This window comes from Bacillus sp. WC2503, assembly GCF_052682895.1.
Map to the genome: position 1 here is coordinate 373777 of NZ_JBQYMD010000001.1, position 56700 is coordinate 430476.

The 56700-nt window shown below is 35.4% G+C and carries 62 protein-coding genes and 4 pseudogenes (2 of these 66 cut by a window edge); 44 read left to right on the top strand and 22 right to left on the bottom strand.

The window, feature by feature from the left end; genetic code table 11:
* The 3 genes from helD to ACUN26_RS02015 form a co-directional block, all read right to left on the bottom strand.
* Positions 1 to 617 carry the start of an RNA polymerase recycling motor HelD gene (helD, locus tag ACUN26_RS02005; protein WP_001035450.1) on the bottom strand. It extends 1717 nt beyond the left edge of the window, so only the first 617 of its 2334 coding nucleotides appear in the window; the start codon lies at positions 615 to 617; the stop codon falls past the left edge of the window.
* A gap of 419 nt (positions 618 to 1036) precedes the next feature.
* Positions 1037 to 1900 carry a peptidylprolyl isomerase PrsA gene (gene prsA, locus ACUN26_RS02010; RefSeq protein WP_000710079.1) on the bottom strand — a complete coding sequence of 288 codons (864 nt, stop codon included), beginning with the start codon at positions 1898 to 1900 and terminating at the stop codon, positions 1037 to 1039.
* 424 nt (positions 1901 to 2324) lie between these two features.
* Positions 2325 to 2519: a hypothetical protein gene (locus tag ACUN26_RS02015; protein WP_000172690.1), complete on the bottom strand. Its 195-nt coding sequence runs from the start codon at positions 2517 to 2519 to the stop codon at positions 2325 to 2327.
* Positions 2520 to 2637: 118 nt separating this feature from the next.
* Between ACUN26_RS02015 and ACUN26_RS02020 the strand changes: the two genes are divergently transcribed.
* Positions 2638 to 2973: a DUF1878 family protein gene (locus ACUN26_RS02020; protein ID WP_000383648.1), complete on the top strand. Its 336-nt coding sequence runs from the start codon at positions 2638 to 2640 to the stop codon at positions 2971 to 2973.
* 5 nt (positions 2974 to 2978) lie between these two features.
* Here the strand turns inward: ACUN26_RS02020 and ACUN26_RS02025 are convergent, their stop codons facing one another.
* The 3 genes from ACUN26_RS02025 to ACUN26_RS02035 all read right to left on the bottom strand — a co-directional run bounded on the left by ACUN26_RS02025 (position 2979) and on the right by ACUN26_RS02035 (position 4847).
* Positions 2979 to 3536, bottom strand: coding sequence for an HTH-type transcriptional regulator Hpr (locus tag ACUN26_RS02025; protein WP_000834919.1), 558 nt, complete (start codon positions 3534 to 3536; stop codon positions 2979 to 2981).
* A gap of 297 nt (positions 3537 to 3833) precedes the next feature.
* Positions 3834 to 4196, bottom strand: coding sequence for a YtxH domain-containing protein (locus tag ACUN26_RS02030; protein WP_000030306.1), 363 nt, complete (start codon positions 4194 to 4196; stop codon positions 3834 to 3836).
* A gap of 216 nt (positions 4197 to 4412) precedes the next feature.
* Positions 4413 to 4847 (bottom strand): HIT family protein, encoded by a 435-nt coding sequence (locus ACUN26_RS02035; RefSeq protein WP_001016837.1) that lies wholly within the window; start codon positions 4845 to 4847, stop codon positions 4413 to 4415.
* A gap of 559 nt (positions 4848 to 5406) precedes the next feature.
* Here ACUN26_RS02035 and ecsA point away from each other — a divergent pair.
* Genes ecsA through ecsC form a run of 3 tightly spaced genes read left to right on the top strand, consistent with a single transcriptional unit; the run spans position 5407 to position 8075 of the window.
* Positions 5407 to 6150, top strand: coding sequence for an ABC transporter ATP-binding protein EcsA (gene ecsA, locus ACUN26_RS02040; RefSeq protein WP_001292604.1), 744 nt, complete (start codon positions 5407 to 5409; stop codon positions 6148 to 6150).
* Entirely contained in the window at positions 6143 to 7354 is a 1212-nt protein-coding gene (locus ACUN26_RS02045) for an ABC transporter permease (protein WP_001089110.1), read from the top strand. The genes ecsA and ACUN26_RS02045 overlap by 8 nt, the downstream gene beginning before the upstream one ends.
* Before the next feature lie 13 nt (positions 7355 to 7367).
* The gene (gene ecsC, locus ACUN26_RS02050; protein WP_000634139.1) at positions 7368 to 8075 is read left to right on the top strand and encodes an ecs operon protein EcsC; all 708 of its coding nucleotides are present in this window, start codon (positions 7368 to 7370) and stop codon (positions 8073 to 8075) included.
* A gap of 40 nt (positions 8076 to 8115) precedes the next feature.
* Here ecsC and ACUN26_RS02055 read toward each other — a convergent pair whose 3' ends face one another.
* Positions 8116 to 8259, bottom strand: coding sequence for a YjcZ family sporulation protein (locus tag ACUN26_RS02055; protein ID WP_079519487.1), 144 nt, complete (start codon positions 8257 to 8259; stop codon positions 8116 to 8118).
* A gap of 157 nt (positions 8260 to 8416) precedes the next feature.
* On the opposite strand from ACUN26_RS02055, the gene ACUN26_RS02060 reads away from it, so the two are divergent.
* From ACUN26_RS02060 to ACUN26_RS02095, 8 genes and pseudogenes are all read left to right on the top strand, one after another.
* Positions 8417 to 8998, top strand: a complete 582-nt coding sequence (locus ACUN26_RS02060) for a TetR/AcrR family transcriptional regulator (protein WP_000164841.1) — start codon at positions 8417 to 8419, stop codon at positions 8996 to 8998.
* A 2-nt stretch (positions 8999 to 9000) separates the two neighbouring features.
* Positions 9001 to 9168, top strand: a complete 168-nt coding sequence (locus ACUN26_RS02065; RefSeq protein ID WP_000783814.1) for a hypothetical protein — start codon at positions 9001 to 9003, stop codon at positions 9166 to 9168.
* A gap of 79 nt (positions 9169 to 9247) precedes the next feature.
* Positions 9248 to 9724 (top strand): PH domain-containing protein, encoded by a 477-nt coding sequence (locus ACUN26_RS02070; protein WP_000371350.1) that lies wholly within the window; start codon positions 9248 to 9250, stop codon positions 9722 to 9724.
* Entirely contained in the window at positions 9717 to 11147 is a 1431-nt protein-coding gene (locus ACUN26_RS02075; RefSeq protein WP_000278182.1) for a PH domain-containing protein, read from the top strand. Before ACUN26_RS02070 ends, ACUN26_RS02075 begins: the two co-directional genes overlap by 8 nt.
* A gap of 223 nt (positions 11148 to 11370) precedes the next feature.
* The gene (locus tag ACUN26_RS02080; RefSeq protein WP_000625391.1) at positions 11371 to 12024 is read left to right on the top strand and encodes a DUF975 family protein; all 654 of its coding nucleotides are present in this window, start codon (positions 11371 to 11373) and stop codon (positions 12022 to 12024) included.
* A 353-nt stretch (positions 12025 to 12377) separates the two neighbouring features.
* Positions 12378 to 12821, top strand: coding sequence for a hypothetical protein (locus tag ACUN26_RS02085; protein ID WP_002038107.1), 444 nt, complete (start codon positions 12378 to 12380; stop codon positions 12819 to 12821).
* A 202-nt stretch (positions 12822 to 13023) separates the two neighbouring features.
* A pseudogene (locus ACUN26_RS02090) lies at positions 13024 to 13203 on the top strand (LPXTG cell wall anchor domain-containing protein); the annotation flags it as partial.
* Between the two features lie 682 nt (positions 13204 to 13885).
* Positions 13886 to 14833 (top strand): hypothetical protein, encoded by a 948-nt coding sequence (locus ACUN26_RS02095; RefSeq protein WP_001228812.1) that lies wholly within the window; start codon positions 13886 to 13888, stop codon positions 14831 to 14833.
* A gap of 111 nt (positions 14834 to 14944) precedes the next feature.
* On the opposite strand, the gene ACUN26_RS02100 is transcribed toward ACUN26_RS02095, so the two are convergent.
* Together ACUN26_RS02100 and ACUN26_RS02105 are read right to left on the bottom strand one after the other, a co-directional pair.
* The gene (locus ACUN26_RS02100; protein ID WP_000687253.1) at positions 14945 to 15580 is read right to left on the bottom strand and encodes a pentapeptide repeat-containing protein; all 636 of its coding nucleotides are present in this window, start codon (positions 15578 to 15580) and stop codon (positions 14945 to 14947) included.
* Between the two features lie 176 nt (positions 15581 to 15756).
* Entirely contained in the window at positions 15757 to 16188 is a 432-nt protein-coding gene (locus ACUN26_RS02105) for a CatA-like O-acetyltransferase (protein ID WP_000872488.1), read from the bottom strand.
* Between the two features lie 37 nt (positions 16189 to 16225).
* Here ACUN26_RS02105 and ACUN26_RS02110 point away from each other — a divergent pair.
* From ACUN26_RS02110 to ACUN26_RS02125, 4 genes and pseudogenes are all read left to right on the top strand, one after another.
* A pseudogene (locus tag ACUN26_RS02110) lies at positions 16226 to 16339 on the top strand (MerR family transcriptional regulator); the annotation flags it as partial.
* A 360-nt stretch (positions 16340 to 16699) separates the two neighbouring features.
* Positions 16700 to 16996 carry a hypothetical protein gene (locus ACUN26_RS02115; protein WP_000606832.1) on the top strand — a complete coding sequence of 99 codons (297 nt, stop codon included), beginning with the start codon at positions 16700 to 16702 and terminating at the stop codon, positions 16994 to 16996.
* Positions 16997 to 17071: 75 nt separating this feature from the next.
* A complete protein-coding gene (locus ACUN26_RS02120; RefSeq protein ID WP_001182713.1) occupies positions 17072 to 17548 on the top strand; it encodes a PH domain-containing protein in 477 nt (158 codons plus the stop codon).
* On the top strand, positions 17541 to 18956 hold the full coding sequence (locus tag ACUN26_RS02125; protein WP_000278162.1) for a PH domain-containing protein: 1416 nt from the start codon (positions 17541 to 17543) through the stop codon (positions 18954 to 18956). Before ACUN26_RS02120 ends, ACUN26_RS02125 begins: the two co-directional genes overlap by 8 nt.
* Positions 18957 to 19085: 129 nt before the next feature.
* Here the strand turns inward: ACUN26_RS02125 and hmoB are convergent, their stop codons facing one another.
* Positions 19086 to 19589 (bottom strand): heme-degrading monooxygenase HmoB, encoded by a 504-nt coding sequence (hmoB, locus tag ACUN26_RS02130; RefSeq protein WP_445540868.1) that lies wholly within the window; start codon positions 19587 to 19589, stop codon positions 19086 to 19088.
* 127 nt (positions 19590 to 19716) lie between these two features.
* Here hmoB and ACUN26_RS02135 point away from each other — a divergent pair, with 127 nt between their 5' ends.
* The 7 genes from ACUN26_RS02135 to ACUN26_RS02165 all read left to right on the top strand — a co-directional run bounded on the left by ACUN26_RS02135 (position 19717) and on the right by ACUN26_RS02165 (position 29154).
* Positions 19717 to 21834 carry a transglycosylase domain-containing protein gene (locus ACUN26_RS02135; RefSeq protein WP_000756256.1) on the top strand — a complete coding sequence of 706 codons (2118 nt, stop codon included), beginning with the start codon at positions 19717 to 19719 and terminating at the stop codon, positions 21832 to 21834.
* 189 nt (positions 21835 to 22023) lie between these two features.
* Positions 22024 to 23070, top strand: coding sequence for a uroporphyrinogen decarboxylase (gene hemE, locus ACUN26_RS02140; protein ID WP_000252625.1), 1047 nt, complete (start codon positions 22024 to 22026; stop codon positions 23068 to 23070).
* A 14-nt stretch (positions 23071 to 23084) separates the two neighbouring features.
* On the top strand, positions 23085 to 24020 hold the full coding sequence (gene hemH, locus ACUN26_RS02145; protein WP_000726795.1) for a ferrochelatase: 936 nt from the start codon (positions 23085 to 23087) through the stop codon (positions 24018 to 24020).
* Between the two features lie 19 nt (positions 24021 to 24039).
* On the top strand, positions 24040 to 25467 hold the full coding sequence (gene hemY / locus ACUN26_RS02150; protein ID WP_001228058.1) for a protoporphyrinogen oxidase: 1428 nt from the start codon (positions 24040 to 24042) through the stop codon (positions 25465 to 25467).
* Between the two features lie 211 nt (positions 25468 to 25678).
* The gene (locus tag ACUN26_RS02155; protein WP_033657321.1) at positions 25679 to 28045 is read left to right on the top strand and encodes a DUF6359 domain-containing protein; all 2367 of its coding nucleotides are present in this window, start codon (positions 25679 to 25681) and stop codon (positions 28043 to 28045) included.
* Between the two features lie 142 nt (positions 28046 to 28187).
* Positions 28188 to 28490, top strand: coding sequence for a hypothetical protein (locus tag ACUN26_RS02160; protein WP_000226526.1), 303 nt, complete (start codon positions 28188 to 28190; stop codon positions 28488 to 28490).
* A 364-nt stretch (positions 28491 to 28854) separates the two neighbouring features.
* A complete protein-coding gene (locus tag ACUN26_RS02165; protein WP_001198066.1) occupies positions 28855 to 29154 on the top strand; it encodes a hypothetical protein in 300 nt (99 codons plus the stop codon).
* 47 nt (positions 29155 to 29201) lie between these two features.
* Here the strand turns inward: ACUN26_RS02165 and ACUN26_RS02170 are convergent, their stop codons facing one another.
* Entirely contained in the window at positions 29202 to 30047 is an 846-nt protein-coding gene (locus ACUN26_RS02170; protein WP_000984181.1) for a hypothetical protein, read from the bottom strand.
* 326 nt (positions 30048 to 30373) lie between these two features.
* On the opposite strand from ACUN26_RS02170, the gene ACUN26_RS02175 reads away from it, so the two are divergent.
* Positions 30374 to 30946, top strand: coding sequence for a TetR/AcrR family transcriptional regulator (locus ACUN26_RS02175; RefSeq protein ID WP_000963370.1), 573 nt, complete (start codon positions 30374 to 30376; stop codon positions 30944 to 30946).
* Positions 30947 to 31161: 215 nt separating this feature from the next.
* The gene (locus ACUN26_RS02180; RefSeq protein ID WP_000871861.1) at positions 31162 to 34098 is read left to right on the top strand and encodes a YhgE/Pip domain-containing protein; all 2937 of its coding nucleotides are present in this window, start codon (positions 31162 to 31164) and stop codon (positions 34096 to 34098) included.
* Positions 34099 to 34250: 152 nt separating this feature from the next.
* On the opposite strand, the gene ACUN26_RS02185 is transcribed toward ACUN26_RS02180, so the two are convergent.
* Entirely contained in the window at positions 34251 to 34397 is a 147-nt protein-coding gene (locus ACUN26_RS02185; RefSeq protein WP_000264964.1) for a hypothetical protein, read from the bottom strand.
* A 274-nt stretch (positions 34398 to 34671) separates the two neighbouring features.
* Between ACUN26_RS02185 and ACUN26_RS02190 the strand changes: the two genes are divergently transcribed.
* The 5 genes and pseudogenes from ACUN26_RS02190 to ACUN26_RS02210 all read left to right on the top strand — a co-directional run.
* The gene (locus ACUN26_RS02190; protein WP_000977614.1) at positions 34672 to 34887 is read left to right on the top strand and encodes a hypothetical protein; all 216 of its coding nucleotides are present in this window, start codon (positions 34672 to 34674) and stop codon (positions 34885 to 34887) included.
* A gap of 36 nt (positions 34888 to 34923) precedes the next feature.
* A complete protein-coding gene (locus tag ACUN26_RS02195; RefSeq protein ID WP_000140282.1) occupies positions 34924 to 35226 on the top strand; it encodes a DUF2087 domain-containing protein in 303 nt (100 codons plus the stop codon).
* Positions 35227 to 35277: 51 nt separating this feature from the next.
* On the top strand, positions 35278 to 35367 hold the full coding sequence (locus tag ACUN26_RS02200) for a YjcZ family sporulation protein (protein WP_000505668.1): 90 nt from the start codon (positions 35278 to 35280) through the stop codon (positions 35365 to 35367).
* A 395-nt stretch (positions 35368 to 35762) separates the two neighbouring features.
* On the top strand, positions 35763 to 36938 hold the full coding sequence (locus ACUN26_RS02205) for an N-acetylmuramoyl-L-alanine amidase family protein (RefSeq protein WP_000755824.1): 1176 nt from the start codon (positions 35763 to 35765) through the stop codon (positions 36936 to 36938).
* 108 nt (positions 36939 to 37046) lie between these two features.
* Positions 37047 to 37133: pseudogene (locus ACUN26_RS02210) on the top strand (YIP1 family protein); the annotation flags it as partial.
* A 19-nt stretch (positions 37134 to 37152) separates the two neighbouring features.
* Here the strand turns inward: ACUN26_RS02210 and ACUN26_RS02215 are convergent.
* Together ACUN26_RS02215 and ACUN26_RS02220 are read right to left on the bottom strand one after the other, a co-directional pair.
* Positions 37153 to 37653: a DinB family protein gene (locus ACUN26_RS02215; protein ID WP_000787586.1), complete on the bottom strand. Its 501-nt coding sequence runs from the start codon at positions 37651 to 37653 to the stop codon at positions 37153 to 37155.
* A gap of 92 nt (positions 37654 to 37745) precedes the next feature.
* On the bottom strand, positions 37746 to 38687 hold the full coding sequence (locus ACUN26_RS02220; RefSeq protein ID WP_001082252.1) for a helix-turn-helix transcriptional regulator: 942 nt from the start codon (positions 38685 to 38687) through the stop codon (positions 37746 to 37748).
* Positions 38688 to 38883: 196 nt separating this feature from the next.
* Here ACUN26_RS02220 and ACUN26_RS02225 point away from each other — a divergent pair, with 196 nt between their 5' ends.
* On the top strand, positions 38884 to 39897 hold the full coding sequence (locus ACUN26_RS02225; RefSeq protein ID WP_000103728.1) for a LacI family DNA-binding transcriptional regulator: 1014 nt from the start codon (positions 38884 to 38886) through the stop codon (positions 39895 to 39897).
* Between the two features lie 40 nt (positions 39898 to 39937).
* Here ACUN26_RS02225 and yhfH read toward each other — a convergent pair whose 3' ends face one another.
* Positions 39938 to 40066: a protein YhfH gene (gene yhfH / locus ACUN26_RS02230; RefSeq protein WP_000567010.1), complete on the bottom strand. Its 129-nt coding sequence runs from the start codon at positions 40064 to 40066 to the stop codon at positions 39938 to 39940.
* Positions 40067 to 40268: 202 nt separating this feature from the next.
* Between yhfH and ACUN26_RS02235 the strand changes: the two genes are divergently transcribed.
* From ACUN26_RS02235 to ACUN26_RS02255, 5 genes are all read left to right on the top strand, one after another.
* Positions 40269 to 41003, top strand: coding sequence for an MBL fold metallo-hydrolase (locus tag ACUN26_RS02235; protein WP_000784683.1), 735 nt, complete (start codon positions 40269 to 40271; stop codon positions 41001 to 41003).
* Positions 41004 to 41012: 9 nt separating this feature from the next.
* Positions 41013 to 42002, top strand: coding sequence for a lipoate--protein ligase (locus tag ACUN26_RS02240; protein WP_000897263.1), 990 nt, complete (start codon positions 41013 to 41015; stop codon positions 42000 to 42002).
* 176 nt (positions 42003 to 42178) lie between these two features.
* Positions 42179 to 42604 carry a hypothetical protein gene (locus ACUN26_RS02245; protein ID WP_000822232.1) on the top strand — a complete coding sequence of 142 codons (426 nt, stop codon included), beginning with the start codon at positions 42179 to 42181 and terminating at the stop codon, positions 42602 to 42604.
* Between the two features lie 164 nt (positions 42605 to 42768).
* The gene (locus ACUN26_RS02250; protein ID WP_001055206.1) at positions 42769 to 44301 is read left to right on the top strand and encodes a fatty acid--CoA ligase family protein; all 1533 of its coding nucleotides are present in this window, start codon (positions 42769 to 42771) and stop codon (positions 44299 to 44301) included.
* 111 nt (positions 44302 to 44412) lie between these two features.
* A complete protein-coding gene (locus tag ACUN26_RS02255) occupies positions 44413 to 44664 on the top strand; it encodes a hypothetical protein (protein ID WP_000435466.1) in 252 nt (83 codons plus the stop codon).
* 228 nt (positions 44665 to 44892) lie between these two features.
* Here ACUN26_RS02255 and ACUN26_RS02260 read toward each other — a convergent pair whose 3' ends face one another.
* Both ACUN26_RS02260 and ACUN26_RS02265 read right to left on the bottom strand, forming a co-directional pair.
* Positions 44893 to 45258 carry a hypothetical protein gene (locus tag ACUN26_RS02260; protein ID WP_000432655.1) on the bottom strand — a complete coding sequence of 122 codons (366 nt, stop codon included), beginning with the start codon at positions 45256 to 45258 and terminating at the stop codon, positions 44893 to 44895.
* A 280-nt stretch (positions 45259 to 45538) separates the two neighbouring features.
* Positions 45539 to 45721 carry a hypothetical protein gene (locus ACUN26_RS02265; RefSeq protein ID WP_033657320.1) on the bottom strand — a complete coding sequence of 61 codons (183 nt, stop codon included), beginning with the start codon at positions 45719 to 45721 and terminating at the stop codon, positions 45539 to 45541.
* Positions 45722 to 45755: 34 nt separating this feature from the next.
* Here ACUN26_RS02265 and ACUN26_RS02270 point away from each other — a divergent pair, with 34 nt between their 5' ends.
* Entirely contained in the window at positions 45756 to 46862 is a 1107-nt protein-coding gene (locus ACUN26_RS02270; protein WP_000793638.1) for a metallophosphoesterase, read from the top strand.
* Positions 46863 to 46934: 72 nt separating this feature from the next.
* Here ACUN26_RS02270 and ACUN26_RS02275 read toward each other — a convergent pair whose 3' ends face one another.
* Complete coding sequence (locus tag ACUN26_RS02275; protein ID WP_000536087.1) at positions 46935 to 47825, bottom strand: CPBP family intramembrane glutamic endopeptidase; 891 nt, start codon at positions 47823 to 47825, stop codon at positions 46935 to 46937.
* 260 nt (positions 47826 to 48085) lie between these two features.
* Between ACUN26_RS02275 and ACUN26_RS02280 the strand changes: the two genes are divergently transcribed.
* Positions 48086 to 49063, top strand: a complete 978-nt coding sequence (locus ACUN26_RS02280; RefSeq protein ID WP_000587052.1) for an HD domain-containing protein — start codon at positions 48086 to 48088, stop codon at positions 49061 to 49063.
* Positions 49064 to 49106: 43 nt separating this feature from the next.
* Here ACUN26_RS02280 and ACUN26_RS02285 read toward each other — a convergent pair whose 3' ends face one another.
* Entirely contained in the window at positions 49107 to 50231 is a 1125-nt protein-coding gene (locus tag ACUN26_RS02285) for an anti-sigma factor (protein ID WP_000501647.1), read from the bottom strand.
* Between the two features lie 5 nt (positions 50232 to 50236).
* On the bottom strand, positions 50237 to 50740 hold the full coding sequence (locus tag ACUN26_RS02290; RefSeq protein WP_002038125.1) for an RNA polymerase sigma factor: 504 nt from the start codon (positions 50738 to 50740) through the stop codon (positions 50237 to 50239).
* A gap of 118 nt (positions 50741 to 50858) precedes the next feature.
* Here ACUN26_RS02290 and ACUN26_RS02295 point away from each other — a divergent pair, with 118 nt between their 5' ends.
* The 3 genes from ACUN26_RS02295 (at position 50859) to ACUN26_RS02305 (ending at position 52483) form a co-directional block, all read left to right on the top strand.
* Positions 50859 to 51761, top strand: a complete 903-nt coding sequence (locus ACUN26_RS02295) for an AraC family transcriptional regulator (protein ID WP_000446845.1) — start codon at positions 50859 to 50861, stop codon at positions 51759 to 51761.
* A gap of 62 nt (positions 51762 to 51823) precedes the next feature.
* Positions 51824 to 52189, top strand: coding sequence for a VOC family protein (locus ACUN26_RS02300; RefSeq protein WP_000473635.1), 366 nt, complete (start codon positions 51824 to 51826; stop codon positions 52187 to 52189).
* 99 nt (positions 52190 to 52288) lie between these two features.
* Positions 52289 to 52483 (top strand): YxiJ-like family protein, encoded by a 195-nt coding sequence (locus ACUN26_RS02305; RefSeq protein ID WP_230305545.1) that lies wholly within the window; start codon positions 52289 to 52291, stop codon positions 52481 to 52483.
* A gap of 94 nt (positions 52484 to 52577) precedes the next feature.
* On the opposite strand, the gene ACUN26_RS02310 is transcribed toward ACUN26_RS02305, so the two are convergent.
* Both ACUN26_RS02310 and ACUN26_RS02315 read right to left on the bottom strand, forming a co-directional pair.
* Positions 52578 to 54320: an ATP-binding response regulator gene (locus ACUN26_RS02310; RefSeq protein ID WP_001052538.1), complete on the bottom strand. Its 1743-nt coding sequence runs from the start codon at positions 54318 to 54320 to the stop codon at positions 52578 to 52580.
* A gap of 9 nt (positions 54321 to 54329) precedes the next feature.
* Positions 54330 to 55034: a response regulator transcription factor gene (locus ACUN26_RS02315; protein WP_000283866.1), complete on the bottom strand. Its 705-nt coding sequence runs from the start codon at positions 55032 to 55034 to the stop codon at positions 54330 to 54332.
* A gap of 140 nt (positions 55035 to 55174) precedes the next feature.
* On the opposite strand from ACUN26_RS02315, the gene ACUN26_RS02320 reads away from it, so the two are divergent.
* The 3 genes and pseudogenes from ACUN26_RS02320 to ACUN26_RS02330 form a co-directional block, all read left to right on the top strand.
* On the top strand, positions 55175 to 56023 hold the full coding sequence (locus ACUN26_RS02320) for a CPBP family intramembrane glutamic endopeptidase (protein WP_001067942.1): 849 nt from the start codon (positions 55175 to 55177) through the stop codon (positions 56021 to 56023).
* Positions 56024 to 56084: 61 nt separating this feature from the next.
* Positions 56085 to 56383 (top strand): annotated as a pseudogene (locus ACUN26_RS02325) (malate synthase).
* A gap of 31 nt (positions 56384 to 56414) precedes the next feature.
* Positions 56415 to 56700: the 5' portion of a hypothetical protein gene (locus tag ACUN26_RS02330; protein WP_002093819.1), read on the top strand. The gene runs 14 nt beyond the window's last position; 286 of the gene's 300 nt are visible here — the first part of the coding sequence; the start codon lies at positions 56415 to 56417; its stop codon lies off the right edge, out of view.

Below are 56700 nucleotides of genomic sequence, written 5' to 3' on the forward strand. Positions count from 1 at the left end.
ATACTTTGCATATGTTTATTCGTACCTTTTCCAAGCGCCTGTTGCAGAATTTCATCGCCAATTGTAAGGCTCGTATCGAACATAGAATCAATCTCGCCATTTTGAATAATGTACTGTAATTTTTTCTCCACATTACCGCGAACTACGCCTCCTGGTGTTTTGTATTCAGCTGGTCCTGGTGGATAGTCGTAATAAACGCTCGAAATAGGTGCGCGCCAGTCGTATATGAGGAAGTTTTCTCCGCTAGCATCGGTAAGCGTAGCGACGCCGATATAAATTTCCTCTGCGGCAGGTTCACCTTCTTCTGTAAAATCAATGCGTCCGAAGTAAGGGGCTTTATGCATACGTCTCAGTGCAGCGAGTCGATTGAAAGTGTGCTTATGTGTAATTTGTGTTACAGCAAGGGACTGAGCTTGTTGCCTTAAGTTGATAACTGTTTCAAGATAATCATCAAAAGTATCAGTATTCACTTTCACGTCATCCCAGAAATGTTTACGAATATGGATTACTTCTGCCCGGCGTCTGCCAGTTTCGTTTTCCAGTTTATCAATTTGCTGCGTAATCGTTTCGATTACGGTATCCAATCTTTTTTGCTCTAGATCAAGTTTTTTGTTCATACGGTAGCACTCCTTTAAAAGTGAAAAATAGAGGTTGACTGAAGATGTGTTTTGGTGTACAATTAAGATACGGATAAATACGTTCTTTGCGTTTTATAAAATGTGTTTCTGTACTAATTTAACATAGTTTTTTCATTTAATCAATGATAATAAGATAAACCTTGGTTCCATGCTACGTGGATCAAGGTTTTTTTGTTTTTGTAGAGGGAGTCACGCTTGTTGTCGTTTTTTGTCGGTAAGTCGATATATTTCGAAAATCGCTGATATAATTGAAGTTGCGGTCGATATATTTGAAAAATCGCTGATATAATTCATTCAGAGGACCAACTATATAATTTCATTTACCGAATCTGGATATAACTCCCGAGAGAAGAGGGTATACAAAAAAGCTCAGGCCTAAGCCCGAGCTTTTTATTTCATTATTTCTTTTCTTCTTTTTTCTCGTCAGCTTTTTTCTCTTCGAAAAGATCTTTCAAATCTTTATCGTCAACTTTTACGTCAGCTTTTTTGATTTCTTTCATCATAAGATCGTTCATGAATGCGCCATCTTGCATTTTCTTCGCAATTAGTTCTTTTTTGATGTCAGCTTTAGATTGTTCGAATGATTTTTCTGGCTCTTTAATGTCTGTAACTTTAATGATGTGGTAACCGAATTGTGTTTTTACAGGTTCGCTTACTTCATCTTTTTTCAGTTTATAAGCAGCATCTTCGAATTCTTTAACCATTTTACCATGTTCGAAGAATCCTAAGTCTCCGCCTTTTTCTTTTGAACCAGTATCTTCAGAGTATTGTTTCGCTAACTCTTCGAAAGATTTACCTTGTCCAAGTTCTTCTTTAACTTTCTTCGCAGTAGCTTCATCTTTTACAAGAATGTGGCTTGCTTTAATTTCAGGTTTGTAGTTTTCTTTTAGTTCTTTATCAGTGATTGTTTTTTCAATTGCTTTTTCTTGAGCTAATTGAGCACGTAACATATTTTTAAATGTTTCTTCTTTCATACCTTGTTGTTTTAACAGTGTATCGAATTGATCACCAACTTGTTTTTTCGTTTCATCGAGCTTTTTATCTACTTCTTTGTCGTCTACTTTGTAGTTTTTGATAAGTACTTTTTCCATAACCATACCTTGTAAGACTTGGCTACCAGCTTTTTGCTTCATTTCATTGTAGAAATCTTCTTTCGTAATATCACCAGCTTTAGAAGTAACAACTTTGTCTGATGATGATGTTCCACATGCTGATAATGCGATTACACTTGTTGCGGCTAAGGCAAGCATAGCTTTCTTCATTCAATAAACACTCCTACTATTATGTATTTTTAATTTATCCTACACCAATGAACTTAAGTTCATAAGAGCCCGATTAAGTCTCACTGATACTTTTGCTTTTTATATTGTTAAAGCGCGCTTAACAGGGCTTACCGAGGCTGAGGATAAAGTTTTGATGGATGTTATTTGTTCTATAGTATAAGCAATATGTACAAAGTTTAATATATCATATTTCGACTCGTTTTCATATTGATAAAGAAAAATTAACCATATCGTGTCAGATTTTGAAAGTGTGCCATATTGGGCGGATGCCGCATATACAGAATAGAGGAGGGGATGGGGATGAATTCTCAACTTATTTTATTACTTGTACTGTTTATTTTATTGGTTATAGTAGGTATAATTTGCTTATAGAGGAAAAAAGTGAGGAAGGGGCTTTCCTTCCTCACTTTCCATGAAATATAATTTCTATATAACTAGAAATTAATAAAATTGTTATACATACATTAATAACCCGAAAGACACCGGGCTGGCGGCTCGCAGCTATTTGTTTTCGTTCACACAGTGTATGTGTCATGAAATTCGTGTAAAATATAACAAGAAGTGCGAATGCGACAAAAACAACTGTTATAAGTGTCATGAGGCGAGACCTCCTTTTGGCTAAAATACATATACTTTATATATTGTATCATACGATATTTTGTTCGTGTTATAAAATTCAGAAATAGAAGACTTTGTGTTAGAAAGTGAGGGAGAAAATGGACGTTGTTAGAAGATTAGAACAAGCTGAATACTACGTAGACCTACTATTTAAAATGATTGATGAAGAAAAGTGTCCATTTTATTCTTTAATCATAAAGAAAAAAGCCCGTAAAAAAGATATTGAACGTATACTGAAACTTTGTGAAACATTGAACGAACAATATGTAGCGGAGAAAGCAGAAGGCCTTTTATTGTTCGATGCGCTGTTAGATCAATTTGAAAAAGCGCTTCCACATCAGCTCGAAGTAAACGAAACTGCGGAAGCGCTAGCAAAACAAGGTTTATTTAACCCACTTATGAATGAATTCTTACGCATGAGTGCGAAAAAATAAATAGATTATTTCTTAACTAACTTCTGATCGGATTCCGTAAAATTCTCCTCAATATCTTCTAATGATTTCTCAAAAATATCGATGAAGTCTTGTCCGTAAATATTGCGCAAGATAGCAATCAGCTCGATATTTTCTGGGAACTTCCCATAAAAATTACGAAGTGCAAGAGCCCCATTAAACACTGAATTACTTTCAGGGTCATACTCCTCCATTAAGCGAAGTAGTAATTCTTCCCCTTTATCTGTAATTTCAATGTACGTATTTCGTTTATCATCTTCTTTTTTCGAGAATACAAGATAGCCGCGTTCCTCAAGCTTTTTCGAGAAGTTAAACGCCGTTGATACGTGCATAACTCCAAACTTAGCAATCTCAGAAATAGAAGCCCCTTTTAAATGATAAGCGATTGTTAAAATATGATGCTCATTAATATTTAAATCGTAAGGTTTAATCCACATTTGCCAATCTTTCTCTACACATTTCCATAACGCTTTCGATAATTGAGCAATGCGTTGGCTGAAAATCATCGCTTCTTTTACCGAGTAATCTTTTTCTCCACTTTTCATTTACTCACCCACTTTAACATTCTTTTTCATTACTATCTATTATGCCAGTAAAATAAAAATTAATAAAGTCTTTTTGTGAGAATTGTGAAAATTTTTTAAAAAAATGACATTCTATACAAATCATGCATAACTATGGAAGCGGTTTATGAGTCGTGAGTACATGTGTTGTCCTTACATGTTAACGGCTAACATATATTGTAAATGCATAAAAACACGGCATATCTATGTGATATGCCGTGTTAAGGTCAATTTATATAAAAAATATTTGTTATATGCAAAAACTAAGCAGGAATTTGTTTACGCTTTTTCTGGAACAGCTTCTTGTAGTTTCTCAATTGACTTTTGAATGTCCAAAATTTCTTTTTCAATATGGCGCTTGTTTTGAGAAATATCTTGTTTCCAGTTAGAAAGCGTGTCTTGCATGTCGTCTTTTAATTCTTGAAACACTTCTTTACCTTCTGAAGCAGTTTCAACGATTTGACGCTTTAATAACTTTGTATCAGCTGTAATATCAGCTAAAGTCTTTTTAATATCATTTCCTTTTTCTTTTAACTTGCCGCGCATGGCTTTGCCAGAAGAAGGAGTAGAGAAAAGAACTGCTAATCCAGCAACTGCTCCGCCGCAAAGGACACCTGTAATAAAGGATTTAGCTTTTGACATAAAAAGAGACCTCCTTATTTTTCGTTCGTATTCATGATGTGAAATAGTATGCATATCTTTAAAACAAGAGAAAGAAAAGAGAACTTTTCCTTCTTGTAAGTGCGCTATGCACAGAAAAGTATACCCCGGTATATGGAGTGAAGAAACAAGCCTTGCAATATGTAATTACTTCGGGGAATTGGCTTGTTTTATGTATTACGTCTTCTTATAGTGTCACTATTTCACACTATTTGCAATTGTGTTTGCGATGTTTTGTAAATTTTCCATTGTATATTCATTTTGGTGTGATTTCCAAACGGCACCGAAACCATCGTTTTCACCGTAGCGTGGAATTAAATGAAGGTGGAAGTGGAACACAGTTTGTCCAGCTTTTTCACCGTTATTGTTAAGTAGGTTAAAGCCAACTGGATTAAACTCTGCTTTAATCGCATTTGCGATTTTTGGAACGACAGAAAAAATGTGTGATGCGATTTCTGGCGTTAACGCAAAAATGTCTTGTTTGTGAACTTTCGGAATAACAAGAGTATGTCCTTTTGTTACTTGACTAATATCTAAAAATGCAAGCACATGTTCATCTTCGTATACTTTTGAGCAAGGGATTTGCCCGTCAATGATTTTACAAAAAATACAATTGTCTGCTGTATGATTCATTGATCTCATCCTTTCAAATATCCTTAGCCGTATTTTACCATAATTACATAAGAGAACAAACACGAAAAACAGGAAGCTGAGTCAGCTTCCTGTTTTCTGAAGAGGGATTGAAAAAGCATTATCGTAATTTACGTTTCGCAGACACCCCATTTATTTAAGAAATGCATGGTAAATCGGCTAAAGTTTCTGCCGTAGACACCCCATTTTCAAGTGAAATGAATTGCAATCTTTTTAAAATGAAATTGTTTATTTTTTAAAACAGTATATGCTCTTTCGGAGACACCCCGTTTCGAAAATGAAACAAATAATCTGGTTATGTGTAAATTTCATTGTCCAACATGGACACCCCATTTCATGATGACTTCACTATGTTGTTATACTCATCAATTGGTGGTTGCTTTTTCAATGTGTTCCTTCTTCACTAATTATGATGTCCGCTTTCGTAAAAATATATGCTAACAAATTTAAATTTTTTTTGAACACATCGATACTATGTAGTACAGCGCAATTTTTGGTAAGATGAATATAGAATGAATACTAATGAAGAAAGTGGTGTCGTATGAGCGAGTTATTGCGTGTAGAAAATGTTACAGGAGGATATACGAAACGACCTGTATTAAAAGACGTTTCGTTCTCTGTTAATAAAGGCGAACTTGTCGGCTTAATCGGTTTAAATGGGGCTGGTAAAAGTACGACGATTAAACATATTATCGGTTTAATGGAACCGAAAAAAGGAACTGTCACAATTAATGGGAAAACAATTCGTGATGATATGACAGCGTACCGTTCTAGCTTTTCATTCATTCCAGAAACACCGGTATTATATGATGAGCTAACGCTAGAAGAGCATTTGAAATTAACAGCGATGGCGTACGGTGTCGATGAAAAACAGTACGAAGAACGTGTAGGACAACTATTACAAGAATTTCGTATGAAAAATCGTTTAAAATGGTTTCCATCTCATTTCTCAAAAGGGATGAAACAAAAGGTAATGATTATGAGTGCATTTTTAGTGGAGCCATCTCTTTACATAGTAGACGAACCTTTCGTTGGACTGGATCCGTTAGCAATTCAATCTCTACTTCAAATGATGGATCAAATGAAAAAGAGCGGCGCAGGTATTTTAATGAGTACACATATTTTAGCGACGGCAGAACGTTATTGTGATTCGTTCATTATTTTACATCAAGGCGAAGTAAGAGCGATGGGAACATTATCTGAACTGCAATCACAGTTTAATATGCCAGGTGCAACGTTAGATGATATTTATATTGCCTTAACAAAGGAAGAAGATTATGAATAGTACAGCATTATGGAAAGAACGATTTCGTCACTTTCTAAAAGAAGTTCGTACATATAGTAAATACGTATTTAACGATCATTTGAAATTTATTTTCGTGTTTATCATTGGTGCGGGAGCGTATTATTACCAACAATGGTTACAAACGTTAACACCTTCGTTTCCAACTGCGCTCGTGATGGCAGTGTTAATTGGACTAGTTTTAACAGCTGGATCAATGCAAACGTTATTAAAAGAAGCAGACCTTGTTTACTTACTGCCAGTTGAAGAGAAGCTAAAGCCTTACTTCACAAAGGCCTTTCTCTTTACGTTTATGATTCAGTTATACATAATCGCAATCGTAGCAGCTGCGCTTGCCCCGTTATACTTCCAGCAAATGAAGCAAACAGGAGCGGCTTACATATGGATTGTAATCGCGTTTGTTATTGTGAAAGCTTGGAATTTATTTATAGCGTGGGAAAAGTCCTTTTTAACAGATCAAAATGTACAAAAGGCGGATTGGTTCATACGTTTTATCTTAAACGGTTTATTTGTATATTTCCTTGTAGAACGTACTTCAGTTCTTTTTATTGGCGGAATTATTCTATTCATGGTGTTATACCTTGCTATCATGCATCAAATGGTGAAAGGGAAGCCACTGAACTGGGAGTATTTAATTTCTGAAGAAGGTAAAAAGATGATGTTACTGTACCGCATTGCGAATATGTTCGTTGATGTACCAGCATTAAAAGAGAGAGTATCCCGCAAGAAATGGCTTGATTTCATTCTTTCGATAATCGGCGAAAAGCGTACATATTTATACTTATATACGAGAACATTTTTAAGATCAGGTAACTATTTTGGATTATATGTGCGTTTGCTCGCTCTTGGAGGAGTTATTCTTTACTTCATTCCATTTTTATATGGACGATTCATCGTGAGTTTTATCTTCCTATACTTAATCGGCTATCAGCTATTAACTTTATGGAAACATCACCGCATGAAAATTTGGCTTGATTTGTATCCAGTAAAGGTAGATGAAAAGAAGAAAGATTTTCTTACTTTATTAAACGCGATTCTAATCATCGGGAGCGTAATCTTTACAGTTATATTTGCACTAGCAACGAAAGATTTCATGATGACAGGAATTTTACTTATCGTAAGCATATTATTTAGTATCGGTTTCGTTTACCAATACGGGGCGAAGCGCATTGAGCGTTTAAATTGAAAGGAATGAACCTATGATTACATATGAAGAGAAGGTTATAAAAGAATTGGAGCAGTGGAAAGCTACATTCATGAAAGATTCTTCTATGATGACACGGTTCTCCAAAAAAGTGCAGACGAAAGTACAACAGCTCATTCCGGCGAAAGTACAAAAGGTGTTAACAGAGACGATTCGTATGATGGTGCAAACGATCAGCGCCGGATCAAACTTTATAAAGCCGAAATTAAAAGAGACGACATGGTCACTGCAAAGACGTGACGATGAAGTACGCAAAAAAATGGATGAGTACAAAAAAATAGCAGCGGCGGAAGGGGCTGGGACTGGAGCTGGTGGTATTCTCCTTGGCCTTGCTGACTTTCCGCTTTTACTCGGCATTAAAATTAAATTTTTATTCGATGCAGCAACGTTGTACGGATTTGATACGAGTAACAAAGAAGAGCGCCTTTTTATCCTTCACGTTTTCCAACTCGCCTTTTCAAGTGATGATCATCGAAAAGAAATATGGAAAGCCATCGAAACGTGGGATACAGAAGAAGAAAATCATATGGACTGGGAAAAGTTCCAAACAGAGTACCGAGACTATATCGATTTAGCAAAAATGCTTCAGCTCGTACCGATAATCGGTGCCCCGGTCGGCGCATATGCGAACTATCAATTACTGCAAAGACTTGGAGAAGTGACGATGAATTGTTATCGTATGCGATTGTTGAATAGGGATTAAAAAGAAGGCGTCCTACATGTGTAATGTAGGACGCCTTTTCTTAGAAGCCAAGTCCACTATAGCTAGCTCCAACTATAATTAATACGATAAAGAGTACAATGATGAATGGAAATCCGCTCTTACCAGCTTGTCCAGCTTCACCGCCGCCAGTTCCGCCGCTACCGCCTTTACCACCAAGTCCCATATGAACATCCTCCTTATTGTTATATATTGCTTTTACTTTATGTTTTTCTACATTTACCAATAACCCCCCTTCTAAAGTGCTAACTAACTTGAAAATCATTTCGTTTCATTTTATAATTTACTTACCGACCGGTAAGTAAAAACAAGTGAGGTACAGTATGACAAAGAATTTACAAACATCGCAGAACATTGTAGAGGCGTCATTTAAACTTATGGCAGAGCACGGTATTGAGAAAATGAGCCTTTCCATGATTGCGAAAGAGGTAGGTATTTCAAAACCGGCCATTTACTATCATTTTTCTTCTAAAGAAGCGTTAGTAGATTTTTTATTTGAAGAAATTTTTTCTGGGTATCATTTCTCTTCTTACTTCGATAAAGATCAATATACGAAAGAAAATTTTGCAAAAAAGTTAATTGCAGATGGTTTACATATGTTGTCTGAGTATGAAGGACAAGAAGGTATATTACGCGTCATAAATGAATTTATCGTAACTGCGGCGCGAAATGAAAAGTATCAGAAACGTTTATTTGAAATACAAGAAGAGTTTTTAAATGGCTTTCATGATTTATTAAAGCAAGGTGTAGAACTTGACGTTGTGTCACAACATGCAACAGAAGAGAATGCTCATACGTTAGCGCTCGTTATCGATAATATGAGCAACTACATGTTAATGGGATTCCAGTTAAAGTATAAAGAAATTTGGATTCGAAATGTGAAAAACGTCATAAAGGAGGAGTAAAAGTGAAAATGCAAAAAAACTGGTGGCTCGGTTTTCTTGGATTCATTGGAGTGTATAAAATTCCAGGTATGATAGAGGCTTTTCAGGCGGATGGAAGTTGGCTGAAGTTAATCGGTTTCATTTGGTTACTTTGGTTCGGATATTTTATTCCAGAGAAGAAAGATAATTAAATTTCAATTTTCTGTAAAGTTATGTAAAATATAGATTGAGAGTATTCATATATTAGATTACTAGATTTGGAGTGGTTACATGGATCCATTGAAAAATGAAATTCACCCTGACATGGTCAAGGTGTGGAAAACGCGTTCCTTAATTGAGTTAGGAATTAGTATTATCGTCATTTTGGCATATCTTTTCTTTATGATTAAGTTTAATTGGTGGGCTTGGATTTTTTATGTGCTCATCGGATTAACAATTGTATATACGCCGCTTGATTACTTTACATTCCCGAAATTGCGTCAACGTTACTATAGCTACCAACTAAATGAAGAAGAACTTGAAATTCAGCACGGTCTTTTCGTCGTAAAACGTGTATTAGTACCGATGATTCGTGTGCAGCACGTTACAATTGAACAAGGGCCAATTATGAGGAAATACGGATTAGCAGAATTACACATTTCAACAGCGGCGACTTCTCATAGTATCCCAGGTTTAACGATGTATGAGGCAGAAATGTTGAAAACGAAAATCGCAGAATTAGCGAAAGTGAGTGATGAGGATGTATAAGAGGCAGCATCCAATCACGATGTTATTAGAATTAAAAATAACAGATTTTATACCATTTATTATTTTTCTTTTTAGTTTAAAAGGAAAGTTTCCATTTTGGTATTTAGTTCCTATCGGTTTTGCGGTAATCACGATTGTTTCAGCTATCGTAGGCTGGTACTACAAAGTATATTGGGTCGAAAATAACGTATTACATATTAAAGAAGGGCTCTTTGTGAAGAAGGAGAGCTACTTAAATAAAGAACGTGTTCAAACGATTAATACAAGTTCAGGCATGCTGTACCAAGTGTTAGGACTAAAGAAAATTAAAATTGAAACAGCTGGCGGAGGAAATGAGCCGGAAGTTAGTTTAGCTGGTATTACGGTAGAAGAGGCAACAAAGCTTATTACAATGTTAAATGAGCCAACCTCGGTAGTAAAAGTAGAAGAAACATCAGAAGAAGTAGTACAAAAAGAAATTATTACAGAGGAAAAACAAACGACAGAGTACAAGTTAACGTGGAAAGAGATTTTAATAGCGTCTGTTACATCTGGTCAATTTGGATTATTATTCTCTTTAATATTTTTCGTTTATAACCAAGTGGACGAGTATATTCCGAAATGGATCAAAAATAGCGTAGAGTCTTATGTTATGGATCATGATATATATGGCTGGATTTACATGGTAGCTATTTTACTTGTCGTTTCTTGGATTATATCTACAATTGGATATGCGTTAAAACATGGGGATTTCACAGTCAATCGAAAAAATGATGAAGTCCGTATTTCGCAAGGATTACTGGAGAAAAAAGAACTCGTATTAAAGTTACACCGCATTCAAGGTATTACGATAAAAGAAGGTATATTACGCCAACCATTCGGTTATTGTGCTGTGCAAGTAGAAGTCATTCAAAGTGAAGGAAAAGAAGAAAAAGTTACGCTACATCCTATCATTCGAAAAGATCGCGTGCAACAGTTACTCACGCATTTACAATTACCATATGAACTGAATACAAATATTATTTCATTACCAAAAGCAGCATTGCGGCGCTATCTCATTGATAGTTTCATCTTCTTCGCCATGCTAGCAATTCCGCTGACAGGAATCAGCATATACTTTGAAAAGTATTACATCATGTGGGCATTATTACCGCTCGCGATCCTCATCTTTACACTTGGATACGCAACATTTAAAACAAATGGTTACGGTGTAAACGGAGAACAAATTACATTTGTGTATCGTAGTATTGGAAAATATACAGGACTTGTAAGAAGAAGACACGTCCAATCAATGGAGAAGACACAATCATATTTCCAGCGCCGCGTAGACTTATGTACGTATAAGTTTTCTAGTGCATCATCGAATTATAAATTAGAGCATACGAGAGTAGAAGATGCAGAGAGAATGCAGGATTGGTATAAGAAGAGAATAAGTGAGGATTAGTTTAAAAAGGCTTGCCTAGTATGATAGGCAGGCTTTTTTATAGAGAAATGAGTAGTTTACAATTGAACTAAGTTTTCTTTAGTCCAATCCATATATGAGTACTACAGCGCACATAAATGAATATGTATCAGGGAAAAGGAAGTATACTTCTATTTCAGGGAAATTCGTGAAATATTTGATATAAATGGTATACTAATGTAGAAATAATATTAGGAGGCTATGTATGATAAGTCAGTTGAAAAGAGAAGCACTTGATGCATTAAAAGGAAAATGGGGATTAGCGGTAGGAGCAACCTTATTAATTGGAATTCTTATTGGAGCTGTGGAATTTCTAACCACAGGTATTTTCTCAATGTTTTGGGGTTGGGAAGAAGCAAGTGATTCGCTTACAGTAACTATTATTGCAATGCTTATTATCGGTCCGTTAACAACGGGTGCTTATTACCTAGTTTTAAATGTAATTCGTGGAACTAATGCTAGTATTGGTCATGTATTTAGATGGTTTAGCGATGGAAGTAAGTTTATGAAGGCATTTTTAACATATTTACTAATGTATGTATACGTAATTCTATGGACATTACTTCTTATTATTCCGGGTATTATTAAATCATTTTCTTATTCTATGACGTATTTTATTTTGAATGATCATCCAGAATACACAGCGAATCAAGCAATTACCGAAAGTCGCCATATGATGAACGGACATAAAATGGATTACTTTTTACTATGCTTAAGTTTCCTTGGCTGGTTCATCTTAAGTATTCTTACTATAGGAATCGGTTTCTTATGGTTAGCACCTTACTTCTATTCGACATCGGCAGCGTTTTATGAAGAGATTTCAAAAGAATATTACAAAAAAGAAGGTACTACTTTCTAATAAAGTTCAACTAATAATCAGTGGGGGGTTCTTTATCCCCACTGATTATTAGTTGAACTAATCGGGTGTTTACGGGCAGTTGATTCCTCACCTAACTTCTTTGCTTTCGCTAAATTTTGAGGTGGGGGTCTTACTGCCCGCAAATAGCGGGATAAAACATCTAAACCGAATATAGGGAGCAGATGGTTTAGGTGTTTTGATATGTGTTCTGTTTTCGGAATTCACTTCAGGATAAGGTATAGGTTTTTATATAGAAATTCTTCCCTCTATGTTTTATCATAGAGGGTTATTTTTTTATGTGAAAATGATAGAAAATAGTGAATAATATATATGAAAGGAAAAAAGTGAGGTGAATGAGAGTGAGCAAATTTTTAATTCCGTATTCATTTTCTATATTAAGTTTCTTTATTTCAGCAACGGCACTTGATTTATATGATAGGATGGGAAAAAATAATGAGATGATTTCGCCGAACATACTTGGAAAGATAATTCAATCTATTTCGCAAATGGGAGTCCTTACATTGTATTTCGGAGTACCTATTATTTTAGGTGGATGTCTTCTTGGTGAGATATTGTTTAGAGGTATCATTTTACGATTTAAATTGAGCTATATTATATCTGTATTATTATATTTACTCTTAGCTTTTAGTATTGTTTTCATAACGGTAGGGATTCCAAATACATATGAAGATTCCAATATTTTTTTCATGGGGATAACTATGATTTGTGCTGTTACATTCTTTGTGGGTCGGGATATATGGGAGAAAAAACAAGTTAGTAATGGAGTGGGAACATGAAATACACTTGTCTTTGTTGTGGGTATAAGGTGAAACTTTAATCAGTGGGGATTTTGTTCATTCCCCACTGATTATTAGCCCTCACCAATCGGGCATTTATGGACAGTTGACCTCCCGCCTAACCCCTTTGTTCTAGCTGAATTTTGAGGTGGGAGTTTTACTGGCCGGCAAATAGCGGGGTAGAACAATAGAAGAAGAACCCCCAGGTCCAGAAAAACCGGAAACAACAGATCCAGAGAAGCCTGGAACACCAAATCCAGAAAAACCTGAAAAAGAATTACCGAAGACAGGACAGAAAATGCCTGTGGAACCATATATGGGAGCATTTCTTGTAATGATGAGTTTTGGATTACTCGTATTAGGTAGAAAACAGCAGAGATAATAAAAGTGAAAAGGTATCCTTCAAGTATTTGAGGATACCTTTTTTATTTTATTTGGCATAAAAAAAGCATCTAGCAAAAGTACTAGATGCAAATAAAAATACAAGGGAAGATAAATGTCCTCACGTTTTCATAGTGTTTTGTTGAAAAAAGGGCTATCTATTTAATTAATTTTAACGCGTAAGGAAAGAAGTTTCTTTCCTTACATGTTTGAAGGGGGATAGTCCAACGGTAGGTAGGGAAAATAATGTAAAAAAAAACTATTGTATGTTTAAAAACGTTATGTTACATTTGTGTTACAGATAAGTTACAAAACGTAACTTTTGTTACGTTTTGTTTTCTTATGTTTTCGATAGATTACGAGTTGTAGTTCGTATTTCCAATCAACTGAGAATATTTAAAGTTGAAGAAATAACAAACTATAAACTAAAAATGGTTTTTCTATGTGTATGAGAGTGTGTAGTAAAGATTTTGAGTGGGAGCTTTATCCGCATTATTAAAATTCTTTTCGGTCTTAAAAGAAGAAGACTACCAACTATTTAGGAGTTTTAAGTAATGATAGTAAATGAAATGTACTTCCTTTCCCGCACACAATGTAGTACATATTTTACTGTTAGTCTAAGTACTACACAGACTTTTATACATATGATGTTATTGTTTTAGGAGTATATAGGGGGAGAGAAAATGAGAAAGTTATTAACGGTAATTGGACTTACATTTTTAATGTTGGCTGGATGTAGTAATGGGAACTTTGAAAAAGCAATGGATGAGGGAAAGACTGCACTAACGAATAAAGAATATAAAACAGCCTTATCGTCATTTGAACGAGCGCTAGATGAGAAAAAAGATGATTCAGATGTAAAAGTACTTGTAGAACAAACGAAAGCAATGATTGAAGCAGTGAAGTTAAAAGAGGAAACAAAGGTAGAAGAGTCAATCAAGTCATTTGAAAAAGTAGAGAGCGTGAAGAATGGAAGTAATACGCTGTTAAAACAAGCGAAGGAAGAACGAACAGCATTACTAGCCATCTTAGAACAAAAAAAGAAATATAGCGAGCAACTGACGAAAAGTGAAGAGTTCATAAGTAAGAAAAATTATGCAGAAGCGAAAGAGATATTAGATAAGCTAGTTTCCGAAACGAAAGGTAACAAGAACTTTGAAGAATATAATAAAAAAGCTGTAGGATTAGTTACTAAAATTGGTGAAGAGGAAAAAACTGCAAAGAGTGAAACAGCAGCACCGAAGGCACAAAAAACAGATGCAGGAACGAGTCAAAAAGTGGAGCCTGAAAAGAATCAAAAGGTAGCAACAGAAAAGAACCAAAAAGTAGAGGCAGAAAAGAATCAAAAGGTAGCAACAGAAAAGAACCAAAAAACAGATCCAGAGAAGAATCAAGAGGTAGAGACAGGAAAGAATCAAGATGCATTTACTTTTGAGAAAGCTAAAGAATATATTAAAAATGAATATAAAGAAGAATATGATTACACGTTAGAGAATACGCAAGTAGAAAATGGAAAGAAATATTATCAAATAAGAGTGCGTACGACATATAAAATAGAAGGTGCAGCTGGATCAGGATTTACTGGTGTATTCAAAGTATTCGAAGATGGTACAATTGTTGAAGTGCACTAGATTGATGAAAAGAATATGATACAAAACAGTAATCTGTCAAAAATAGAGATAATAAAAAGGTATCCTTCAAGTACGAGGATACCTTTTTACATTTTAAATCGTTCTTTATGACTAATCTTTAATTATTAATCCGAGTAATGTTGCAAACTGAATAGCTTGATATGATGATACTTTACATCCTCTTAGATTGTTCACTGAAACGGTAAGTGTATCAAAATTAGAAGAACTAATATCTATTCCCTTCAGTGATGTTTGATCAAAATTTGCTTCGTCAAGGCTACATGAATTGAATTCAACTTTTTTTAGTTTACAGTCAAAAAAATCTGCATTATTTAATGAAGTTGCATTAAATATGATCTTTTCTAGTTTAGAATTTCCAAGTGAAGCTAAATTCAAAATTGAATTTTCAAATGTAACATTTCCTAAGCTAGATTCTGTAAAATTAACGCCAATTAATTTACTGTTTTTAAATTCGACTCTGTGAACAGAAGAGTTGCTTAAATTAACATTTGATAAATCGCAGTTCTCAAAACAAACATCTGTAATATCAATACTGCTAAAGTCTGTATTGGTAAACTTACAATTTTTTATCACTGCATTATATAAACGCACTCTATCTACAGATTCATTTTCAAAAGTGGAATCGATGATTTCACACATTTCTAATGTTGAATCTTCTTCATAAAAAATATCGTGAAAATTCTTTAAAGATAACTCTGGCGAAATTTTTGGTCTATCAATTTTCATATTATATCCTTCTTTCATTGAATTAGTTAGCTAGAAAAAATGGTATGTTCTATACATAGTTAGTACGCAGCGAGCAAGCGCCGTGTTGAAATTTCATCTCTTATTTTAAATGATTTTTTATGACTATACTTCGATTAACTTTAGCAATAAAAGCATACTCATGTATTCTCTAAAAATTAACGGTTCATTTCACGTTGTAGTATTTCAAAAAACAACGATACATGATAGCCATCTACTGTTGCATGATGAACTTTAATATTCACTGGCATTAGCAACTGTGAACCAACTTTTTCGTACTTTCCACTAGTAATCATTGGTGTTACATTATTTTTGATAGCTCCTTGATGAGATGAAAAATGTTCAAAATGCATCCAAGGAATGGATGAAAGATTCACCACGTTGGGCGGAACAACTCCCATTGGTGCGATATCTGTTGTGTTTGCATAGTTTTTTATAAGCCTTTTGTACTCACGATCAACTGATCTATAATCTGTTAATTCTTCCAACCATAAACTATAAAATAGCCCTGTTTCTTGATTAAAGTTCGTAAATGTCGGCACTAATTCTTGCCATTCTACTAATTGCTTATTTATGTGGGCATACTTCAAATTCGGAATCTTGTTAACCGATTTAGTTACATTAAAAATAGAGAAAAATAATGTAACAATTAAAAATTGCATTGAAGTGGAATTATTAGATGAGTTTTTTAGTACGGATTCTTACAGTTGCCAAATGCAATTGCTTATAGAGAATGAATGAAAACGAACTTTAGAGTATACTCAGAAATAATATAAACTAGAAAATGAAGCTGGATTATGTAAGTACAATTGTTGAAAAGGTATCCTCACATACTTTGAGGATGCTTTTTTAGTATAAAAAAAGGCATCTAGCAAAAGTACTAGATGCCTTTTTTAGTATAAAAAAAGGCATCTAGCAAAAGTACTAGATGCAAATAAAAAACACAAGGGAAGACAAAATTCTTCCCTTTTCCCGTATGTAATTATATCAAAAAATTTATAAAAAACTAGCTTTATTTTTTATATAATTGATGTGTGAAGCCGTGAAAGGAAAAGATTACACTATTTTCGTAGTTTTTTGTTAAAAAAAGGAGCTGTATATATGATTAATTTTAAACCAGAAAATTTAAATCAATTATTAAAAGTGACGCTCATAAGTGCGAATAAGTCTTATGATGCGATTAAAGATTATGAGTTTACAAAAGAAGCAGTAGTATTCCGTATAGACTTCAAATATATTGGCGTTTCTCTTATGATTGTAGATATGCTAGGAAGATCGGCGGCGAGATTTAACATTTTGCCATTTGCTAAACCAGATACGAATGAGATAGATTACATCCAGTTTCAAGTGTATTCGATTAATGAAGGGAATTTTAAAGAAATGCTTGATACGATGTAAAAAAACTATAATTTTACAAAAATGTATATACCAACTAATATATAAGTAATACATTCATATAATTGGAGTGATGAGATGCAGCCGTTAGAAAGGGAGATTCATTCTAATATGCTGAAAGTGTGGCGAATTCACGCTTTAATTGGGGCGGCAGTTATACTAGCAGTCGTAATTGCGTATTTCTTTTTTATGATTAACTTTAACTGGTGGGGTTGGCTGTTCGGATTGTTAGTAACAGGAGCTATTACATTTATCCCGCTTGATTATTTTGTATTTCCAAATTTACGTCAACGCTATTATAGTTACAGATTAAATGAAGAAGAGATTGAGATTCAAAAGGGAATGTTCGTTGTAAAACGTGTACTTATTCCGATGATCCGTGTGCAGCACGTAACGATTGAGCAAGGGCCGATTATGAGAAAGTATAATTTAGCAGAATTACACATTTCAACAGCAGCAACTTCTCATAGTATTCCAGGTTTAACGAAAGAAGAAGCAGAACAGCTGAAAAGACAAATTGGAGAACTTGCGAAAGTGAGTGATAAGGATGTATAAGAGGCAGCATCCGATCACGATATTATTGAGTATTCGAATTTCGGGTTTATTTCCTTTTATCCTTCTTGTAATATTTCGCTCTGATGAAAATGAGCCTTGGTATTTATTTTATTTTGTTTTGTTGTTTCTTTTATTCGTGATGGCTATTTTCTCCGCTGTGAAATGGTATTTCAAAGTGTACTGGATTGAGAATAATATTTTACATATAAAGCATGGTGTGTTTGTAAAGAAAGAAAGCTACTTAAATAAAGAACGTGTGCAAAATGTTAGTACATCTTCTAACATCATTTATCAAATACTTGGACTTACAAAATTAAATATAGAAGTTGCAGGCGGCGGTAGTGAGCCAGAAGTGATGTTAGCTGGTATTAAAGAAGATGAAGCGAAGGCACTAATTGCTTTATTGCATAAAGAAAGAAGCGTTGTGGCTGAAGAGGTGCCTGCGGAAGAAGGTAGTAAGACAGTTTATCAGTTAAAAGCGAAAGAAATTTTATTCGCATCTATTACATCTGGTAGATTTGGATTAGTGTTTTCTATGTTAGTAATCCTTTACACAGAGTTTAATCAATTTCTACCAGAATGGTTCATTAATAAAGTGGAAGCGTATGTGATGGATAACGGTGTATATGAATTAATCGTTATGGCAGCAATTTTAATGGCAATTTCTTGGGTTATTTCAACAGCAGGCTATGCGTTAAAATATGCAAACTTTAAAATTGAGCGAAACGGAAATGAAATTCGCATCGTACAAGGGTTATTTGATAAGAAAGAGTTTGTGTTAAAATTGCACCGTATTCAAGCAATTACTGTGAAAGAAGGCATTCTCCGTCAGCCTTTCGGTTATTGTTCTGTGGAAGTAGAAGTCATTCAAAGTATAGAATCCGCTGGGAATGAAGTGATGCTACATCCTTTTATGAAGAAAAAAGATGTGCAGCAGTTACTCGCATATTTACAGTTGCCGTATGAAATGGAAGAGGAAATCGTTTATTTACCGAAAGCGGCATTGCGCCGTTACATCATCATGGGCTGGATTACAACTGCTGTGCTCGCTGTGCCGATCGTTAGTGCGAGTATATATTTCAAACAATATATCGCGTTATTCACTCTTATCCCGCTATGTATCGGATTTACAATACTCGCATACGCTCGTTATACTAGCGGCGGTTATATGATGAGAGAAAATCAATTAACGATGGTGTACAGAGGTCTTGCGAAATATACAGGAATCATGCGTAGAAGGCATATTCAAGCGGTGGGGTACAATCAATCATATTTTCAAAAGAAAGACGAGTTATGTACAGCTGCCGTATCGGTAGCAGGGCATCGTTATAAAGTGAAGCACATGCGAAAAGAGGACACACTTCGTATATATAATTGGTACAAAGAAAAAGGAAACACCGGTGTGTAGTGGTGTTTCCTTTTTGTTATTAAATGGATATCTTTAGTCGAATCGTTGATATATTTCAAGATGTGATAGATATATTCGAAAAATCGTTGGTATAATTTCACGTACTCCTAGTGTTGTATTACTTTTTAATTAAACTAACACATCAAAAGTAGTCACAAAAGAAGGACGAGAGAAAATACTCTTTTGCTGTTCTGCATGTGGATGCGCCTGAGCCTGTGATTGTCTCTCTGCTTGTGCAGGACGTTTTTTATGAGCGTTTTCGAATGAACGTGATTCTGTCCAGTCTTTAAAGTTTTGCTCTGTTTCCCACATCGTTAAGATGACATATGTATCGTTACTTAATGGGCGTAGAACGCGGATCGCTTGAAATCCTGGTTCGTTTTCAATAAGGCCTGCACGGTTTTTAAAACGGTTTTCAAATACAGGGCGACCTTCGTCTGTGACAGAAATGTTGTTACAAACGATATAGCCAGGTTGTCCTTTAAATTCGCCAACAGCATCTAGTACGTCATATTGAAGAGATCCTTCTACAGATTCTTCTGTATTTTCTTTATAAAACATATCTTTTTCATTATTTTTTGCAGTGAAATGTGCTTGTTCTAGAGGTGTTTCGTATGAAATAATAGCCGTCATTTTAGTGCCCCCTTACTTATTTGTTTCTATTATATCAACTCTCTTAAAAAACTTCGAAGATTATATACATAAAGATACTTCTTTTTCAAATAATAAATGTACCATCATTTGGAAAGAAGGCCGATGTATGAAGAAAGTAAAGTGGACTTTATTAGGTGGGTTAGCGACGCTTGTATTAGCGATTGTAATCTATAAACTTATTGTGTTAGCTGGTGGCTATATGATGGATGAAAAGCAGCTCGTTTTCCACTCTTCATCACGTATCGTTGACCAGAAAGGGAAAGAAATTACGAAATTATACGTAGAAAATAGAGACCTCGTACCAATCGAGCAAATTCCAAAATACGTGCAGCAGTCGTTTATTGCGGTGGAAGATTCTCGTTTTTATGAGCATCAAGGAATTGATTATCCGTCAATATTCCGTGCTCTTTATAAAGACACGTTAGCTGGAGAGAAGGTCGAAGGCGGTAGTACGATTACGCAGCAACTTGCTAAAAACGTCTTTTTAACTCGTGAAAAAACATTTACGCGTAAGTTGAAGGAAGTCGCAATCTCCCTTCAATTAGAGCAAAAATATACGAAGCAACAAATTCTTGAAATGTATATGAATCATATTTATTTTGGACATGGAGCTTACGGTATTCAAGCTGCAGCAAAGTTGTATTTTAATAAAAATGTAGAAGATTTAACAGTAGAAGAAGGGGCAATGCTTGCAGGTCTTCCGAAGTCGCCAAACGGATATTCACCGTATTTTTCTCCAGAGAAGAGTAAAGAACGCCGTGATCTAGTATTGTCACTTATGCATAGACAAGGTTATTTGACTGCTGAAGAAAGCGTTCGCTATCAAGGAAAGACAATTGCTCTATATAAAAACTTAGATGAGAATGAACTCGCATATATGCCGTATATTGATATGGTCATAGATGAAGCGGCTCGTTTATACGGATTGTCTCATCAAGAAGTACTTCGCGGAGGATATACGTTTGTCGTATCGATGGATGAAAAGATTCAAAAGGTGGCGTATAACCAGTTTCAAGATGCGCGCAATTTCCCTGGTAAAGAAAATGGGGCGCAAGGTGCATTTTTATTAATGGATAATCGTACGGGCGGGATTAAAGCTGCGATTGGCGGAAGAAAGTATGTCCCGAGAGGATTTAATCGTATTTTTGCAAAAAGGCAACCGGGCTCTGTTCTGAAACCACTTATCGTTTATGCACCAGCATTAGAAACGAAAAAGTATAATCCGTATTCGTTATTAACAAATGACAAAGCTTCTTTTGAAGGTTATGAACCTCGAAATTACAATCGTCAATATACGAAAGAAATGACGATGTATGATGCGATTTTAGATTCAGCAAACGTACCGGCAGTTTCTTTATTAAATGAGTTAGGGGTCGAAGAAGGAAAGCAATATTTAGAGAAAGGAAATGTTCATATTGCAGATACTGGGTTAAGTACAGCGCTTGGTGGGCTGAAAAACGGTGTTTCACCATTTGATCTTGTAAAAATGTATCGTGCATTTTTAGCAAACGGCAATATTATTGAGCCACATGTTATTGATAAAGTGTTAAATAGACACGGCGCAGTCATTGGAGAATCGCCAAAAGTAGAGACGAAAGTCTTCTCGAAACAAACAGCATGGTATATGACGAAAATGTTAGAAGGAGTTGTAAAGGAAGGGACAGCCAAAGTAGGTGTCTATAACGGTGCGTTGGCTGGAAAAACGGGTACCACTTCAATTCCTAATGATGATAATGGAGCAAGGGATATGTGGTTTGTTGGATATACGCCGAATTTAGTGGGAGCAGTTTGGGTCGGCTATGATCACACGGATAAAGAGCACAAATTGCAAGGCGAAAGTGCAGCTGCAACGAAGTTATTTAAGAAAATTTTAACGAAGGCAAATGTAGAACAGAAAGAAAAGTTTATGCAGCCAGAAGGTGTAGAAACGATTGGTGCCCCAATTCGGTTGCGCAAGATTGAAGATGTAAAAATGAAACTATCATTTAGTCCTTTCGGTTTATTTAAAGCAAAATTAAGCTGGACACCACTTCCAGATGAAAGAATTATGTATCGAATTTATAGAGTGGAAAACGGAATTCATACGCATGTGAGTACTGTAACAGGTGTCGGAGAATATGAGGAAAAGTTTATTAACATATTCTCAAAACCGAGTTTTTACGTTGTGCCATTTAACACACAAACGAACCGTGAAGGAGAAAAGTCAAAAGTAGCTAAACCATAGATTTTCTCTGTGTTATAATAAGAATGTTGTGAAAATAGTAAGCGGTTTTACGAATGTTTGTGTCAATTTCATGAACAACGTACATAATGTTATGCAATTTGTTTTTACAAGCTGTATAGTAAAAAAAGATAAATATCGGAATAGAACGTATTTAAAGCAAAAGCATTGGTAGGGAAGGGAGCAAGGGTCTTGGTAAGAACTATAAATGAGACATTTTTAAAAGCATGTAGGGGGGAACGTACAGAGTATGTACCAGCATGGTATATGCGTCAAGCAGGTCGTTCGCAGCCGGAATATAGAAAGATAAAAGAAAAATATTCTTTATTTGAAATTACACACAATCCAGAGTTATGTGCTTACGTTACAAAGTTACCAGTTGATCAATATAACGTAGACGCAGCAATTCTTTATAAAGATATTATGTCACCACTACCTGCAATTGGTGTGGATGTAGAAATTAAATCTGGTATTGGACCAGTAATTGATAATCCAATCCGTTCTTTACAAGACGTAGAAAAACTAGGGGAAATCAATCCAGAAGATGACGTACCGTACATATTAGATACGATTCGTTTATTAACGACAGAAATGTTAGACGTACCGTTAATCGGTTTTTCAGGAGCTCCATTTACGCTAGCGAGCTATATGATTGAAGGCGGTCCATCTCGTAACTACCATAATACGAAAGCGTTTATGTATGCAGAGCCGAAAGCTTGGTTCGCTTTAATGGATAAGCTTGCTGATATGGTTATTACATATTTAAAAGCGCAAATTAACGCAGGAGCAAAAGCAGTTCAAATTTTCGATTCATGGGTTGGAACAGTAAATGTAGTAGATTATCGCGTATTTATTAAACCAGCAATGGAACGTATTTTTGCAGAAGTTCGTACGATGGGTGTACCGATGATTATGCACGGCGTAGGAGCTGCACATTTAGTGAACGAATGGCATGATCTGCCTCTTGATGTAGTCGGTTTAGACTGGCGTTTACCGATTGAAGAAGCGCGTGCACGCGGCGTTTATAAGGCGGTACAAGGTAATATGGATCCTTCGTTCTTACTTGCACCATGGTCTGTTATTGAAGAACATGTAAAAGGTATTTTAGATCAAGGGATGAAGCAGCCGGGTTATATCTTTAACTTAGGTCACGGTGTATTCCCAGAAGTAAATCCAGATACATTAAAACGTTTAACTACATTTATTCATGAGTACTCTAAAGAACAGTTAGCGAAGTAAAGGAGATTGGCTGTATGAAAAAGAAAATTGGTTTGCTTGTAATGGCATACGGAACGCCATATAAAGAAGAAGACATTGAACGTTACTATACACATATTCGCAGAGGAAGAAAGCCAAGTCCTGAAATGCTAGAAGATTTAACAGAGCGTTACCGTGCAATTGGTGGTATTTCTCCTTTAGCTACTATTACATTAGAGCAAGCTAAAAAGTTAGAAATGCGTTTAAATGAAATACAAGATGAAGTAGAGTACCACATGTATCTTGGTTTAAAACATATTGAACCGTTTATTGAAGATGCGGTACAAGCTATGCATAACGATGAAATAGAGGATGCAATCGCACTTGTTCTTGCGCCTCACTATTCTACATTTAGTGTGAAATCATATGTTGGACGAGCGCAGGAAGAAGCTGAGAAACTTGGAAACTTAACAATTCATGGCATTGATAGCTGGTATAAAGAACCGAAGTTTATCCAGTATTGGGTCGATGCAGTGAAAGGTATATATAACGGTATGTCAGAAGCAGAACGTGAAAAAGCAGTATTAATCGTATCTGCTCACAGCTTACCAGAGAAAATTATCGCACTCGGCGATCCATATCCAGATCAATTAAATGAAACAGCTGATTATATTGCAAGGGGCGCTGAAGTAGCAAACTATGCAGTAGGATGGCAAAGTGCAGGAAACACGCCAGATCCTTGGATCGGTCCGGATGTACAAGATTTAACGAGAGAATTAAATGAAAAGTACGGTTATACTTCATTTGTTTATGCACCAGTTGGATTTGTTGCGGAACATTTAGAAGTTTTATATGATAATGACTTTGAGTGTAAAGTGGTGACTGATGAAATTGGCGCGAAATATTATCGTCCAGAAATGCCAAACGCATCGGATGCATTCATTGATTGCTTAACGGATGTTGTATTAAAGAAAAAAGAATCTGTATTGTAAGAAGAAAGGGGGAGCCTGCTTGAGGAAAAAAGTTGTGATCATCGGCGGTGGTATCACAGGATTAACAGCTATGTATCACTTACAAAAAGACATTCGTGAGAAGGACTTGCCGATAGATACATTACTTGTAGAAGCGTCGGGTAAACTTGGCGGGAAAATTCAAACCGTTCGAAAAGATGGATTTACAATTGAACGCGGACCGGATTCTTTTTTAGCACGAAAAGAAAGTGCGTCTAGATTGGTGAGAGAATTAGGTCTTGGCGATGAACTTGTAAATAATAAGGCCGGTCAATCATTTATTCTCGTAAACAATCGGTTACATAAAATGCCGAGTGGATCAATGATGGGAATTCCAACGCAAATTACGCCGTTTCTATTTTCCGGGTTGTTCTCCCCAATTGGTAAATTAAGAGCTGGTTTTGATCTGTTAATGCCTAGATCAAAACCAGTATCTGACCAATCACTCGGGCAGTTTTTCAGACATCGCCTCGGAAACGAAGTGGTTGAAAACTTAATAGAACCATTACTATCGGGTATTTATGCAGGGGATATTGATGAAATGAGCTTAATGTCGACCTTCCCGCAAATGTATCAAATTGAGCAGAAACATCGTAGTATTTCACTCGGTATGCGTACGCTCGCTCCGAAAGAAGAGAAAGCTGAACCGAAAAAAGGAATCTTCCAAACGGTGAAAACAGGTTTAGAATCTATAGTAGAATCTCTCGAAGTGAAGATGCATGAAGGTACGATAATAAAGGGAACTCGCATTGAAAAAGTTGCAAAACTGGGGGATGGTTACACGATTACTCTTAGTAACGGAAAAGAAATAGAAGCGGACGCCATCGTAGTGGCAAGCTCACATAAAGTATTGCCTTCTATGTTTGCGCAGTATAAACAATTTCGTTTCTTCCGCAACATTCCGTCCACATCAGTTGCGAATGTAGCACTTGCTTTTCCGAAATCAGCCATTCAGCGCGATATTGATGGAACGGGATTTGTCGTATCACGAAATAGTGACTTCTCCATTACAGCATGTACGTGGACACATAAAAAATGGCCGCATACAACGCCAGAAGGTAAGGTACTTCTTCGCTGTTACGTTGGACGCCCTGGTGATGAAGCGATTGTAGAACAAACCGAAGAGGAACTCGTTCAGCTCGTACTAGAAGACTTACGAAAGACGATGGATATTATAGAGGACCCGGAGTTTGCAATCGTAAGCCGCTGGAAAGAAGCGATGCCTCAATATACAGTAGGTCATAACGAGCGAATGAAAAAGCTTACAACATTTATGGAGAAAGAATTGCCAGGTGTGTACTTAGCTGGAAGTTCTTACGCTGGTTCTGGTTTGCCGGACTGTATTGGGCAAGGTGAGTTGGCAGCGCAACGTGTGTTATCACATATTGAAAAAATAGTAGAATGTGAACGAGATGCTTTGAATGTATAAAAAACTACCACTTCCTAATGAAGTGGTAGTTTTTTATTGGAAAATAGAAGTTTGTACCTTACATATTCCATCTGTTTTTAGCATAAGTAATTTTTGTTTTAAACGTATAGCTGAGATTAATTTTTTGTAAAACTTGTCGAAATATAGTTCTATATAACGAATCATTTGTTATGATAGATATGCTGAGAAAATATGAAATAGGGAGAGGAAAATAGCTGTGAAGAAATTGTTAAGTGTCTTTTTATCATTATTACTATTACTATCATTTACTGGAACTTTAGCACAAGCAGAAGAAACTACTTCTATGTCGGTAGAAAAAGCAATTCAAGTATTCAAGCAGCAAGGGAAAACGAAGGGGATAGTGGAAGGATATATTGTCGGATATACGCAAAGTCCTTCTAAGTACACGAAGGATCCGGCTAAGTTTGACGACACAAATGTGGCAATTGCCGATTCACCAAACGAAACAAATCCAGATAAAATCATGCCTGTTCAGTTGCCAAAAGGCGATGTGAGATCGGCAGTGAATGTGAAAGATCATCCTGAAAATATTGGGAAGAAAGTTAGCTTAACAGGGACGCTTGAATTATATTTTAGTAGTCCGGGTTTAAAATCAGTAACAGCTCATAAGTTTCAAGGGGAAGAACAAAACCGTGTTAGCGATGTAGTGGCTTCACCTGGGGGCGGGGAAGTTGCGAAAGGAACAGCGGTAACATTAACAACGAATACAGAAGGAGCAACAATTTACTATACGTTAGATGGTTCTAATCCTACAAATAAAAGTGTTCGCTATAACGGACAAATTGTAGTGAATGAAAATAGTGTAGTGAAAGCAATCGCAGAGAAAGAAGGACTTACTTCTTCGGCGATTTCTACATTTTCATTTATTATTGTAAATAATGAACCAGTTCGTATTCATGATATTCAAGGGAAATCACATATTTCTCCTTACAAAGGGAAGAACGTATACAATGTGGAAGGCGTTGTAACAGCGCTTGATAAAAATGGTTTTTATATAGAAGACAATCAGCCGGATAATGATCCAGCTACTTCAGAAGGTATGTACGTATACAAAAAAGATGCAAATGTAGCAGTTGGAGACCTTATTCAAGTTGATGGAGAAGTAGAAGAATATGTTGGGCCTGGATATGCAGAAAGGTTTGAAACAGACTTAACAACGACGGAAATTAAGGCGAGTCGCGTTGCTGTAATCGCAAAAGATCAACCTTTACCAGCACCCATTGTACTCGGAGAAAACGGTGTGAAAATTCCTGATCAAATTATCGATAATGATGCATTCGGTTTATTTGATCCAAATGAAGATGCAATCGACTTTTATGAAAGTATAGAAGGTATGCGCGTTACGATGCCAACACCAAAAATTATTGCACCTCAGAAAAACGGAAATTTATATGTAACAGTAAAAAATAGCGGGGATAAAGTAGTAACGAAATATGGTACACCTCTTTTAGATGAAAATCAATTAAACCCAGAGCGTCTTTCTGTAAAAGTACCTCGTGATTATGTAGCAAAAGTAGGAGATACTTTCACAGGAGATATAACAGGGGTAGTAGGATATGATTACGGTTCGTTCCGTATTTCGCCAGTGACGGAATTACCATCTGTAGTGGACGGTGGGTTTAAGCGAGTAGGGGCAAATATTCAGCCACGTCTTGATAAATTAACAGTTGCTACATATAACATTGAAAACTTCTCAGCAAATAAAAAAGAAACGACGGACGAAAAAGTAAAAGAGTTAGCGTATTCTATTAAATACAATTTAAAAATGCCAGATATTATCGGTGTAGAGGAAATGCAAGATAATAATGGATCAATTAATGATGGGACAACAGATGCTTCATTAAGCGCAAAACGTATCATTGATGCAGTTCTAGAAATTCGCGGACCGAAGTATGAGTATGTAGAAATTGCGCCAAGCAACAATCAAGACGGGGGAGCGCCTGGAGCTAACATTCGCGTCGGTTTCTTCTATAACCCATCACGTGTGAAATTAGCAACAGTACCGAAGTTACTTGATAAAAATGTAGTTCGTATTGGAGACGAAAATGCATTATTTGATAGTACACGAAAACCGTTAGCAGCAGAATTTACATTCCAAGGACAAAACGTTGTTGTCGTTGCAAATCACTTAAACTCAAAACTAGGAGATGCAACGCCATTTGGAAAAGTGCAGCCGCTCGTATTAAAGAGTGAAGAAAAACGAATTCAATTAGCGCAAGAAGTAAATTATTTCGTACAAGGTATTCAGAAAAAGAATGCAAATGCACCTGTTGTTGTATTAGGTGATATGAACGATTTTGAGTTCTCGAAACCACTAAAAGCATTAGAGGGAACAATCTTAAAAGATATGCTAAACACTGTGCCGAAAGAGAATCGTTACACGTACATTCATGAAGGGAATGCACAAGTGTTAGATCATATTTTAGTAACGAACAACATCGCACCGCACACAGTTGTAGACCCAGTACACTTAAACTCAAACATTATGAAAGAGCATGGACGTGTAAGCGACCACGACCCAGTACTTGCTCAAATTGATTTGAAGAAAGCTTCTTAAAGTGAGAGAACGCTTAGGTAACTAAGCGTTCTTTTTTTGTTTTTGCATCGTCATTTAATTACAAAGAGGAGATTCCTTTTTTTGTAATCTGACGATATAATTAATAGAATATTCTGTTTTGTAGAAAGGGAGGTGTAGATATATGGTAGCCCAACTAAATGGGAAATTAATGAATCAACTAGCGATTTTTTTGAGTGTTTTTATATTGATTCAGTTTGTAGCTGATGTAACAGGTCTTACGCAATCACTAGGTATTCATTATTTAGGTACAATAAGACAGAGCATCACTTATACAGCATTTGGTTTAGCTGTGATTTTTACTATATTGGGTATGAAAAAGGAATTAAGTAAATATGCAATTATTTCTTTATGTTCGGCGATAGGAATACAAATAATTTATATAGTTGTTATTGTGGTTTTATGGATGTTGGCAGGGACACCGTAAAGTATTGTTCGTTTTTTTATAGAAAAACCTATTATTATGAAGTGCACCTCCAATTGTTAGACACGGTCTAACAATTGGAGGTGCACTTTTATTCCGATTATTAGTCTTCACCAATCGGGCTTTTACGAGCAGTTGATTTCCCACCTGACTCCTTGTATTCACTGAATTTTGAGGTGGGCATCTAGCTATTTAGAGCTTGATTTCTGTGGGGAATTTTAGGGTTTCTTAAGCAAACCGTAGCGGTGGTCATTTTATTTGGAAAATAGAGTGTAACTAATTGCAAAAGATTATATATAGAAACTCTTTTTTGTAAAATTCATGGTAAAATTAATTGAATATTCAGGTTTATAAAAGGGGGGCAACGATGCAGGTACAATTAAATGGAAAATTAATGAATCAAATCGCAATCTTTTTTAGTAGTATTGCCATGCTTCAGTTTATAGCTGAGGTAACAGGATTTACGCAAAATTTAGATATTACGTATAACTTAATAAATACAACAACGTCATATATAACATTTAGCTTGGCAGTGATTTTTACTTTAATAGGTGCAAGAAGAGAATTGAGTAAATATGCAATTATTTTATTATGTTTAGTAGTAGCTATTAAATCGATTTATTTTGTAGCTATTGTTATTTTATGGGGATTGGCTGGTACGCCGTAAATGAATAAAAAACCTAATTTCCAAGAAGACATGAGGAAATTAGGTTTTTATGCTTGAAACGCTTTTCTACACCGATCCCTTCTTTGCAATCTTCTTTTGTACCTTTTTCTATCACGCTGTACGCCTTTTATATACATGCATAGGCTGAAGAAGAAGAAGAAGGCACATTGTATCGTTAATATATACGATGACATGCCCTGTAACGGTTGCTTTGGATCATATAAATGAATAGGTGCTCCGCCTATTGTAGGGAATATTGTATTGAGCAGGACGTAAGGAATGGAGGTAACTGCAAATGGAAACAGAATCGCCATATAGTCCTTTTGTGACCATGCAGATGCAGCAAGTCCTAAAAGAGCCATTAACCCTGCAAATAAAAAATTAATTCCGATATATACAATAATATAAGTGATGGGGGAGCCGTAATATAAGTTTGCGAACATCCCGTTGTCATTTATAATACCTGAACCCGCTGCGGGTGCTCCGTTTGGAATGGTTAATTTGCAAAATAATAATGATAAGATAAATGGAAACGTATAAAGAAGTCCTCCGCAAAAAAATGTAACGATATATTTCGTTACTGAATAAGGAAGTAACGAAATTTCTTTACTTATAAATGTCTTAAAACCATCTGATTTATCTGAGTTGTAACTTGTACTAAAGGGAAGACTTGCAATAACTGGCATTAATAATAAATAAACATCCATTTCATTGTCGCGAAATCCAATCCATTTAAAAGCCGTTGTTACAAACGCATCCGTTCCGTCTCCAATATAACGAATTACATAATAATAATGATAGATAGAGATAAGAGCTAATCCACTAAACATAATAATTAAAGAAACACGATTACAAAAAGCTTGCTTTATACTTAAACGAAGCGCACGCATCATGACTGAAAAAGCCTCCACTATTTTGATAAACTTGTCTATTTTCTATATTACTATTAATTGTAAAGATTTTCTTGTTTTTTTATTTGATTATTTGAAAAAGAGGAATTTTATTGTTGTTAAGTAAGGTTTATCTATACATCTTAAGAACACCTTTTCTTTTTCTCTTTCCATCTGATACACTATGACAGTATTATATGAATGGACTGGAATTTTTTTATACTGGAAATAATAAAAAAGAGAACTTGTATAGAATGTAAGTGTGTGGTAATATCAAAGATGTACTGATTGACTATATTATCCAATTGGTCATTTTTGGAGGTGACGATGTGGCGATAGATCGAAAACGTTCTATTATTGAAGCTGCAACAAAGTCTTTTTCAGCGTTCGGTTATAAAGCAACAACGATGGATCAAGTAGCGAAATTAGCGAATGTAGGAAAAGGAACGATTTATACTTTTTTCAAAAATAAAGAAGAGCTATTTGGCGAAATTATTTCTAATTTAATTACAGAAATGAAGCAAGTTGCAGAAAACGCAATTCGTTCAGATGTTTCATTTTTTGAAAATGTACATAAAGCATTATATAGCATCTTAGAATTTAGAAAAGAACATCAGCTCATGATTAAGTTAATTCAAGAAGAGCGCGATATGGGAACGAAAGAAGTACAAGAAGTGATGCAACAAGTAGATGTGGAAATCGTTTCTGTCATTCAATCGTATTTAAAGATTGCGATTGAAAAAGGTGAAATTAGCAAATGTGACCCAGAAATTACAGCATTTATTATGCTTCGCCTATACGTATCGCTCATTTTTGATTGGGAAAAAAATCATGAACCGCTAGAAAAAGAAAAAATTGCAGAATTATTTGAACTTTATTTATTAAAAGGATTGTCAAACTAAGATAATCCTTTTATTATTATAAAAAATGACCAATTGAACAAAGTAGTCATATATTTATTTTAGGAGGGATAATATAAATATTCACTTCATAGTAAGGAACAGTTGCATAGTATAAATTCGGGGATAAGGCATATGTATGAATAAGTATAGCCTTTTTGTTTGGGTGAAAATGACTAAATGAACATTTTAGTCATTTTGATAAAGGGGGAGAAATGATGAAATGGAATCAGTTACTTCGTAAAGAGTTTACTGAAATTATAAAAAGTAAAAAAATATTAATTCCAATTATCGCGGTATTATTCGTACCAATTTTATATGCAGGTATGTTTTTATGGGCCTTTTGGGATCCGTATAAACAGTTAGATGATTTACCAGTTGCGGTAGTCAATTTAGATAAAGGTGCAGTATTTGATGGAAAACCAATTGAGGTCGGAAAAGGGCTCGTTGATAATTTAAAAGATAACACAAGTTTTAAATGGGAATTTGTAAGTGAAAAAGAAGCGAAAAAAGGAATGGAAGGCAGAAAATATTACATGTTAGTACGCATTCCTGATGACTTCTCAAGTAACGCTACAACGTTATTAAAAGATGATCCGAAACCATTAAACTTAGAATACATTCCAAACGAAAGCTTAAACTTCTTATCTTCACAAATTGGTGGAACAGCCATTGAAAAAATTAAAGGTGAAGTAGCAAGTACGTTAACGAAAACATATGCAGAGAAAATGTTTGATTCCATTCAAGACGTCTCAAAAGGATTAGCAGATGGGGCGGAAGGGGCAAATAAACTACATGACGGATCAAGTGAGCTGCATGATGGTTCAAGTAAAGTGACGGATGGCCTTCATACACTTCAAGGGAAGTCTGGGGAGATGAAGGATGGAGTTCAGAAATTAGCAGATGGATCAAATAAATTAGTAGATGGGTCAGGAAAAGTAACAGATGGTTTAAATACATTAAATAGCAAAACAGGTATAGGCAAATTACAAGATGGATCCGGAAAAGTAACGGCAGGTTTAAATACGTTAAATGGCAAAACGGGTGAAATGCAGACTGGTATAGGGAAATTAGTAGACGGTTCAGGAAAAGTAACAGCAGGTCTAAATACATTAAATAACAAAACAGGTGAGATGCAGACTGGTATAGGGAAATTAGTAGACGGTTCAGGAAAAGTAACAGCAGGTTTAAATACGTTAAATGGTAAAGCGGGTGAGATGCAGACTGGTATAGGGAAATTAGTAGACGGTTCAGGAAAAGTAACAGCAGGTTTGAATACATTAGTAAGTAAAACAGGTGAATTAAAAACAGGAACAATTGACTTATCAAATGGTATGGGAGAACTTGTTGAAGGGCAAAGCCAATTAGAGACAAGGGCTCAAGAGATTCAAAAGGGTTTGCAGGAGTTAAATAGTAACGTACAAAATTCTGTTGCAGGCTTAGAGGTAATACAGTCAAAAGCTCCTTCTACATTAAATGAAAAAATAAATGGAGCTGGAGAAGACGTAAGTCAGTTAAATGAATTGACGCAATCAACCGCAGGGGATGCAAAAACTGCAGCGCAAGATGTAGCGAGCTTGCAAAAGCAAATTGAGAGTTTACCGAAAGAATATCAAGAACAGTTACAACCATATATAACAAATGTGGCAAAAAGTACGGCGACAGTTCAGCAGAAGGCTGCCGGGGTAGCAGGTGGAACAAACAAGTTAAACGAAGAAGTGAAACAATTAAAAAGTGAAATAAATGAAACAACAAGTGGAATGCAAAACAAACTACCGAATCCAGAAGGGTTTAAAACTTTAACGGATGGTATTAAGAAACTAACGAACGCACAAAATGAATTTGTTAGTAATTTTCATGGATTTGGTGAAGGTTTAGGTAAGGCAAAATTAGGTGCTGATAAATTGAAGAACGGATCTGGTCAATTGATTGATGGAGCAAATCAATTAGTAGATGGATCTGGGAAGGTAACAGAAGGATTAGGCGCATTATCCGTAGGAGCAAACCAAATGGCAGGTGGAATAAATCAATTAGCGGACGGTTCAAGCCAAGTGACAGGCGGTTTAGGTGCATTATCTGTAGGGGCAAGCCAAATGACTGGTGGAATAAATCAATTAGCAGATGGCTCAAGTCAAGTAACAGGTGGTTTAGGCACATTATCTGTAGGAGCAGGCCAAATGACAGGCGGAATAACGCAATTAGCGGACGGTTCAAGCCAAGTAACAGGCGGTTTAGGCACATTATCTGTAGGAGTAACAAAATTAGCAGATGGCTCAAATCAAGTAACAACAGGATTAGGCACTCTAAATGGCGGTTTAAATACAATGTCAACTGGCTCAACACAGTTAATCGACGGCGTAAATAAACTAGCAGATGGCTCAGGAAAAGTAACAGATGGCCTCGTAAAAGTAAACGACGGTTCAGGTGAACTTGCTGAAAAGCTTGGCGAAGGGGCAGAGAAAACTGGTGAAGTGAAAGGGACGAATAAAACATTTGATATGTTTGCAAACCCTGTAAAAGTAAAGACAGAGAAATTAGCGGAAGTTCCAAACTACGGAACTGGATTTACACCGTATTTCTTATCACTCGGTTTATTTGTTGGGGCATTACTATTATCTATCGTATACCCATTACGCGATACAGTCGGCGTTCCAAAATCAGGATTTAGCTGGTTTATTAGTAAGTTCGGCGTTTTACTATCAGTCGGTATTATTCAAGCGATAGTAGCAGATGTCATATTACTGTTCGGATTAGGTGTAGAAGTGCAAAGTATTCCATACTTTATATTATTTAGCATCGTTACAAGTTTAGCATTTATCGCATTAATTCAATGTTTAGTAACAGCATTCGGTGATGCAGGGCGATTTATTGCCATCATCACATTAATTATTCAGCTTACAACAAGTGCTGGAACATTCCCACTAGAATTGATTCCGAAGTTTTTACAACCATTTAATACGTGGTTACCGATGACATACTCTGTATCAGGATTGAAAGCAGTCGTATCAAGCGGAGACTTTAACTTCATGTGGCAAAACATAGGAATACTCATGATCTTTATCGTCGTATTATCACTTGGAACAATCGCTTCCTTAACTTGGATGCACAAACGACAATTTAGAAATGTTGTTGAAAATCAATCGATTGAAGTTTAAAAAAAGCACCTTGTAGGTAAATATTTATAATAACGAAACATTGGAATGAAAAGCCTGTATCAATAATTACTCAGTGATTATCGATACAGGCTCTTTTTATTGGATCTGTTCATAAAGATTGTTGTTATTAGAGCATTTTTCTTTTCGTTCTTTCATTCCATTTTTATTCTTTTTAATGCTAATTCAGCTGCCATTTTCCCGTTATGTTGTCCGTGCTCTTTAACCCAATTTAGTTTTTCGCTAGCTGGCACGTATCTATGGAAACCTAGAATTTCAGCCGCTCTCTCTTGTATCCACATATCCGATTCGTCCAAGAGGGGAAGTGTTTCATGCAATTGTGTATAAGGAGTTAAAGCGATAATTGAAAATTAATATTGAGCTCTTTTTTCTTCCGTTAATTCAGGTTTTTTAAGAAGATTTTTCAATTCTTAAATGGCTTGTACATCTTGCTGTAGTTGCAGTTCATCCGTATTTTCTTTGGAACAAGGATAATCTTTAACTTCTAATTGCAGTCTAAACGAAAGAAAAGGACTTACAGCAATTTACAGAGAAAACTAGAATAGGGGAGTTGATATGATGAAACAAAAATCTCGCTTCTATTTTATAATATATCCACTAATCACCTTCTTGGTTTATACACTATATCCGATTTTATTTCACAAAAAAGAACATACGAGCATGAAGGATATACTGGGAATGATTGTAACGTATTACATTTTAATTAGTGAATATTACTTTATTGATTTTTTAAGTGAAAGAATAAAGAAAAACGGTAAAGAAAAACAGTAAAGTTTCACTATTTAAAAGCTGATGAAGGATAACAAAATGACCGAAAGCGAAATGAAATTTAGGGATACGAACATTCGTAACTTTTTCGATAAAGAGAATCGTTTAAAATCGATTCCAGGTCAAAAAAAGAAAAAGTTAGTGTTATTAGAACATTTGATTAGCAAGTTAAACGTTGAAAATCAATATACAGAGAAAGAAATAAATGTGTTCATAAAACAATATCATGATGATTTTTGTACGATTAGAAGAGAATTTATCGTGCATGGGTTTATGGATCGAGAGGATAATATGTACCATATAAATGGGAGAGAAGTTTGGACGAAGTGGGAGGAGTTATAAATGTAATGAGTAATTCCTAGTTTGCCTCTCTTATCTAAAGAAGGAAATATTATGGGCTTTGGTGGTAGTTGCGGTGAATTTGCTTTATTAGTTATATTGTTTATTTTATTAATCATCGTTGGAGCTGCTTGCTTTTGCTAAAAGCTATGGAAAAGACACTCTTATAAGAGTGTCTTTTCTTTATGAAGACGTAATCCCACAAAAACATTTATTTATGGGGGCTTGCCAAATACTCATCAACCTAAGAAAATAGATCACTCCATAATGAAAAATTCACGTTTTTACAGTTAGTACTGAAAATTCGGCTCATCCTTTTCGTTTTAGAAAAAGTAATATTTTAAGTTGATAGATGTGTAATATTACCTATATTGTAACGTATAAGTGAATTTAATGACTTTAACTATACTTTTGTTTCGTTTTATTTAAAAATATTACGATTATATTACAAAAACTATTGATTATATCTAAATAGCGTAATATAATACTGTTTGTGGAAATAAAAACAAAAATTATTCATTATTTGGGGGATATGGAAAATGAAGAAAGTTATTTTACCAGTTTTAATGTCTGCTATGGTTATAGTTCCGGCAGTATCACATGCTGAAAAACAAGATAATGTGAAACAGACTACTGCAAAAGCAGAGCAGACAATTCAGCAAAGTGGTTGGGTAAAAGTAGGGGATACATGGTATTTCTATGACCAAAAAGGTATGAAGAAAACAGGCTGGTTACAAGATGGTGGAAAATGGTATTATTTTGATGGTAATGGAAAAATGCAAACAGGTCATATTGTATATCAATATGAGGGTTACTTACTGGGAGCAGACGGTACAATGTATGCCAATGAAGGTTGGATTCAGTATGGTGGAAAGTGGTATTATGTACATCAAGGTGGAAAGCTACATTACGGATTGCTTGAATATAATGGGAAAACTTATTTTTTAAATCCAGATAATGGGCAGATGTTTACGAAAGCTTGGATTGGGGAATATCATACAGGCAATTATTTTCTCGAAGATGGATCAATGGCAATAGGTTGGACTTCAATTGATAATAAGTGGTACTATTTTAACGATAAGGGGCTTAGTTATAATGACTGGCTAAGCTATAACGGAAGCTGGTATTATTTTGTAGGTGGTAAGATGCAAACAGGTTGGGTACAAGATAATGGAAAATGGTACTACATGAATACAGACGGCACAATGAAAACAGGCTGGGTAAAAGAAAATGGAAAATGGTATTATCTGAACTCAAATGGCACGATGAAAAGTTCAGAAAATGGATGGAAAGACTGTTGGTTAGATGAAGGAGGAAAGCGCTACTTTTTCGATGACAGTGGTGCTATGCGTACAGGGAAACTAGCTGAAGGCGGCACTTCATGGTATTTTAATCCAGATGGATCTATGGTGACTGGATGGAAAATAGTGGATGGTGACTGGTATTACTTTGATGAGAAAAGTGGAGCGAATCATGAAGGTTGGTTAAACTACAATGGCAAGTGGTATTACTTTTATGATGGCCCAATGACAACTGGTTGGGTACAAGTGAATGGCACATGGTACTACTTGAATGAAGATGGAACGATGAAAACAAATTGGTTACAAAAAGATGGAAAATGGTACTATTTACAATCCAATGGTGCAATGGCAGTGGGCAAACATTTCATTAATGGAAAATGGTATTCATTCAAAAATGATGGCGTTATGATGTAACAAAGATTTTTAATTGAATAAATGACAATAGATATCTATTTTAAGATATTTCTATGATGAAAAAAACACCTGTGAAGGTGTTTTTTTCATCTTTACAGTTAGTTATTACTTATTCCTCTTATTCTTGCACTTTTCGTTTTCACTAGTTTATTAGCGAGCATGGCTGGATTTATGCAGGAAATATCTAAACTGTAAGGATATGTGGGAAGTAGAATTATAAAACTTTTGTTTCCAATCTTTCTTTCTGACGAAGATGATGTGCAAAATGCATAGAAATGAGCTGAAACCATTCTGCCGCATTTAAGTAACCAAGCCCAGGGTGTTCGACTTTACAAGCACTTCGAATAGAAGTAATTGTTGGTTCAATGTCTTTAACAACTGTAATTAATTTCAGAAAACGCTCTTGTACTTCTTCTTTGTTAATTGGATTTTCTGGCGTATATCCAGGATGATTTGGTACTTTGATTTGTATGTCTGGGAAAGCACCAAGTTTATATACTTTTTCACCCATATCCGTTTTTTTGTTAGTTACTGATGGTGTTTCGCCTTTACATTTTGTGATTGCATCTAATTGCATGTATGTGGAAGCAATTAGATGATTATACATTTGACCGAGAGACCATTCCTCACTAGAAGGCTTCATCCTAAATTGTTCTATAGAGTACTTTTCTAATTCCCCTATGTAGTACGTTGCTAACTCTTCAAAATTCTTCATATCACTAACTCCTTTTTATGAAAATGTATTTGTTACTACCTACTATAAAGAAGTAATGCTGACAACATTATGTCAGTAGTGAAATATAAAAATTAAAGTTTTAACATTTTTTTTGCTTCATCACGGATTTTCTCAGAAAGAATTTTTGGCTCAAGTACTTGCACTTGGCTTCCCCAGCTCAATACCCATTGAAACACTTCGTCTATGTTTCTTGATTTCAAAAAGACATGGAAACCATTATCTTTATGCTCGTATGAATCTATAAAAAAGTATCGAGATTCAATAATTTTATGTGCAATATGAGATGGAAACAATAAATGAATCGTAACAATACGATTGTTTTCAGGTTGATAGTCTTGTAAAGAAAAGTCTTTCGGTTTTGTAAAAAATTCTTGTTTTTGCTGTAATGTATCCATACGGTCTAAACGAAAATTACGTATTTGTTTCCGAAGTAAGCAATGAGCAACGATGTACCAAATTCCTGAAATATTGACTAAACCGTAAGGATGAACAGTCCGCTCTATTTTTGTGGTTTCTCTTGGCTTACGATAAGAAAAAGAGATAGCTTGCTCGTTTTGAATTGCTTCTTGTAGCAAGAAAAGTTGGTTCTCTAGTTTTTCTTGCTCGGCTTGCTGGTTTGAAAATATAGGAGAAAGGAAACGGAAAGTACCTCGTAACCCCTCAACTTTCTTTTTTTGATCAGTAGGGAGGATAACCTCAAGTTTCTCTTTTGCCGATTGTGCATGTGCAGAAAAAGAAGAAGTGAAAGTTTTCTCGATATAATCACCGCCTAATAAAAGGGTAACAGCCTCTTCAGGGGTAAGCTGAATGGGTGGTAAGAAATATCCATCCATTAATGAGTAGCCGTGGCCGGGCATTGCAAAAATTGGGACACCAGATTCACTAAGTGCATCCATATCTCGATAAATAGTTCTTATACTTGTCTCAAATTTTCCAGCTAAACTTTGTGCTGTAACAGTTTGTTTTCTTTGTAATTCAATTAATATTGCTAATAAACGATCCGTTCGATTCATGAAATATCATCCTTTATTTTTATAAATATGATCACTGTAAAATTCTAAAAGTAATACATTTTCCCCTACTATTAACAGACTTTTTCCTATGTATAATATTAATATAGTAAAATCATAACAACCTATATTGCAGTTTCCAATAATATACTATATAATCAGGATAAGAAAACGTTTTCATGCAAAGGGGGAGAATTTCGTGTCGACTATCGAGGACGTGGCGAAATTAGCGGGGTTATCAAGGACAACGGTTTCTAGGGTGATCAATAATCATCCATATGTTTCAGATGAGAAGAAAAAAAGGGTTCAATTAGCAATGAAGCATTTAGGCTTCGTTCCTAATTCTGCGGCGAGAAGGCTTCGTAAACAAAAAACAGAAACAATTGCGGTGCTTGTTCCAAGGATTACAAATCCTTTTTTTAGTAGATTTATTGAAGCAATCGAGATTGCTGCTTCTGAGCATAAATATAAACTGATTATTTGTCAAACAAGATATTTACCAGAAAAAGAGATGGAGTATTTACAATTATTATCTACGAAACAAGTAGATGGGATTATTCTATGTTCACTAGAAAATCCATGGGAAGATGTAGAGCCGTACTTACAGCACGGTCCAATCGTGTTATGTAATGAATATATTGAGGAAGCAAATGTTCCAACAGTGAAATTTGATCATGCACAAGGAGCATATATAGCTGCCAATCATGTATTAGAACAAGGATATCGTAATCTTATTTTTTGCCGTGGTAACGAAACCAAAGTTGTTAGCCAACAGCGGAAAATGGGCTTTTTACGTGCAATAACTGAGAAGAGCCGCCAAGTAGAAGCGATTGATTTTCTTGAAAACGCTTTCTCTTGGGATGATGGGAAGCGAATATTCCATGAAGTATTAAAGGACAAAAAAAATCCTACCGCGATTTTGGCAGGAGGCGACGAGGTTGCAGCTGGAATTATCTCAGAGGCGAAGCGCCATAACTGGAGTATTCCAGAGGATCTCGCTGTTATCGGTTTTGATAATCAAATTTTATCGCAGATTACTGAGCCAGGTATTACGACAATTGAACAGCCAATTGATGAAATGGCTCGAAAAGTTGTCGACCTGATGATGGATAAAATCCATACGAAAAATTATCGTAAAAAAGAATTGTATGAGTTTGAACTGGAGCTCTTGGTGAAAGGTTCAACGATGAAGGATACGATGTTATTAGCCTAGTAGACTATGTCTGCTAGGTTTTTTTTCTGTTCACAAACTACTACTCTTCGTGAACGCAGTCATCACATTTGTTATGGTATGCTTCGTGCTGCTCATCAATTTCTTTCCCGCAGTGCGCACAAGTTTTCGTCGGTAAATTTCTGAAAAACTCCATTGGTTGATCGATCATGTCAATTCCTCCATTTCCATTTCTTACTATCATTGTATTAGTACAAAAAATAAAAGTCAACAACTGTTTTATAACAAATTGAAAATTAATGAAAAAGTTTAGGAAATGGATTATAGTTAACAATGTAGGATGTAAGTAAAAAACTTTCTCAAGTACGGAGAAAAACTGCATTCCTACTCGGTTTTAGAAAGGATGGATACATATGAAAATGACTGTTGTCGGCTTTTGGGGCGGCTTTCCAGAAGCGGGAGAAGCAACGTCGGGGTATTTGTTTGAACACGATGGTTTTCGTTTACTTGTAGACTGTGGTAGTGGTGTACTAGCACAGCTTCAAAAATATATAACACCATCTCATATAGATGCAGTTGTACTTTCGCATTACCACCACGATCATGTTGCAGACATTGGGGTATTGCAATATGCGAGATTAATTACAAGTGCGACAAAGGGACAACTACCGGAATTGCCAATATACGGTCATACGTTTGACGAGAATGGATTCCATTCTTTAACGCATGCACCGCATACGAAAGGAATCGCGTACAACCCAGAAGAAACACTTCAAGTTGGACCTTTTTCTATTTCATTCTTAAAAACTGTTCATCCTGTTACATGCTTTGCGATGCGTATTAAAGCTGGTAGTAACGCTGTAGTATATAGCGCTGATTCCAGTTATATTTCTGAATTCATTCCATTCACAAAAGATGCTGATCTTTTCATTTGTGAGTGTAATATGTATGCACATCAAGAGGCTGCAAAAGCAGGGCATATGAATAGTACAGAAGTGGCAAGTATTGCGAAAGATGCGAATGTAAAAGAACTTTTATTAACGCACTTACCGCATATAGGAAACCCATCTGATTTAGTAACAGAAGCAAAACAAATTTTCAGTGGCCATATTACGTTAGCTCATAGTGGCTACGTATGGAATTCATGAGGTGATACGATGTTATTTATTGATAATAAAGGGATTACAGATCCTAGAATAAACTTAGCGATTGAAGAATATTGTGTGAAGAATTTAGATATTAACGAAACATATTTACTGTTCTACATTAACGAACCTTCCATTATCATTGGTAAAAACCAAAACACAGTAGAAGAAATTAATGCAGATTACGTAAAAGAAAAAGGTATTCATGTCGTTCGTCGTCTATCAGGCGGGGGCGCGGTATATCATGATTTAGGAAACTTAAACTTCAGCTTTATTACGAAAGATGATGGAGACAGTTTCAGCAACTTCAAAAAATTCACAGAGCCTGTAACGAAAGCGCTTGGTAAATTAGGCGTAAATGCAGAACTAAGTGGTCGTAACGACATTTTAGCTGAAGGTAGAAAAATTTCAGGTAACGCGCAGTTCTCAACGAAAGGTCGTATGTTCAGTCACGGTACGTTACTATTTGACTCTGAAATCGATCACGTCGTATCGGCATTAAAAGTAAAAATGGATAAGATTCAATCAAAAGGAATTAAATCAATCCGTAGCCGCGTTGCGAATATTACAGAGTTCTTAAACGAAAAAATGACGACAGAAGAGTTTAGACAACTTCTTCTAGAAACCATTTTCGAAGGTGAAACAGAAATTCCAACGTACGAATTAACAGAAGCGGATTGGAAAGAAATACATAAACTTTCTGAAGAGCGCTACCAAAATTGGGATTGGAACTACGGAAAATCTCCGAAGTTCAACTTACAACATTCACACCGCTTCCCAGTTGGACAAGTTGACGTTCGTCTTGAAGTGAAAAAAGGAACAGTAACAGAATGTAAAATTTACGGTGACTTCTTCGGATCACTAGATGTTCATGACATTGAAGAACGCTTAACAGGCGTACAGTTCGATAAAGATGCATTCACTGCAGCTTTAGAAGGCGTAGATATCGCACGCTACTTTGGTAATATTACAACAGAAGATTTCTTACATTTATTCTTCTAAAAATGGGGGAGGCTGTCATAAAGGGCAGCCTCTTTCTTTTTGTGTGGATTGTCACTTTTGGTTTTGAGTTGCGGCTAATATAATTTCACTTATCACAAATATCTTCCTCAAAACACCACTCACGAGTCATCTGCCCCTTATAAAGGAATATACATAATAAAAGGAGGTGGATCAAAATGAAAAGAATAATGTGCGTTGTATTATTGCTCAGCTTCCTCATCGGGATGACAGCGTGTAACGATGAAACCTCCTCAAGTCGTACAACTTTATCTATTGGAAAACCAGCGAAGGATAATGTTATATATTATACGCATACGGATAACAAACGAAAGATAGATGATATACAAACTATGTTTCAAAGTAAGAAATGGAAAAGAAATGAAATGTTTAGTACTGTTGGTAAAATACCAGATGTTGTCTTGTCTATAGATGAAAACGATACAGGGTTACCGACAGTATATGTTACAGTGTACTTTCATGAAAATGGAGCGGACGCGATAAACTTGTATGGAGAGCATACAAGTTTAAATAAAGAAGAACTTGAAAAGCTTAGAGAAAAGATAGGTGCATATTATCCTAAAATGATTTCTGTCCTCGTTTAATAATTTGCTGGTAAGTGAAATCACTATATTTTTCCAAAGTTATTCAATAGGAAGTACGCCGTGTATATGCAGTTAATAGGATATTACTTGCCACTTTAATTTTCTTTTAATATAATTAATTTAGAATTTTTAAATATTCTAAATTTTATAAAGGTGGGGTTTGTGTGAATCTCGTTCAATCTTTGGCTGAAACGGCAAAACAGAAGGGGGATAAACCGGCTTATGTTTTTATGGATCAGTCGGTCTCGTATGACCAATTAAACAAAATGGTCACAAGGTTTTCTAGCAATTTAGCAGAAATGGGCATTGGAAAAGGGGACAATGTCGCATTAGTTGTTGGGAATTCACCACATTTTTTAGTCGGTTTATACGGAACAATGAAAGCTGGGGCAACTGTTATACCAGTTAATCCAATTTATACAGCAGACGAAATGCATTATATTTTACAAAATGGAGATGTAAAAACAATCATCGTACTCGACGTCCTTCTACCTGTTATACAATCTCTTACAACAAGACTTCCTTCACTAGAGAACATCATCATATGCGAAACCTCATCAGATTTTAATCATATAGAAACCGAAAAAATGAAAACGTTTACTAGTTTTATAGGAACTGGAGATGCGACTTACGAAGGTCCGGAACTAGATGAAGAAGATGTAGCGGTTATCCTCTACACTTCAGGCACAACTGGAAAACCAAAAGGTGCTATGTTAACAAATAAAAATTTATATAGTAACGCAAGCGATGTGGCGTCGTATTTACAATATACGGCCGATGATCGCGTCGTTGCGGCACTGCCTATGTTCCATGTATTCTGTTTAACAGTTGCGGTAAATGCACCGATTGTGAACGGGGCAACGATTTTAATGTTACCGAAATTTAGTCCGAAAGAAGTGTTCCGTATTTGTCGTACGTATGAACCAACGATTTTTGCTGGCGTACCGACGATGTACAATTATTTATATTTATTTGAAGAAGCAAGCGCAGAAGATGTGAAGACGCTTCGCCTTTGTATTTCAGGTGGTGCGTCAATGCCTGTTGCTCTTCTGCAAAACTTTGAAAAACGTTTTGACGTAATTGTTTCAGAAGGATACGGTTTATCAGAAGCATCACCAGTTACTTGTTTCAATCCGTTAGATCGCCCGCGTAAACCAGGGTCAATCGGCACAAATATTTGGCATGTAGAAAATAAAATTGTGAATGAACTTGGGGAAGACGTACCAGTCGGCGCAGTCGGTGAATTAATTGTTCGTGGACCTAATGTTATGAAGGGTTACTATAATGCACCAGAAGATACAGCTGCGACATTAAAAGATGGCTGGCTATATACAGGAGACTTAGCGAAAATGGATGAAGAAGGTTACTTCTATATCGTTGATCGTAAAAAAGATATCGTCCTAGTTGGTGGTTATAACGTCTACCCTCGTGAAGTAGAGGAGGTACTATATACGCACGAATCAGTAGCTGAAGTTGTCGTAATTGGTGTACCAGACGAAAACTTAGGAGAAGCAGTGCGTGCTTTCGTCGTTCTGAAACAAACGAACGTAACAGAAGAAGAGCTGATGCATTATTGCACGTTACATTTAGCAAAATATAAAGTGCCAATGAGCATAGAGTTTTTAACAGAATTGCCGAAGAATACGACGGGTAAGTTGTTAAGAAGAGCTTTGAGAGAAAAAGCGATGCAAGTGTAAGAATGGGGGGCAACCAGCTTTATGAAGTTGGTTGCCTCTATTTTTTTGCATTGGTTAAGCTATGACACCATATATTTAAACCGTAATATGACTAGTAGGGAGGAGATATACATGGAGCAGAAGGAATTACGTTTGCGGCGAGTGCAATATCTTATTTGTGACATTATGGATGAAATGAACGCTGAAAATGAGAAGAAAAACTTAGAAACACTGCAGAAAGTAATTGACCAGCTTTCAGGAGCAATTGGTGATTTAGTAGATCCATCTGGTACGTATTCAATTGATTATTTGGAGAGGAAAGTTCATACAGCGCACTATTTATTATTTAAAAATGATCGTAAAGCATATTTGTGTAATAAATAAACATTCATCATTTGATGGGGTGTTTATTATTTTTGATATTTATTGATAATTGTTATCAATAAAAGGATGAGTACAATGGGTTTAAGACGATAAATTAATCTGCTTATAATTGTACTTATAAATAATAAAGCTCGAAATAAAAGCCTTGCTACACGTTTGTAGTAAGGCTCTTTACAGTTGTTTTGTTCTTAATGAATGAAAGCACCTGCCACTTTTTAGTTGGAAAAGTTACTCATTAGAAGTGTTATTAATCGCTTGAATAGCAAGTTCCAAAGATTTAATCCTTCTTTCTAAAAGAGTTCTTTGAGGACTACCAACCTTTGACTTAACGTAAATTTTTTCAATTGATGGTAGCAAACCGGTAAGAACATTGCGAGCTTCTGCTAAATCTTCCTGGTTGTAATGATGAGGTTTTTGATTCCAAACACTATCTAGCATTGCTAAGCCGATACAAGCTGCCTGGAGGCGTTTCTTTACTAACGTAGTATTTGAGCCTTTCTGAGTCATTTGTGACAAGGCACTTTCGAGTTTACGGATTGTTGACTGTAAGGATTTTATTGATTCCTCTTTATGTACATCTGATACGTTTTCCATGTTAGTACCATCCTTTCTTCGTTTTTAAATGATTTTGTTTAATACGTGATAAAATCGTTAAGGACAGAAACTTACTCGCAATATTTTAACATAAATAACGAACTTTCTTTGAGAGGGAGTCTTAAAGAGCTAGCTCAATTGTTGAAAGTAAGGTAACGAACTTTAAAAACCGAACCGTCATCTAAGTGGCGATTCGGTTTTCTTTATTTTTTCTCTACTAATTTTTTATTCTTTCAATCTAGTGTAAATGATTTATTAAATGTTTTTTGATCAACATCTTTTACGTTGTTTCCAACCCAACCTGCATCGCAACATATTCAATATCATTATCAATTTGGCCTAACACGTAAGATTCTAAAATGCCCATTACAGCAGTTCCTAAAAATTTTAAAACGCTGTGCTTATCAATGTTTTTATTGTGAAGATTGCTGTGCTTAATATTTACGTTAAACGTGCATAACAAGTTATAATAGAAGAAATCAATAAGGAGGCTAGCTGTGAAGAATCTTCGTTATTTCAATATATTTACTATGTTAATTATATACACGCTACTTATGTTTTACATCGGCTGGAACGGATGGGTTTGGCTTCATGCAGTATTTGGCTGGGAGTCCTGGGGGTATTATGCTTTCGTAGTCGGATTTATTTCTTATGCGTATATTCTCGTGCAAGTGTTTAAGTTTCTCCCATTCCTTCGAACGATTGGTTCAATTTGGTTTGCAGTCATACAATACGCCCTTATGTTATTGCCGTTAGCTGATATAACAGTCTTTCTTTTACAGTTTTCGGTTGAGAAAGAAACAGCAATTATTTGGACAGGGGCGGCTGTATTAGCTGCGTTTATCTTTATCTTTGCATATGGAGTATTTAATGCGTATAGTCCGGTAGTAAGAAAATATGAAGTGCACATACCGAAAAAGGTGAAGGGCCGCAAAAGTTTACGTATTGCGATGGCTTCTGATATGCATTTCGGTAAACTGTCTGGTGTATCGCATTTAAAAAGACTTGTCCGTCACGTAAATGAAATGGAGCCTGATATTATTTTACTGCCAGGGGATATTATCGATGATCATCCAGGGGTATTTATTCAAAAAAACATGGGTCATATTATGAAACAAATGAAAGCTCCATTAGGCGTATATGGCGTTTTAGGAAACCATGAATACTACGGCAGAGCGGTTCCGGAGTTTTTACAAGAGATGGATAAGATTGATATTCGTATTCTTTTAGATGAAGGGATCACAATTGAAGATGACTTTTATCTCGTTGGAAGAAGAGATAAAACAGAGCGAGATCGCCAAAGCTTTGAACAACTTATGAATACAGTGGATAAATCGATGCCTGTTATAGCAATGGATCACCAGCCATTTGAGTTAAAACAAGCAGCAGCGGCAGGTGTAGACTTATTATTATCCGGTCACACGCACCGCGGACAAATGGCACCAAATCATATTGTAACGAGAAGAATGTACGAGCTAGACTGGGGATACGCACAAAAAGGCGCATTCCACGCAATTGTTTCTTCTGGATTCGGATTTTGGGGACCGCCGCTTAGACTTGGTAGTAGGTCGGAGATTGTGCAGGTAGAAGTTACGTTTGAATAAGGTTAAATAAAAGGGATTATACATGATTAATATGTATAATCCCTTTTATTTTTTATTTCGTAATCGCGACCTTTACTTGAATATAATCTCAATTAGTTGTTGTGGATGTGCATTAATTAATCCATGAACAATAATAATTACCCATACCTTACGATAACGCGCCCACAAATATCCAAGGAATAGACCTACGATACCATGGTTCACAATAACCGTAGCTGTATCAATATCCCAATGACCAGAGCCGTGTAATGCAATATGCCAGCTCGCCCATAACAATGATGTAAGAAGTATAGCCGGCCAAGTACCTAGTAATAGTTCCAAACGTGTTTGCAACCAAACTCTATAAAAAAGCTCTTCCAGTACACCATTTATAAGAAATCCTACAAGTAAAATTAAGATTAAAATCGTGGGTTCCATTCTCGCTGAAACAAATGGTGTAGAGAATGTAGAAAAGAAGTTGAAGTAACCCCAGACTATAATGACAATAAGTGGTGTAAACCGATACCATCTATTACCTCCCGTTGATTTTACAGGCTTTTGTCGTTCTTTTTCGGGGTTACTTTTATAAAATAAAAGAAGCATTAATGGAGTGAATAATAATAAAATAATTTTAAATATCATAAACCACAATTGTAATGTCATTCCTTCAAAGTTCGTGGTGAGGAGACAAATCGTGAAGAGGAAACCACTCGAGAATAAAATAACAGTTTGAATTATGATGCGCCTTAGTTCAAATTGTTGAAGGGGATTATAGTTTTTATGATGAGATGGTAAGAAACGAACAAGGAGTATACCGACAATAACAGGGATCCACTTGTTCCAAAAAGGCAGTGTGCCCGTATGATCCCCACTGTAACGAATGTTTGTTTCTCCGATCCATATAAGCCAAAGAGATGAAAGCAAAATAAGAAGTATAATGATTCCACCAATGAGCTTCCCCGCTTTTGGAAAATAACTACCCATAGTTATCCGACCTTTCATACTATAATGGTGAATCGATTTTCAATTATTTCTGTTTTTAAATGAATATGCATTTATAAATCTATTAAAACAAAAAAGAAGAACTGTGGAAATATTTTAATTTCTATGATTTAACTTGATGAGAATAGAGGACCGCTTTTTTGAAAACAGAACGTTCATATTGGAATGATAGAATAGTATATTTACTCTTCTTTAAAAAAGAGATACTATAAAAAGAATCTGCTTGAAAAGGGGGACTGTAAGTGATCATATCAGATGTACTATACGGAGAATTTGAAGTAGATCAAGTGTTAGAAGAATTAATTTTAAGTAAACCAGTGCAAAGGTTGAAGGGGATTCATCAAACCGGAGCAAGTTACTTAATGAATGAGAAATGGAATGTAACGCGATTTAATCATTCAGTTGGTGTTATGTTGTTAATAAAAAAACTAGGTGGTTCGGTAGAAGAACAGATTGCTGGTTTACTGCATGACGTATCACATACTACTTTTTCTCATGTAATAGATTACGTTTTTGATAATATGAATGAAAGTTATCATGAAGAGATATTTAGTTCTGTTGTGAAAAACTCAGAAATTCCAGCAATTCTTTCAAAGTATGGTTATAACTATGAAGATATTTTGTTAGATGATTCGAAGTGGACGTTACTGGAAAGATCCGCGCCGGAATTATGTGCAGACCGGGTGGATTACACATTACGAGATATGTATACATACGGATATGTTTCTTTAGAAGAAGTTCACAATTTTTTATCGGATGTCATCGAAGTAGATGGGAAAATGGTTCTTCAAAATATCAAAATGGCAGAATGGTTTACAGAAACGTATTACAAAGAAGTAATCGATTTCTTTATGCAACCAACTAATATTTACGGAAATGATATGTTAGCTAAGACGTTAAAGTTAGCTCTTCATAAACAAGTTATTCATGCAGATGATTTTCTTCTTGAAGATCATGAGCTTATAGTAAAATTGCAGCTATGTAACGATTCAGAAGTATATGCTTTATTAAGAAAAGTCCATCCAAATGTAAAAGTAAGAGAAGATAGAAGTGAGTATGATTTACATCAGAAAAATAAAGTCCGTCTTATTGATCCGCTATTACTTCGTGAAGGGAAAATCGTTCAGTCATCTGTCGTATCAGAAAAAATAAGAGAGATGAGCGATATCGCTTATGAAAAATCGGTGAGAGGGATGTATGTGAAAGTGATTTCTAATTAAAAAGAAGTAGAGCATCACTTTTGGATGCTCTACTTCTTTCCTGTTAATTATCAAACCAATTCCACATCTCAATATCTCCAAGAGTCGCATAACGTACGTGCGGGGAGTTTTGTAATTTTAATAATTCTTTCGACGGGCCGGTAATGACAATGCCATATACTTTTACGCCGTTATATTTTACATATTTATAACGTTTATCTAAGTTTAGTTCGCTTTCAGGAAGCATAGCAACTTTACTTACAGTTTTTTTATGTGTCGAAAGAATACGCATCATTTCAATTACTTTACCCTCTTGCGTTTTCTGATTTTCTGTTTCATCATCAAGGAATCTTATGTGTTCTGGAAATCCAATAAAGTCGCTCCCAGATAGGATGAAATTTTCTTCATTTATTCTTTCTTGTCCTGTGTCTAAAGCGTACCATAAAGGAGTTGGCGGCATTTCTTGTGCACCAAATACGCTATATAGAAGCGGTTCTAATTCTTTTAAAGTGTAAAGTTTGTCAAAAGAAATTGCTACTTCTGCAACGGTTCCTTCATGTACTTTTGTAAGTGTATCCCACACTTTTTTTGAAGATTCTTTTAAATAATCACCCGGTTCTGTTTTTGGGTGAACGAAGAAGAGTTTTGGCTGATAGAATGTATTCATCCAAGATTTATTTAAGACATTTACAGATGATAAGAAGCTACTTGTTTCTAATGTACCCAGTGAAATTTCTTTTTTGCCGACTGTTTTCACTAAATTAAAGTGGCTATTTGTACGAAAGAAAGCTTCTACACTTGTTCCACCGCCCGTAACATGACTATTGGGAAGAGTTGCTTCAATTGCAAGAGAAGGAACACTTCTTATTTCTTCTAGTCTTTTATCATTATTAGTTTGAAAATAAAAGGCTGATAATATCCCACCAATCACATATATGACGATACAAATAGATAGGATGAAACCAAACATTTGTAATCGATTTTTCCATTTAATTCTCCAAAAAGGAATTTTCATATCCTTTGGCGGTAACTTTTTCTTAAGTGGCTCTGTTTTTACTAACAGCTCATCTAAGTAAGCTTCACACTCTTCACATGTCTCAATATGACTTTCTAACTGCTCTTGTTCATCATGCGTGAGCGTTCCGTTTTCGTACTTTTCCCATAGTTTTTTAAACTCTGCACAACCCATCTGTATCACTCCTTTATGCTTTTTGCTTCTTTTCGTCCGCGGTGTAATTCAATTTTTACTTTCGCTAATGAGAGACCAGTCATTTCTGCTATTTCCTTATAGGAGAATCCGTAGTAATCTCGTAGTAACAGGACATTTCGTCTTTCGAGCGGAAGAGAAGATAAACCTTCTAACCAACTAGCAATCTCATGTTTTACGAAATAAGAGTGCTCTGTACTTGGCACGTGTGGTAAATGGAATTCTTCAATTTTCGTTGTTTTATATTTTTTCTCTTTTCGGTACCAATCGATAAAGGCGTTGTAGGCAATTGTAAATAACCAAGGTCTAATTTCTTCTCCTTTATAATAGTCAATATGGACGAGCATTCGGTAAAATGTTTCTTGCATAAGATCTTCCGCGTAGTGGGAATCTCCGGTTAGGGAGAGAAGATAGCGAAATAAATCATGCATATGATCTGAATAAATGTCTTCTAATGATTGTTTGCGTTTCACTAATTTCCCTCCCTTCATACATAACAACGAAATACATATAAAAAAGTTACATTTGTTTTTAAAATTATAGTAAAAAACGTCAAGAATTGGATAGGATTCTCTTTTATCATAATACATATAAGGCGGGTGAACAGAGATGGAAAGCTATGAAACACAAATTCAAAGGTCCATTGATTATATTGAGGAGGATGTAATGGAAAAACAGACGCTGCGTAATTTAGCTCGCATTGCAGGTTTTTCTGAGTCGCATTTTCATCGTGTATTTCAGGCGTTAGTAGGTGATACAGTAATGGAGTATGTTCGAAAGAGGAGGTTAGCCCGGGCAGCTTATCAACTTTCTCATACGGATGAAAAAGTTATTGATATCGCGTTTGAGCATGGCTTTCAATCTCATGAAACGTTCACGAGAGCCTTTAAAAAATTATTTCAAATGACACCGAGTGAATATCGAAAACAAGAAATTGAAACACCGATGTATTACAGTGTGAATGTAAAACAAAGAAAATTAAATCCGTATTTAGGGGGCATACAAATGGAATATCGTATTGTAAATAAACCAGAATTTTTAATGGCAGGTTATGAACTGAAGACGACAAGTAAAGAAGGGAAAAACCACCAAGACATTCCAGCATTTTGGCAAGAATATTTACAAAAAGATCTTGGAACAACGATTCCGAATCGTAAAGATACGAGCCAATGGGTAGAACTTGGATTATGTACAGATTTTAATTTAGAAACAGGGGACTTCACTTATATTATCGGAATGGAAGTTACAGACTTTGAAAATGTACCAAATGAGGTTGCAAAGCGTACTTTCCCGGCAGCAACATATGCCGTATTTACAACACCGAAAGTTCCTCATGCAGAAATGGTGTCGTCCATTCATCAAACGTGGAATGCAGTATTTTCAGAATGGTTCCCGCATTCAGGATATGAACATTGCGGCGTTACAGAGTTTGAACTATATGATGAGCGTTGCCACGAAGATAAGAGTGAGTTCGCTCAAGTAGAGCTTTGGATACCGGTGAAGAAAAAATAATAATAGGGTAAAAGCGAATCATTGGGAGATGGTTCGCTTTTTAATAAAGGGGAAATGGGAAGATGTTCAAAAAACTAGAATGTGTATCTATACATACGAAGGATATAGAGAAGTCGGTTTCTTTTTATAAAGAAATGGGAATGAAGCAAAACTGGATTATAGAAAGAGAACTAGAAGAAGGGGTTATTTGGACGTTAATAGGATTGAAGTTTCTAGATGAAAAAAGTTCGGAGTTAGTAATAAGTAATCATCCGGATATTAATTTTATGGAAGTCGAAGTATTAGTAGAAGATGTACAACAAACGTATGAAAGTTTAAAAGATAATAAAGATGTAAAATGGATTCGTGAACCATTTCCAACAGAATCAGGACATGTTGCGGTAATGGAAGCGCCTGATGAGAATGTGTTTGTGTTAGTAGGGAAATAGGAGAGAAGACATAGTAAAAATTAACATGGACTTCGTCAAAAGTTTGAATATTTAAAAGAAGAGTTAGAAATACCATACCCATCGGAAGATATAGAAAGAATTGAAGAGGAATATAAGACAGATTCTTTTGTGGAGGATTTTTACAGTTATACGTCATTAATAGATGGGAATTTGAGTTATGTTCTTTTTTCTAAAAAAATTCTGGAATTACAAAGAGAGTTGTTGTATAAAAGCTTTTTACAAGCGTATCCAGAATATTTATTTATAGGTATATGGAACAATATGTGGAATTGAATCGCCAACTAAGCATATATGAACAAATCCGGAAGTTATTAATTGTTATCATAGAAGAGTATTAAAGAAAAGGTGCTTTTGTAAAGCACCTTTTTTATGAACGAAACGGAAATACAAGAACAATCGTCGTTCCTTTCCCGAGTTCACTATCAATAGAAATTGTCCCGTTTTGGGCATGAACGAGCTGTTTCGTAATGGCGAGACCAAGTCCAGTTCCGATGTTGCTTTCTTCTGTATTAGTCCCTCTGTAATATCGCTCGAATAAAAGTTCTTTCGTTTTATCGTCCATTCCTTTTCCGTTATCTGAAATAGATAGTGTAAATGAATTTACATCCTGCGAAAGCTTTACGATTACATTTGTCGTTTCATTATTATGTTTCACAGCGTTTGCTAGTAAGTTTTCGATAATACGCTGGAACCATTTTTCTTCAATGAAATATTGAATTTTATTTGAGCTCGGTACGAATTCAATATTTTGATTTTGCAGTGTCGGATTATTAATAAATTGTAATAATACTTTTTGGACGAATTGATTCATTTCAATGTTTACGTGCTGGGCAGGAAGGCTGTTATTTTTTAATTGATACGTTAAGCTTAAATCGTCAATTAGTGTAGTCATATATTGAGATTTCTCTTTCATAACGCTGCCGAATTGCTGAATGTCACGATCAGTCCAGTTATACTGCTTTGATTCTAGTAATAATGCGTAGCCATATATAGAGCTAAGTGGTGTTTTTAAATCGTGCGTTAGACCGGTAATCCATTCTTCACGTGTTTGCTGCAGTACTTGCCTCATCGCATCATTTTTTTTGAGTGTAATTGAAAGGTGCTCTAGTGAGCTAGTAACATCTCTAAATAAGCGAAATGACCATTTTTCTTTACCAGATCGCCTGAATCGAACTGGTTTTCCTTTTTTACTAACAGGCTCTTCATATTTTCCACCAGCGATATTTTTAAGCCAACGCATTGCGTGTAGTAACGGTTTCCCAAACTTATTTCCGTACCAAATAGATAGAATGACTAAATAAACAAAGACGATAAGAAGGATTAATCCGCATCCGATTAGAAACTTCTTAGTAAATACATCCTCAATTTCGTCATCTGGGTAGTATCGTTGATTTTTTGCTGTAACGACGAGAAGCTGACCACTATTTGCATCGTAAAAGCTAGACGTGTTTTCTTTATGATTCCACGGTTCTTTTTCGTTAAGAGCAGTCTGTATTGTAGAAAGTGTTTTTTTCTTTCCAGTTGGATAGGAAAAAACCTCTTCGCCACTATGATTAAATATTTGCAGCGTTGCTTTTTCTTTAGAGAGTAACTGTTTTTCTTGTTCTGTTAATGTGAACGAATCTGTAGGTACAGAAGAGTGTTCTTTCTGAATTGTTTTTAGTAATGCATTACTTTTTAACATACCGCCGTAAATAACAAGTACGTTTTTTTCTTCTACTTCAATTTCCCAATATGTAAATGTATAAGGGCTTTCTATATGATTCTGTATATGTGCGAGTAAAGATGTTTTCGTATAAGAAGTTGGGACATCACTTGGTGTATTAAATTGATAGAGGACTTTCCCGTTTTCCTCTACAATCTGAATCCAATCATTTTTCTCTTTAATTAAATCTTTTACTTCCGTTTTTAACGTAATATCGCCATCTTCTGAAGAGATATATCTTGAAATTGTAAAACTATCAGAATCCGGAATGTTAGGTTCGTATGAAATACTAGTAACAAGAAAAATTAAATAAGTGAAAGCAGCGACTACAGCAATAAGTAATGTAACTAAAACAAAAACGTGTTGCAGTATAAATTGGATGATAAGCCGTTTATTAAGATTCATATCGTCACCCTACTTTGTAACGAACTTATAGCCAAGTCCGCGAACAGTTTTTATGTATTCTGGTTTACTTGGGTCTTGTTCAATTTTTTCGCGTAGCTTTCGAATGTGGACCATAACAGTATTGTCATCGCCATTATAGGCGGGTGCTCCCCAAACTTTTTCGTATATTTCTTCTTTCGAAAATACGTAGTTCGGATTCTCACAAAAGAAGAGTAGTAGTTGAAACAGTTGAGCGGAACATTCGACAACGTGTCCATTTACTGTAAGTTCTGCGGAATGTTGATCAATTTCAAATCTCCCAAATGAAATGGAGTGTGCTTTTTGTTCGTGTGGTACGGTTTGTTTCATATGTCTTCGAAGTTGTGCTTTCATACGAGCTACGACTTCTAATGGATTAAATGGCTTCGTAATATAATCATCTGCACCGTATGAAAATCCAGATATTTTATCTAGATCAGATGCCTTCGCTGATAGGAAGAAAATCGGACAATCTGTTTGTTGGCGAATAATTGGACAAATATCAAAACCAGATTGTCCAGGAAGCATGACATCTAAAATAATTAAATCGTAATTGTTTTGTTCGATGAGAGATAAAGCTAATTCAGCTGATGTTGCAGTTGTAATATGAGAAAAACCTTCTTTTTCAAGAATGGTAGTTAGTAGTTGTAAAATTGCTGTTTCATCATCGACGAGTAATATATTTGCTTGATACATAAGAATCCCCCTTAATTTCCTCGAATATCATATCATCTTTTTGTAACATATGGAATTTTTAAGGAAAATTTAAGGTTTTCTTTTATAAAAAATTAAGAATCAAATGATATGATAAAAGTAACATAGGGGAGGAGATGAGTGTGAATCCGTTTCAAATGATGCGAGCTAGATATTTTTTAATTGTATTTGCACTATTAATTTTAGTAGCGAGAAGTAGTGAAAAATTGCTAGAAAGTACATTTCATATACAAAATTCATCTTTTATAAATATACTTATATTTTATATCCTTCCGATTGCATGGATTTTTTATGAGTATAGAAAGCACCGTGTTTCATTTTCATTATTTCTTAATAAAAATGAAACATTTAACTTGGTGCAAGTTATATACATTACGATTATGTTGTGCATGTTCAGTTACGGGTATCTGATTTTATACATGTACAGCTTTGCATGGATTACACCAGATTTTATTATGAATGCTTTACACAAACCGATTGTAGATAGTGCCGGGGGATATATATATCAATTTATTATGGTTGTATTTATCGCACCTATTATTGGAGAATTTGTTTTTCGTGGATTTTTACTTCAGCGCTTTGCTGCGAAATGGGGAACGAGTATAGCGATGATTGCAGTGGCACTTTTATTTGCGATATTACATGTCGATTTTCTCGGTGCCGCCGTATTTAGTATCGTATTATCAATCGTATATATTCGTACGAAAAGCTTACTCATGCCAATTGCGATACATATGTTAAATAATACATTTGTACTTTGTGCATCGTTCCTAGTAAGTAGAGAAAAGATCATGAGTTTTGCAGATTTCTCAAACTATACGACGTTCTTTCCAGGACTGATTATTTTTATAACAGGATTAAATTTAGTACTCATCTTTTTATTTGTTAACCGCAAATACTGGAGTAAAGAAGTGCCAGTTATATACGCAGAGCAGGTAGAGAGTTTTGCAGATGTAGTGGGAGATAAATGAGACGAAGAAAACGATTGAAAAAATATTGAAAGACATTATAGATGCTACGTCTATTACAGATATGTGTGATAAAGGCTTTTGTCATTGGCTTTTTAACTTGTAGTAGATACAATTGTGTTTCCGGAGTATTACTTATTTTCTAGTACTCATTTAAAAGAAAATATTATTTCTCTTCTTATTGTATTAGGGATTTTAATAATATTCGGTCTAATGTTAGAAGTAATGATGAAGCGTATCTTCAGAAAAAATGAAGAGAAGTATGTGCGGGTTCATAAAGTATTCGCGAAAGTAATGGGAGCTTTCCTTTTGTTTTATGGTATGAAAACAATCATTTACTTTATAGCTTTGAGACATCATTAATTCTAAATTTGAAAGGAATGTATAAAATTATATGAATGAAACAATATCATCAAATAAGTTTTTTTATTTGATTTTACTTAGCATAGTGCTAATAACGACAGTAAATGTTATTCTCCGCTGGGAGGAAGCCTACTTTTTCATGTATTTAGCGCTCCATTTATTAGGGGTCTTATGTATAAGTGGTGGCATGGTTACTGAAAAAAAGGGTGGCGAAAGTGTTAACTATATGTGTGTGATCGGTCTTGTTTTACTTTTAGCTGTACAAGGTATTATGAAATATAGTTCTTTTTCTGTACAAGATTTCAGTTTGTTAATAG

What these genes read in the sequence shown, in the direction of transcription:
- ACUN26_RS02020 (WP_000383648.1), top strand. Translation starts at nt 2,638, where the DNA reads ATGGACGTTGTTAGAAGATTAGAACAAGCTGAATACTACGTAGACCTA.
- ACUN26_RS02170 (WP_000984181.1), bottom strand. Translation starts at nt 30,047, where the DNA reads ATGATGCGTGCGCTTCGTTTAAGTATAAAGCAAGCTTTTTGTAATCGT.
- ACUN26_RS02120 (WP_001182713.1), top strand. Translation starts at nt 17,072, where the DNA reads ATGCAGCCGTTAGAAAGGGAGATTCATTCTAATATGCTGAAAGTGTGG.
- ACUN26_RS02235 (WP_000784683.1), top strand. Translation starts at nt 40,269, where the DNA reads ATGAAAATGACTGTTGTCGGCTTTTGGGGCGGCTTTCCAGAAGCGGGA.
- prsA (WP_000710079.1), bottom strand. Translation starts at nt 1,900, where the DNA reads ATGAAGAAAGCTATGCTTGCCTTAGCCGCAACAAGTGTAATCGCATTA.
- ACUN26_RS02015 (WP_000172690.1), bottom strand. Translation starts at nt 2,519, where the DNA reads ATGACACTTATAACAGTTGTTTTTGTCGCATTCGCACTTCTTGTTATA.
- ACUN26_RS02185 (WP_000264964.1), bottom strand. Translation starts at nt 34,397, where the DNA reads ATGTGGATACAAGAGAGAGCGGCTGAAATTCTAGGTTTCCATAGATAC.
- ecsC (WP_000634139.1), top strand. Translation starts at nt 7,368, where the DNA reads ATGATTACATATGAAGAGAAGGTTATAAAAGAATTGGAGCAGTGGAAA.
- ACUN26_RS02160 (WP_000226526.1), top strand. Translation starts at nt 28,188, where the DNA reads ATGGTAGCCCAACTAAATGGGAAATTAATGAATCAACTAGCGATTTTT.
- ACUN26_RS02025 (WP_000834919.1), bottom strand. Translation starts at nt 3,536, where the DNA reads ATGAAAAGTGGAGAAAAAGATTACTCGGTAAAAGAAGCGATGATTTTC.
- ACUN26_RS02195 (WP_000140282.1), top strand. Translation starts at nt 34,924, where the DNA reads ATGACCGAAAGCGAAATGAAATTTAGGGATACGAACATTCGTAACTTT.
- hmoB (WP_445540868.1), bottom strand. Translation starts at nt 19,589, where the DNA reads ATGACGGCTATTATTTCATACGAAACACCTCTAGAACAAGCACATTTC.
- ACUN26_RS02220 (WP_001082252.1), bottom strand. Translation starts at nt 38,687, where the DNA reads ATGAATCGAACGGATCGTTTATTAGCAATATTAATTGAATTACAAAGA.
- ACUN26_RS02085 (WP_002038107.1), top strand. Translation starts at nt 12,378, where the DNA reads ATGAGAGTGAGCAAATTTTTAATTCCGTATTCATTTTCTATATTAAGT.
- ACUN26_RS02100 (WP_000687253.1), bottom strand. Translation starts at nt 15,580, where the DNA reads ATGAAAATTGATAGACCAAAAATTTCGCCAGAGTTATCTTTAAAGAAT.
- ACUN26_RS02245 (WP_000822232.1), top strand. Translation starts at nt 42,179, where the DNA reads ATGAAAAGAATAATGTGCGTTGTATTATTGCTCAGCTTCCTCATCGGG.
- ecsA (WP_001292604.1), top strand. Translation starts at nt 5,407, where the DNA reads ATGAGCGAGTTATTGCGTGTAGAAAATGTTACAGGAGGATATACGAAA.
- ACUN26_RS02135 (WP_000756256.1), top strand. Translation starts at nt 19,717, where the DNA reads ATGAAGAAAGTAAAGTGGACTTTATTAGGTGGGTTAGCGACGCTTGTA.
- ACUN26_RS02295 (WP_000446845.1), top strand. Translation starts at nt 50,859, where the DNA reads ATGGAAAGCTATGAAACACAAATTCAAAGGTCCATTGATTATATTGAG.
- ACUN26_RS02200 (WP_000505668.1), top strand. Translation starts at nt 35,278, where the DNA reads ATGGGCTTTGGTGGTAGTTGCGGTGAATTTGCTTTATTAGTTATATTG.
- ACUN26_RS02260 (WP_000432655.1), bottom strand. Translation starts at nt 45,258, where the DNA reads ATGGAAAACGTATCAGATGTACATAAAGAGGAATCAATAAAATCCTTA.
- ACUN26_RS02035 (WP_001016837.1), bottom strand. Translation starts at nt 4,847, where the DNA reads ATGAATCATACAGCAGACAATTGTATTTTTTGTAAAATCATTGACGGG.
- ACUN26_RS02125 (WP_000278162.1), top strand. Translation starts at nt 17,541, where the DNA reads ATGTATAAGAGGCAGCATCCGATCACGATATTATTGAGTATTCGAATT.
- ACUN26_RS02095 (WP_001228812.1), top strand. Translation starts at nt 13,886, where the DNA reads ATGAGAAAGTTATTAACGGTAATTGGACTTACATTTTTAATGTTGGCT.
- ACUN26_RS02190 (WP_000977614.1), top strand. Translation starts at nt 34,672, where the DNA reads ATGATGAAACAAAAATCTCGCTTCTATTTTATAATATATCCACTAATC.
- ACUN26_RS02315 (WP_000283866.1), bottom strand. Translation starts at nt 55,034, where the DNA reads ATGTATCAAGCAAATATATTACTCGTCGATGATGAAACAGCAATTTTA.
- ACUN26_RS02275 (WP_000536087.1), bottom strand. Translation starts at nt 47,825, where the DNA reads ATGGGTAGTTATTTTCCAAAAGCGGGGAAGCTCATTGGTGGAATCATT.
- ACUN26_RS02240 (WP_000897263.1), top strand. Translation starts at nt 41,013, where the DNA reads ATGTTATTTATTGATAATAAAGGGATTACAGATCCTAGAATAAACTTA.
- ACUN26_RS02165 (WP_001198066.1), top strand. Translation starts at nt 28,855, where the DNA reads ATGCAGGTACAATTAAATGGAAAATTAATGAATCAAATCGCAATCTTT.
- ACUN26_RS02205 (WP_000755824.1), top strand. Translation starts at nt 35,763, where the DNA reads ATGAAGAAAGTTATTTTACCAGTTTTAATGTCTGCTATGGTTATAGTT.
- ACUN26_RS02080 (WP_000625391.1), top strand. Translation starts at nt 11,371, where the DNA reads ATGATAAGTCAGTTGAAAAGAGAAGCACTTGATGCATTAAAAGGAAAA.
- ACUN26_RS02075 (WP_000278182.1), top strand. Translation starts at nt 9,717, where the DNA reads ATGTATAAGAGGCAGCATCCAATCACGATGTTATTAGAATTAAAAATA.
- ACUN26_RS02255 (WP_000435466.1), top strand. Translation starts at nt 44,413, where the DNA reads ATGGAGCAGAAGGAATTACGTTTGCGGCGAGTGCAATATCTTATTTGT.
- yhfH (WP_000567010.1), bottom strand. Translation starts at nt 40,066, where the DNA reads ATGATCGATCAACCAATGGAGTTTTTCAGAAATTTACCGACGAAAACT.
- hemH (WP_000726795.1), top strand. Translation starts at nt 23,085, where the DNA reads ATGAAAAAGAAAATTGGTTTGCTTGTAATGGCATACGGAACGCCATAT.
- ACUN26_RS02055 (WP_079519487.1), bottom strand. Translation starts at nt 8,259, where the DNA reads ATGGGACTTGGTGGTAAAGGCGGTAGCGGCGGAACTGGCGGCGGTGAA.
- ACUN26_RS02030 (WP_000030306.1), bottom strand. Translation starts at nt 4,196, where the DNA reads ATGTCAAAAGCTAAATCCTTTATTACAGGTGTCCTTTGCGGCGGAGCA.
- ACUN26_RS02310 (WP_001052538.1), bottom strand. Translation starts at nt 54,320, where the DNA reads ATGAATCTTAATAAACGGCTTATCATCCAATTTATACTGCAACACGTT.
- ACUN26_RS02290 (WP_002038125.1), bottom strand. Translation starts at nt 50,740, where the DNA reads ATGAAGGGAGGGAAATTAGTGAAACGCAAACAATCATTAGAAGACATT.
- ACUN26_RS02215 (WP_000787586.1), bottom strand. Translation starts at nt 37,653, where the DNA reads ATGAAGAATTTTGAAGAGTTAGCAACGTACTACATAGGGGAATTAGAA.
- ACUN26_RS02180 (WP_000871861.1), top strand. Translation starts at nt 31,162, where the DNA reads ATGAAATGGAATCAGTTACTTCGTAAAGAGTTTACTGAAATTATAAAA.
- ACUN26_RS02060 (WP_000164841.1), top strand. Translation starts at nt 8,417, where the DNA reads ATGACAAAGAATTTACAAACATCGCAGAACATTGTAGAGGCGTCATTT.
- ACUN26_RS02115 (WP_000606832.1), top strand. Translation starts at nt 16,700, where the DNA reads ATGATTAATTTTAAACCAGAAAATTTAAATCAATTATTAAAAGTGACG.
- ACUN26_RS02285 (WP_000501647.1), bottom strand. Translation starts at nt 50,231, where the DNA reads ATGGGTTGTGCAGAGTTTAAAAAACTATGGGAAAAGTACGAAAACGGA.
- ACUN26_RS02070 (WP_000371350.1), top strand. Translation starts at nt 9,248, where the DNA reads ATGGATCCATTGAAAAATGAAATTCACCCTGACATGGTCAAGGTGTGG.
- ACUN26_RS02300 (WP_000473635.1), top strand. Translation starts at nt 51,824, where the DNA reads ATGTTCAAAAAACTAGAATGTGTATCTATACATACGAAGGATATAGAG.
- ACUN26_RS02045 (WP_001089110.1), top strand. Translation starts at nt 6,143, where the DNA reads ATGAATAGTACAGCATTATGGAAAGAACGATTTCGTCACTTTCTAAAA.